The sequence below is a fragment of the Candidatus Methylomirabilota bacterium genome, assembly GCA_036001065.1.
Taxonomy (GTDB): domain Bacteria; phylum Methylomirabilota; class Methylomirabilia; order Rokubacteriales; family CSP1-6; genus MNEF01.
The window spans coordinates 1-47735 of record DASYUQ010000003.1 but is presented as its reverse complement, the minus strand read 5'-3'; the positions used below and the strand labels follow the sequence as shown (position 1 = coordinate 47735).

The following is a 47735-nucleotide window of genomic DNA, read 5'->3' as shown; positions in this document are numbered from 1 at the left end:
CTTCGAAGTATGAAAACGCTGCCGCTGGCCCGACTGCAGGCCCGCGAGGAGCATGTGGAGGCCTTCAAGGCCCTGGCCCACCTCACGCGCCTGCAGATCTTCTTCTTCCTGGTCCGGGCGGGGCGGGAGGTACCGGCCGGTGAGATCCAGGCCGAGCTGGAGATCCCCGGGCCCACGCTCTCCCATCACCTCGACCTCCTGCGCCGGGCCGGCCTGCTCCACAGCCGCAAGGAGGAGCGCTTCATCTACTACTCGGTGCGGCCGGAGACGGTGTCGGACCTGGTCCGGCTGCTCACCGCGTGCTGCTGACGGGGAGGAAAGAACCGTGCGCGACGAGATCAAGGCGGTCGTGAAGGAGAAGTACCGTCAGGCCGCGCTGCGGGTGACCGGCGGCGCCGTGTCGTGCGGCGGCGGCGACGGGGGCTGCGATCCCGTCACCCGGGACCTCTACGCGGCCGGCGAAACGGCGGGCCTGCCGGCCGAGGCGGTGGCCGCCTCGCTGGGCTGCGGCAACCCCACCGCGCTGGCCGCGCTCCACCCGGGCGAGGTGGTGCTCGACCTCGGTTCCGGCGGCGGCATCGACGTCCTGCTCTCGGCCCGCCGGGTGGGCCCGGCCGGCCAGGCCTACGGGCTCGACATGACGGACGAGATGCTGGCGCTGGCCTGGGCCAACGCCGCCCGCGCCGGCGTGACCAACGCGGCGTTCCTCAAGGGCGAGATGGAGCAGATCCCGCTGCCCGACGCCAGCGTCGACGTCGTGATCTCCAACTGTGTGATCAACCTCTCACCCGACAAGGATCGCGTGCTGGCCGAAGCCTTCCGCGTGCTCCGGCGGGGCGGGCGCTTCGCCGTGTCCGACATCGTGGTGCGGGGGCCGGTGGCGCCCGAGATCCGTCGCAGCGTGGAGCTCTGGATCGGGTGCGTGGCCGGTGCCCTCGACGAGGCGGCGTACCGGGCCAAGCTGGCGAAGGCTGGATTCGTGGAGATCGAGGTCGAGCCCACCCGCGTCTACCGCGTGGAGGACGCCCGGGAGATTCTGGCCGGCGCCGGCTTCGATGTGGACGCGCTGGCGCCCGCCCTGGATGGTACATTCATGAGCGCGTTCGTCCGAGCGCGCAAGCCGAAGGAGAGGGGACAGCCATGACCACCGTGCCGCGCGTGCACATCCACATGACGGTGTCCGATCTCGAGAAGAGCCGGCGGTTCTACGAGCGGTTCCTGGGCGTGACCCCGGTGAAGGTGAAGCCCGGCTACGTGAAGTTCCTGCCCGAGTTCGGCCCGCTCAACCTCGTCCTCGCCGACGGTCAGCCCGGCCCCGGGCGGGGCTCGGTGGACCACATCGGCCTCCAGGTCGACACGCGCGAGGAGGTCGTCCGCCAGCTCCAGCGGGTGCAGGCGGCGGGGCTGCCCGTGCGCGAGGAGTTCGGCGTCGACTGCTGCCACGCCAACCAGGACAAGTTCTGGGTGCAGGACCCCGACGGCGTGGACTGGGAGGTTTACGTGCTCAATCACGATCTGGAGGACGAGTCGCCCGCCGTCACCCCGTCGGGGTGCGGCCTCGACCTCCTGAAGCCGAGCGCCTGCTGCGCGCCGTCGACGACGTGAGCCGCGTCGACACGGCCACGGCGACCATTCCCGTCGAGGTCGTCAGCTGGGTGACCAAGTTCACCGGGGGCGAGGGGACGGGCCGGCAGATCTTCGAGGAGCCCCTCACCGGCGGCGCCACCGTGCGCTCGGTGCTGGCCGGCCTCTCGGGGCGCTTCCCCGAGCTGCAGGCGGCGCTCTGGCACGGCAACGAGATCGGCGAGCACATCGAGGTGCTGGTGAACGACGCCGTGCTGGGGGTCAGCCACGGGCTCGACTCGCGCGTGGGGCGGGGCGACCGCATCACGCTCCTCGGGCAGTACATGGGCGGCTGAGCACCCGCCGCGCCCATGGCCACGTACCAGATCATCGCCTGGCGGGGGATTCCCGCGAGCGTCGAGGTCCGCGACGAGAGGGAGACCGTCACCCGCGAGCTCTCCGAGCGCTTCCAGATGCTGATCGACTCGGCGGCGATGCAGCTCGGGCTGCACGAGGCCGATGCCTACATCGAGCAATGGAGCCGCAGCGAGGCGCAGCAGCGGCCGGGACCGGCGCCGCAGGTCGCCGACGCGGTCGTGGCCGAGCTGGAGGATCGCTTCCCGGAGTTCATCGGGCTGGCCTTCCGGCATTCGTGAGCCGCCTGGACGCGTGGCTCCTCACGCTGTGCGCGTCGCGCACCTTCAACATGCTGGTGTTCCAGACGTACGCGGCGACGCTGCCGGTGCTCCGGGGCGCGTGGGGGATGTCGGCGACCGAGGCCGGCTCCATCTCCACCGGGTTCCAGCTCGGCTATGCCGTCTCGCTCATGTGCTTCTCCTCGCTGGCCGACCGGGTGGGGGCCCGGCGCGTCTTCCTCTGGTCGGGCTGGCTCTCCGCCGGCGCGGCGCTGGCCTTCGCGCTCCTCGCCCGCTCGTACCTGACGGGCCTCGCGCTCTACACACTGGTCGCGATCTCCCAGGGCGGCACCTACACCACCGCGATCATGCTCTTCGCCGATCGCTATCCGCCGAACCGGCGGGGGGCGGCCGTCGGCTGGCTGCTGGCCAGCTCCTCGCTCGGCTACGCGCTGTCGCTGCTGGTGTCGGGGGCGGCGTTGCGGACGGGGGGCTACCCGCTGGCCTTCCTGCTCACCGCGTGCGGTCCGCTGGTGGCCGTGCTGCTGGCCTGGCTGGCGCTCCGCACGACGTCGAACGTCGTGCACGAGCGCGCCCGGGGCGTCCGCTTCGGGACGGAAGTGCTCGGCAACGGACCGGCCATGCGACTGATGCTCGGCTATACCTTCCACTCCTGGGAGCTGCTGGGGATGTGGGCGTGGACGCCGGCCTTCGTCGCCGCCGCCCTGGCCGTGGCCGGGGTGGCCGGCGTCCAGGCGGTCGCCCTCGGCGCCTACGTCTCGGCGAGCTTCCACGTGATGGGGCTCATCGCGTCGTCGTCGATGGGCCGCCTGTCCGATCGCCTGGGCCGCCGCATCGTGCTGCTCGTAGTCGCGGCGACCAGCGCCGCGTGCTCGTTCGTCTTCGGCTGGCTGATCGGCTGGCCGGCCGGGCTCATCATCGCCGTCGGGGCGCTCTACGGCTTCACGGCCCTGGGCGACTCCCCGGTGCTCTCGACGGCGTTGACGGAGGCGGTGCGCGCGCCGTACCTTGGCTCGGCCCTGGCCCTTCGGTCGCTGCTGGGGTTCGGGGCGGGAGCGATCGCGCCGCTGGCGTTCGGCGCCGTCCTCGACGCCACGAACCCGCCGGGCCTGACGCCGACCGCATGGGGCTGGGGGTTCGTCACGCTGGGCCTCGGCGGCCTCGGCGCCACGATCTGCGCGTACGGACTGCCACGGGTGCCGACGGGAGGCGCCCAAGGGGAGATGAGGCGATGGCGATGCTGGACGAGCTGACATTCCTCGACGCGACGGCGCTGGCGGAGTCGGTGCGGGCCGGGCAGGTGAAGCCGATCGAGCTGGTGGACGCGGCGATCGAGCGGATCGAGCGCCTCAATCCGACGCTCAACGCGGTCGTGACGCCCATGTACGACGCCGCCCGCCGGGCGGCGCAGGGGGAAGCGAGCGGGCCGTTCGCCGGCGTGCCCTTCCTGCTCAAGGATCTGGTGGCGGCCTGCGCCGGCGCGCGGATGACGTGGGGCTCGCGGTTGCTGCGCGACTTCGTGCCGCCCTACGACAGCGAGCTGGTCCTCCGGTTCAAGCGGGCCGGGCTGATCATCGTCGGCAAGACCAACACGCCGGAGCTCGGTCTGCTGCCGACGACCGAGCCGCAGCTCTTCGGCCCCTGCCGCAATCCCTGGGATCTCGGTCGCACGCCGGGCGGCTCCAGCGGTGGCGCGGCGGCGGCGGTGGCTGCCGGCCTGGTCCCCTTCGCCCATGGCAACGATGGCGGCGGCTCCATCAGGATCCCCGCCTCCTGCTGCGGGCTCTTCGGGCTCAAGCCCACGCGGGGCCGCAATCCCCTGGGGCCGAGCATCGGCGACGTCATGAGCGGGCTGGTCGTGGAGCACGCGCTGACGCGCTCGGTGCGCGACAGCGCCGCGCTGCTCGATGCCACCGCCGGCCCCGATGTCGGCGATCCCTACTGGGCACCGCCGCCGGCGCGCCCCTTCGCCCGGGAGGTGGGTGCCGATCCCGGCCGGCTCCGCATCGCGTTCACGACGACGGCGGCGACCAGGGCGCCGGTGCACCCGGACTGCGCCGCCGCCGTCCACGACGCCGCCCGGCTGGCCGCCTCGCTCGGCCACGAGGTGATGGAAGCGGCGCCGTCCGTGGACGGCGATCTCTTGACCCAGTCGTTCATCACCCTCTGGTCGGCCGGTTGCGCGTGGATGGTCGATTCGCTAGCCGGGGCGGTGGGCCGTGCGCCCAGCGCCGACGATGTCGAGCCGTTCACGTGGGCGCTCTACGGGCTGGGACGTGTCCAGACCGCGGCGACGTACCTGGGCGCCATCGCCACGCTCCAGCGCGTCGCCCGCGACGTGGCCCGCTTCTTCGCGGCGCACGACGTGTGGCTCACGCCGACCGTGGCCGAGCCGCCGCCGGCGCTGGGCAGCTTCGACGCCGAGCCCGACAACCCGATCTCCGCGCTCGCGCGAGCCGGGATGTTCGTGCCCTTCACGCCCATCTGCAACGCGACGGGACAGCCGGCGATGTCCGTCCCGCTCTTCTGGAATGCGGACGGCCTGCCGATCGGCACGCACTGGGTGGGACGCTTCGGCGATGAAGCCACGCTCTTCCGGCTGGCCGCCCAGCTGGAAGCGGCGCGCCCCTGGGCCTCCCGCCGCCCACCGCTCGCTGCGTGAGGTGGGGGCGGGGTAGGGTTCCGAGCGAGTTGCTTTTCGAAGCGAGGAGCCCTACCCCGCCCCCACCTCACACCGGGTGGGTGGGTTGACGGCGAGATGTCCGGGGGGCTAGGGTGGCATCCATGGCGCGACCCATCCCGGTCAAGCTGATCGAGGACACTGCCCGCGAGCTCACGGCCCGGGCGGCCATCGACATCCCGCCGGACTACCGCGAGGGCGTCCGCCGGGCGCGCGACGCCGAGCAGAACAAGCTCGCGCGCTTCGTGCTCACCGAGATGCTGGCGAACTGGGAGCTGGCCACCGCCGAGCGGCGGCCGATGTGCGCCGACACGGGCCTGCCGCGCTACTACGTCCGCGTCGGTAACGAGGCGGCGATCGAGGGTGGGTTCGTGGCCCTCGAGCGCGCGCTCCGCAAAGCGACGGCCGAGGCCACCGCCACCATCCCGCTCCGCCCGAACCGCGTGCATCCGCTGACCCGGGTGGATCACAACAACAACGTGGGGATGCACGCGCCCGAGGTCACGTACGCGTTCGAGCCCGGCGGGGAGTTCATCGACCTCACCACCGTCCACAAGGGCGGCCTCTTCGGCTCCGACTACCGCATGCTCTTCCCCAGCGACGGGATCGGCGGCATCAAGCGCTTCTTCATCGACACGCTGGTGGAGTTCGGTCGCCGGGGGCTCGCCTGCCAGCCGGCGATCGTCGGCGTCGGCATCGGCGGCTCCAAGGACACCTGCGTCCGGCTCGGCAAGGAGGCGGCCTGCCTGCGGGTGGTCGGCAGCCGCAACCCCGATCCCGCGATCGCCAAGCTCGAGGAGGAGCTGACGCGGCTGGGCAACTACATCGGCATCGGGGCCATGGGCTTCGCCGGCAGCTCGCTGGTCGTGGCCACCCACATCGAGGTGGCGTACTCGCACACCGGCGGGATGCCGATCGCCATGCACAGCTTCTGTCTGTCGTCGCGGCGTGCCACCGCGCGCATTCGTCCCGACGGTCTGGTCGAGTTCCGCACCGACCCTCAGTGGTTCACCGACTACTACCGTCGCCAGGGCATCGAGTGACGGCCCCGGCGATCGAGCGGCTGGACGACGTGGCGATGGACCAGGTGCGTCTGACCACGCCGGTGGGCGACGCCGACCTCGCCCGGCTCAAGCTCGGCGACGTGGTTTACCTCGACGGCTTCGTCTACACCGCACGCGAGGGCGTCTATCGGAAGGTCGTGGAGCAGGGGCAGGGGCTGCCGGCGAGCGTCACGCGCCTGACCAACGTCAACTTCCACTGCTCGCCGGCGGCGACGGTGCGCCCCGACGGTGCCTACGTCGTGGAGGCGGTCACGGCGACGGCCTCCTTCCGCTTCGGCCGGTCGATGGCGCGCTGGTTCGAATGCTCCGGGGCCAAGGTCATCGTGGGCAAGGCGGGGCTCACGGAGCTGGCCTACCGCGAGTGGTTCGTTCCCCATGGCGCGGTCTATCTCACCACCGTCGGCTACGGGTTGGGGGCCGCCTACGGCAAGTGCATCACGGGGGTCAGGGAAGTCCACTGGCTCGAGGAGCTGGGGATCGCCCAGGCGCTGTGGGTGCTGGAGGTCGAGCGACTCGGCCCGTTCCTCGTCGAGGGCGACCGCGAAGGCCGGAGCCTCTTCGCGCTGGCCAACCGCGAGATCAACCGGCGCCTCGACGACGTCTACCGCGGGCTTCCGAAGTACGCCATGAGCCGTTTCGGCGAGAGCACGCCTCAGGACGAGATCGTCTAGTGTTCCGTCTGGGAAGTCATGTAAAGAGGCCGCCAGCACGCGGTGCCGAGGCCGACGGGCACGTGCGGCAGGGGTCCGCGGGACCCGTCCCCGCCCGCTGGCCACGGACCCCGCGTGCCCAGGTGGAGCCCAGCCGCAATGGGGCAGCGGTCGCGTGCCGCGTGGTCCCGCGATCCCTGCCGCACGTGCCCGTCGGCCCCGCTGGCAGCGGCGTGAGCGCGGTGATCGTTAACATGACTTCCCAGACGGAGCACTAGCCCGTCGGCGCCCCGCCCGGGCCGGCACGCTTCGCCAGAAACCCGGCGGTGTGCGCGGGCGTCGCTTCGCGGAGCTCGGCCAGCGATGCCCGGAGACGCTTGAGATCGTCGGGCGTGTCTACGTCGAACCAGGCCGGCAAGCACGCCGTCGTGAGCCCGGCCGCTGCTGCGCGGTGCAGGGTCTCCGCCAGCACGCTCGGCGTGCTCCACGGGATACCGTCGAAGAGCTCCCGACGGACGGCGCGCACCCCGATCAAGTAGTAGCCGCCGTCATCGCTCGGCCCCAGCACCACGTCGGGGCCTGGCCGCATGATCAGGTCGACCGCCTGCTGCAGGAACGCGCTCGGGAGCGTCGGCGTGTCGCTGTCGACCGCGACGGCGGCTGGGTGGCCGTTGTCGAGGAGCTGCGCCAGCGTGTTGGCCAGCCGCGTGCCCAGGTCGGCGCCGCGCTGGAGCACGAGCGTGAAGCCCGGGGCCAGCTCCTCGAAGATGGCCCGGCCCTCGGGCGGCGTGTACGCCACGGCGGGATGCGCCTCCTTGAGGGCCCGCACCTGCTCGATCTTGTCGAGGAGGAAGCAGCGGTAGAGCGCGGCGGCCTCGGCGGGGCTCAACGGCGGGCAGAGCCGCGTCTTCACCTCGCCCAGGCGGGGCGCCTTGGCCATGATGGCGACGGCGACCGGCATCACTGGTGGATCACCCGCGGCGGTTTCGGCTCGTGCGGGTAACTGAGGATGTCCGTCGTGTTGCACTGGTGATCGGCGACGACGAAGTGCCAGTCGCGGGGATCGGTGGGTGCCTTCGACGTGTCGACTTCGAGCTGGTACACGCCGTCCGGGTAGTTCGACTTGAGGCTCCACACCCAGCGGGGAGGGGCCATGGCGAACGTGCGTCCCGTCGCCGCGTTGAACGCCAGCACCTGGGGACCGAGGTCGCCGTTCGGGTCGGCGACCTCCATCTTGATGATCGTGGCCTTGCCCTTCCGCGTCTCGCTCGGGACGAACTCGACCCTCTTGATGACGGGGTCGTTGGCCCGTGTGGGCTCGGGCACGAGCACGACCTCGACCTCCAACGTCTTGCCGGTCTCGACCTTCACCGCATTCGGCTTGTAGATGTACCCGCTCGAGTAGACGTGCAGCCCGTACTGGCCGCCTTCGGCAAGCTCGATCCGGAAGCGGCCGCTGGCATCGACCGGCGCCCCGCGGTCCCAGCGGTTATTGTGGATCTCCCCTTTCTCGAGCAGCGCGAGGCCGGGGAGCGGCTGACCGTTCTGGGCCCGCACAACGCCCGTAATCGCTGTCACCGCGTCCGCGCCAGGCGGGAGCGCGAGCGCCATGAGCCAGAGTGCGAGAGAGACGGTGAGGAGAGCGTGGACCATGCTGCCTCCTTCGCTACGGTGAGCCGCCCGGCCGGCCGGCGAGCTTCGACATCAAAAAGGCGATGACGTCGGCGGTGGGCTGGCCGTCCTGCCCGAGAGGCGGGAGGTCCGGCCGGTGCCGTCCGAGGAAGCGCTCGAGCGACTCGACCCGGCCGTTCACCGCGCGCGGGAACAGGAGCGTGGCGGGAGCGACGGTGCCGGGGTCGTGGCAGCTGCGGCACCGGCGCCCGTAGAGCCGCTCGCCACGCCCGACGCTCTCGGCGAGCGCGCGAAGCCGGCCCTCGAAGACCGGCTGGCCGGCGACGATCCCCGGTGAGACCGGCACACCGGTGCCGCGCGACGTCAGATACGCGGTGATCGCGAGGGCCGCCCGCTCCGGGTCGGGGAGCCCATAATGACGCTGCACCGCCTCGGTGTTCGCCTGAAGCAGCGTCATCACGCGGCCCTCGGGAGGCGGCAGCGGCCTGTACTTGGGAAAGCTCGCGGCCCACCCACGCGTCTCGTCGGGATCGTGGTGACACGTGGCGCACGCGACGGGAGCCCCAGGATCGGGCGAGTTCTTCCACCATTGCTCGCCCTCCGCGACGAGCGCCCCGAAGCTGCCCGCGGGCGCCCCCGCCGGGGCCTGCCCGGCCGAGACCACCGCGATCAGCACCAGCGCGATAGAGCGGATCATCACGCTCGAGCGCTCACACCCTCTCGCGTTGGTTACCGCCGCGAGGCGCGGCGTGGATGAGGGTCAACGTGCCCACGGTGAGGAAGCCCGTCGTGTAGAGAGCGAGGAAAGGGACGGCGGCATAGCTCTGGTAGGCGCAGAAGAGCCAGGTGCTCCAGGCACAGTAGAGCCCGAGCGCGACCTCGATGAAGCCCCCCGAGAGGCGCCGGTCCGCGTAGGCCTTGCCGCGCCAGTGCCCTCCGGCTGGACCGATGCCGAACTTCGGAGTGCGCACGAACTCGAGATCCCTCCTCCACAGTGCGTCGAGCACGGCCAGGCTCGTGCTCCACGACACCCCGACGCCCATGATCATGATGGCGGGCAGCCGCCACAGGCGGCGCAGCCAGCCTGGATCGAGGACCTGCTGGGCGTAGACGAGCAGGAATCCGGGCCCGAGGACGCCCAGCGTGAAAATCAGGCTCACGCCGAGCAGGATGCTTCCCTCCGGTGCGACCTCCTTCGCGCCGAGCAGGGGGACCGATAGGAGGACCACGGTCAGCATGGCGGGGTGGATCATGTAATAGGTCAGGTGGATGAAGGCCTGGTACTTGGTCCAGGGCGAAAGTGGCGCGCGGGCGACCGCCGGCAGGAGCTTGAGGGCGGTCTGGATTGACCCTTTGGCCCAGCGGCACTGCTGCGACTTGAACCCTGTGATCAGGACCGGCAGCTCCGCCGGGCAGACGAGGTCGGGGCGGTAGACGATGCGCCACCCGCGAAGCTGCGCGCGATAGCTCAGGTCGAGGTCCTCGGTCAGCGTATCGTGCGTCCAGCCCCCGGCGTCCTCGATGGCGGCCTTGCGCCAAACGCCGGCCGTCCCGTTGAAGTTCAGGAGCAGGTTGCCCCAGAAGCGGGCTGACTGCTCGACCGCGAAGTGGCCATCGATGCCAAGGGCCTGGGCCACCGTCAACACGGAGAACTCGCGGTTCAGGTGACCCCAGCGCGTCTGAACCACCGCCACCCGCGCGTCGGTGAAGTGCGGGATGGTTTTTCGGAGAAAGTCGGGCTCCGGTACCGAGTCGGCGTCGAAGATCGCCACGAACTCTCCGCGCGCCTCCTGGAGCCCAGCCGCGAGGGCACCGGCCTTGAACCCGGTGCGCTCGCGACGGTGGAGGTGGACGAGCGTCAGCCCGCGCGCGCGGAGCTGGCTCGCGGTCTTTGCCATGATCGCGCCGGTGTCGTCGGTGGAGTCGTCAAGCACCTGGATCTCGAGGCGGTCGCTCGGGTAGTCGAGCGCGCCGACAGCCTCGAGCAGGCGGCTCGCGACGTAGCGCTCGTTGTAGAGGGGAAGCTGCACGGTTACGGACGGCCACTCGGCCGGCGGCTCAGGAGTGACCGCCTCCCTGATGTGCCGGCGGTTCCACCAGTGGATCGCGAGCAGGGGATAGGCGTTCAGGCCGTAGAGAAAGAGCGCGACGACCGAGACGAAGTAGAGGACTCCGACGACGACGCTCACGTCGTCCTCGGCGCGAGCGCTGCCGGGACCCGGTGCGCGAGCGCACGCCAGCCGGCGTAGAGGAGGAGCGCGTAGAGTGGGCCGTACTCGGCGAGCCACGCCCACCAGGGGATTGGCGCCGGCTCTACGACGTAGCTCATGTACGAGAGCGTCACGGCGCCGCTGAAGTAGAGCCACGCCGGCCAGGGCCGGAAGCAGAGGAACGGCACGATCCAGAGCGCGTACCAAGGATGCATGCTGGTCGGCACCAGGAGGAGGTAGGTGGCGACAGCGAGGGCGCCCGCGCGCGTCATCCCCGCGGCGTCGCCGCCGTGGGCCCGGCCGATCCAGGCGACGACCCCCGCCATCAGCGCGAAGAGGAGGGCCATCGCGGCGGCCCGCGCCAGCTCGCCGGTGAGGCCGAGCGGGTAGGTCAGGAGTGCGCGGAGGCCAATGTTGTGGTCCTCGGCGCTGCCCAGGTACTCGGGGAGGAATCCGAAGGCGCCGAGCCCCGCGGTGGCAGCGTGGGGGAGGTACCCGAGCGCGACCGTGGCGGCGACAGCCGCGGGAAATCGCCTGTCGCGCGGCCGCCACCAGGCGGGAAGAAGGACGAGGGGATAGAGCTTCATCAGCACGGCGGCCCCGAGGGCGACGCCCGCACGCACGGAGGCCCCGCTCTGGCGCCAGGCGAGCGCCGCCAGCACCAGCGGGATCACGGCGAGGTCGACATGGCCCGCCTGAACGCCTTCGAAGACCACGAGCGGCGACCAGGCGTAGACGATCGCCGCCGCCCGGGTCACCCCCGCCCGGCGAAGCAGCGCGAGCAAGAGCCCCACCGTCACGGCCTCACTCGCAAGCAGGAACGCTCGCCATGCCAGGAGGCTGTCGGGTGCGACGAGCGCCACCAGCGCAAAGGCGACCTGGGCGCCCGGCGGGTAGACGGTCGGCTTCGCCGGCCGGTTGATGTTGGGATAGATCGTCTCGTCACGGAGCGGCGCGAGCTCGGCGGCAGTTGGCGGGTAGCGGTATGGGCTGATCCCCGCCCACTGCACCCGGCCGTCCCAGAGATAGCGATAGAGATCGGAGGAGAGCACCACCGGGCTCGCGAGGAGGCTCACGCGGAAGAGGAGAGCGAAAACTAGCACCAGGCCGAGGAGGAGGTGATCGTCCGGGCGCCGGCGCAGGACCACTAAGATGACGAGCACGTAGAGGAGGAACAGGCCACCGAAGAGGCCCATGTAGGCGACGTGAGTGCGCGGGCTGCCCGAGACGAGCAGCGGCAGGCCTAGCCCGTAGCCGAGCAGGCTCGCGGCTCCGAGGCCGCCGACGAGGATGCGCGCTTCCGTTTGCCTGCTCACGTCGCGGCTACTCCGAGCGTCACACGGCGTACTGCATCACCCGCGCCCACGTGCGCCCGGCCGCCGCTCGGCGGCGCAGCGCCGGCTCGAGGACGCGGTCGACGCCGAGGATGCGCCCGGCGCCGGTGAAGGCGAAGCAGAACAGGGGCAGCGTCAGGAGCGGCCAGATCCAGTACCACTCGCCGGGGACGTTGAAGGCGCCGAGCGCGATGTTCACCTGCCAGAGGAAACCGGCGATGCCCGCCAGGCGCGTCAGAATCCCGAAGAGCAGCGCCAGGCCGAGCGTCAGCTCGACGACGAACGTCTGCAGGCCGAAGAGAGGGAAGTTCGGCACCACGACGTTCTTGAGAAACGCCGCGTACCAGCCGAAGGCGGGATGGGCGATCTCCTGCTCGATGAAGCCCTTGAGCCAGCCGTAGTCGATCCAGGGGGCCTTCTGGAGGGCCATGTCGAGATAGAGCAGGCCGTAGGCGATCCGGAAAAGCGCGAGCGGCCAGCCGGGCACGAGCGTCGCGACACCGAAAGCGTTGGGCGCCATGGCGTCAGAGGCTCCAGCGCAGCCCGCAACCACGGCACGGGTCGGGAGGCGCGGCGCTTTCGAAGTCCATTCGGAACTGCCGATAGCGCTCGCCGTTCCAGATCTCCGCGAAGGGCTGGCGGAAGGCGTTGCCGAGGATGAGGCCGCCGTAGTCGCGGGCGACCCACGGGGAGATGCAGCAGGGCAGCACGTTGCCGTTGGCCGTGACGTAACTGAGGGTCCACGGCCGCTGGCAGCCGGCCCAGTATCGCGCGCCCGTGGCGTCGCCCTTCAGGCTTTCCAGTGGCGTCGTCAGCCCCGAGGCGCGGAGCGCGACGCCCAAGCTCTGGGCGAGCCTCGCCGCCTCGTCGAGCACGTGTTTCTCTCGCTCGCGCAGCCTCCCGTGGAGAGCGTTCTCTTCAGTGGCGAGCCCGAGACCGTTGAAGACGAGCCGCTGCACGTAGACCTCGCCGACGCCGAGGTCGCCGGCCAGCCCCACGAACGCAGGGAGCTCGTCCAGGTTGACGCGCGAGGCGGTGAGCCAGAGGGAGACGCGCGGTGTTGGGCGCTCCATCTCGCGCTGAAGTGCGATCAGCCAGCGCACATTGGCCACCACGCGAGCGAACTGGTCAACGCCGCGGAGCTTCATGTAAGTCTCTCGCGTCGCCGCATCCATTGACACCCGGTACTCGTCGAGACCGCTCTCGATCAGCCGGCGGGCCCGTTTCAGCGTGAGGCTCACGGCGTCCGAGTTGAAGAGCACCATCGGCACGCGGGTCTTCAGGTACGCGACGATGTCGAAGATCTCCCGGTTGAGCAGCGGCTCGCCGATCCCGTGGAGCACGACGCGGTCGAGGGCGGGGAACTGCTCGACGATGGCCTTGACCTTCTCCAGCGTCAGGTCAGCGGGTGGCTCGAGTGTCAAGAAGGTGCGGATGCAGGTCTGGCATTCCGAATCGCACCGGTTGGTCGTCTCGAGATAGAGCGAGCGTGGCAGCGTGGCGACGACGGCGGGGCGGGTGGCAGTGCTCATGCCGATTCGGGTCAGCGCGCCGAGACGACCGTGGTGCAGGCACTGGCCATCTTGGGGAGATCCTGGCTCTTGGCCTGCTCCCAGTCCAGCGTGATCCGCTCGCCCCGCGCGAACGGGCAGTAGGGGTCGGGCCCGTCGAGGCGCCCGACCAGGGCGCGCCGTCCTGCGCAGCCGCCGCGGCACGCGCAGCCCTCGCAGGCCGCCGGCCGCCGGCGGGCGTCGACGAACTCCGGTGCGTCGATGATCGCCTCACCGAGGCGCCCGAGGTCGGCGAGGGTGAGGCGACTGGTCGGCCAGTAAGTGCAGGGTAGCACCCGACCGTCGGGCGCGACTCGTACCGTCGAGCGGCCGCAGCCCGGTCCGGCGAACTCCGGCAGCTCCAGCACGGCGGCGAGGACCGGCTCGGTGGTGGCGACGAGGCGCGTGGTATTGGCGAGCACCCTCAGGCCCGTCCAGAACTGCTCGTACGTCAGCGTGAAGCGGTCGGTCTTGGACGGCTGATAGACGTTCACGCGCAGGTTCGCGCCAAACGTCGCGGCGAGCCTCGCCAGGTCGGCCAACCGGTCGTAGTTGATGCTCATCATCACCGAGGTAACCGTGACCGGCACCCCGAGGCCCACGCACCGGTCGAGCGCGCCCGTGACCGTCCGCCAGTTGCCGCTTCCCCGGAAGCTGTCGTGTTCGGGCTCGGTGGGAAAGTCGAGCGAGAACTCCACGCTGTGGAAGCGCTTCACCGCGTCGTCGCCGAGCGCCTGGATGCTGAGGCCGTTGGAGGTGATGCTGGTCTTGATGGCCCGGTCCCAAAGGTAGTCGAGGATGGCCTCGTACTCGGAGTGCAGGCCGTTCTCGCCCACGCCCAGATTCATCGAGCGCGTCGGAATACTCTCGCAGACCCGCTGCACGTCCCGCAGCGTGAGCCGCCCCACGACCATGTCCGGACGGTAGCAGTGCGGGCACTTGAGATTGCACTCGTTGGTGAGCCCGATGCCGACCGAGAACGCCATAGCTGTCAGCGCCTCCAGGCGTATCGCACGGTGGTGAAGAGCAGATGATAGCCGGCCAGCAGGCTGCCCCTGAGCGTTCCCGCGACCTTCGAGCGCCCCAGACGCGCGCGGCAGGTCACGGGGACTTCGGCGATCCGGTAGCCGCGCCGCGCCGCTTTCACCACCATCTCCACCGGCCAGCCGTAGGTCTTGTGCTCCATCCGGAGATCGCGGAGCACGCGCGCGGGGATGGCGCGGAAGGGGCCGATGTCGGTGAGCCTCAGGCCATAGAGCAGCCGCAGCAGCGCGGTGACCAGGCGGTTGCCGAAGCGTTGCTGGGGCGTGAGCGCGCCCGGCCCGGCACCGCCCCGGACGCGCGAGCCCATCACCAGGTCGGCCTCGCCGGCGAGCAGGGGGCCGAGCACCCGCGACAGTTCCTTCGGGTCCTCGTTCCGGTCGCCGTCGAGGAAAACGAGGATGTCGGCGTCCCGGGCGGCCAGCGCGCCGGCCAGGCACGCGGCGCCGTATCCTCTCGTCACCTCGCGGATAACGCGCGCTCCTGCCGCCGCCGCGAGCTCCGCGGTGCGGTCGGTGCTACCGTTGTCCACCACGATGACCTCGTGCACGAGGTCGCGGGGCACCTCGCGGACGACGCCGCCGATGGCCGCCTCCTCGTTCAAGGCGGGAATGACCACGCTGATTCGCGGGTCGTCTGGTCGTCGCGCTGTCATGGCCGCCGTTCCCCTCGCGGGTGCCGGTGAGTGTGCGTCGAGGGCCGGGACGCAGTTGTCACAGACCTGTCAAATCAGCGCAGCCGGATGGCTGGCGCTGGGGTTTCAGCCATACGCCAGGAGGCTGGAGCAAGTCAACGGCATCGCCCCAACCACCTCGACTATTTGACACGCCCGTGACAAACTCCGGTGCGCGGGAAGGCACGTTGAGGGCCATGAGGAGCTCCACGATCCGGCGGATCGCGGCCGTCGCCGCGGTGGTGATCGGCCTCGTGGGGTGCGGTGCGCCAGGCGCGGACGCGCAAGCCCTCAAACTGGGCGCGCCGGCGCCGGAGATCGCGGGTAGCCCCTGGATCAACAGCGCGCCGCTCACGACCGCCACCCTCCGGGGGCGCGTCGTGCTCGTCGAGTTCTGGACCTACGGCTGAATCAACTGCCAGAACGTGATCCCGCAGTTGCGGGCCTGGCACGACACGTACGGCAAGGCGGGGCTGACCATCGTCGGCGTCCACTCGCCCGAGTTCTTCTGGGAGCGAGCGCATGACCGCGTCGCCGCCGCGACGAAGAAGCTCGCGATCCTCTATCCCGTCGTGCAGGACAACGATCTCGCGATCTGGAAGCGCTTCGGTGTGTGGGCCTGGCCGACCACGCTCCTCGTCGATCGCCAGGGCATCGTGCGGTACCGGCACATCGGGGAAGGCGCCTACGACGAGACGGAGGCGATGATCCGCCGCCTCCTCGCCGAGCGCGGCTGACGCGCGCGTGGGCGCGCCGCCGCGCCTGGCCGCCTTCGCGCTGGCCGCGATCATCGTGCCGGCGGTGACCGTCGCCGTGCTCGGGTACGTCTCGCTCCGCCAGTGGCAGACCTCCGCCGAGCTGCTCTTCCGGGAACAGGCGCGGGACATGGCGGTCATGACGGTGGACAAGATTCAGATGGTGATCCGCCAGCTGGAGGACGAGATCCTGGCCGGGCTGCGGGAGGCGCTGAGGGAGGCGGGCGACAGCGCCGCCGCGCTCGACCGGTTCCGCGCCCGGACGCCGCTGGTCGAGGGCGTGTACCTGTTCGATCGCGGCGGTCGCCTGGTCTATCCCCGCGCCCGCACCGCCGAGGCCCGCGCCGTCGCCTCGGGGCTCGTGGAGATCTCCCCGAGCCTCTGGGACCGCGGCGGCCGTCGCGAGCTCGTGGTCGGTGAGCGCCCGGTGCTCGCCGCCATCGTCACGCCCCGCGGTGGCGCCCCGCGGCTGGCCGCCCTCACGCCGCGCCTGCAGAACCTCCAGCGCCACGTGTTCGAGACCACTATCAAGCCGCTGGAGACGTCGATCATCTGCGCGGTGCTCGACGTGGAAGGCCGGCCTGTCTTCAGCCAGGGGCCCGTCGAGCAGGCCGACCTGCTCGTCACGGTGCCGTTCCGGGAGGGGTTTCCCAACTGGAGCCTGGCCCTCTACCAGCCGCGCGGCGCGTCGCCCCGCCAATCGGTCCGCCGCCAGGTCATGATCTTCACGGCCGCCTTCGGCGTGCTGCTCCTGGTCATCGTCGCCGGCATCGGGGCCACGTACCGGCTCGTCCGGCGGGAGACGGAGATGGCACGGCTCAAGTCCGACTTCGTCGCCAACGTCTCCCACGACCTCAAGACGCCACTGTCGGTGATCCGCATGTTCGGCGAGACCCTGGAGATGGGGCGCCTGCCGGACGAAGCCGCCCGGCACGAGTACTACCGGGTGATCACGCGGGAGAGCGAGCGCCTGTCGCGCCTGATCGACAACGTGCTCGACTTCTCGCGCATCGAGGGCGGCCGGCGCACCTACGACCGGGTGCCCACCGCGGTGGAGCCGCTCGTCCGGGACACGCTGGAGGCGTTCAGCTATCCGCTGGCCCAGCAGGGTTTCAAGGTCGACGTCCGGGTCGCGCCCGATCTACCCGAGATCGCCCTCGATGCCGACGCCGTCGGGCAGGCGCTGGCCAACCTGATCGACAACGCGATCAAGTACTCGGCCGAGCGGAAGTCGCTGGCCATCGACGCCCGCCTGGTGGACGGCCAGCTGGCCATCATCGTCGCCGACGCGGGCGTGGGCATCCCGCGCGAGGAGCACGCGCGGATCTTCGACAAGTTCTATCGCGTCGGCCGGAGCGAGACCCAGGGCCGGCGCGGCAGCGGCGTGGGCCTGGCCCTCGTCCGCCACGTCGCCGAGGCCCACGGCGGCCGCGTTACCGTGGAGAGCCGTCCGGGCCAGGGCAGTCGATTCACCGTGTGGTTGCCGGCGTGACCGCCCCGCCTCGAGGGCTCGCCGCGCGCCCCGCCGCGGGCGTCCCGGTCTCCGCATGCGAGATGGTGGGCGCGCGCAGCGTTTTGACGCCATTGTGACATTCGAGGGGACCAGAGCGTTACGCTACACCATATGGCAGGGCTCCCTCGCGTCGTGCCGCAGATGAGCCCGTGCGTCTCGATCGAGCGCTTCTGGCTCGATCTGCTGGACGGGCGCATCAACGGCTGGCGGCACCAAGGCCGGATGCCTCCGGCCGTGTGCTTCCGCCGCCCGGAAGAGTGGCAGACGCTCTTCGAGCAGCGCGGGTTGAGAATCGCGCACCGCCGGTGGCTGGGGTCCCGCTGGGAACGCCTGGTCCATCACCCGCTGGCGTTCGTACTGGACAGGCCCCAGGTGCAGGGGAGGGCCGCCCCTGGCGAGACCCGTGTCTCAGTCCCCCGCCGGCCCCAGCTCGACGCGAAGAGGAGCGCGTGATGCCGCGGATTCTCATCGTGGACGACGAGCCGGAGATGGTGCGGGGCCTCGAAGACAACCTCGGGTTCGAGGGGTATCAGACGTTCACCGCCACCAACGGCGAGGACGCGCTGGCGGTGGCGGCGCGGGAGGCGCCGGACCTGGTCATCCTCGATCTTATGATGCCGAAGATGAGCGGCTGGGAGGTGTGCCGGGCGCTGCGCGCGAAGGGCATCGACGTGCCGGTCATCATGCTGACCGCCCGCGGCGAGGAAGCCGACCGCGTGCGGGGCCTCGAGCTGGGCGCCGACGACTACATCGCCAAGCCGTTCTCGCTGCGGGAGCTCCTGGCCCGGGTGCGCGCGGTGCTGCGCCGGCCCGGACCCCGTCACAAAGCGGACGAGTACGCCTTCGGCGACGTGCGCGTGCGCCTCCGGGGCCGTCAGGTCTTCAGGGCCGGCCGGGAGGTCGCGCTGACGCGCAAGGAGTTCGATCTGCTCGCGTACCTGCTCGCCCACCGGGGCGAGGTAGTGACGCGCGAGCGGTTGCTCGACGACGTGTGGGGGTACGAGCGCTTTCCCACCACGCGCACCGTCGATACCCACGTCCTGCGTCTCCGACGGAAGTTCGAGGCCGATCCCGATCGGCCCCAGTGGATCCTGACCGTCCACGGCCAGGGTTACAAGTTCGTGGCCTCGTGAGATAGTGGACGCGGTGGAGGAGGTGCCATGCTGATCCGACGCCCGGAGCGCTTCAAAGCCTCCGAGATCACCGACGCGAAGCTCTACCTCGGTCGGCGCGCCTTCATCGCCGGCTGCGCCGCCGTCGCGCTCACCCCCGGTGGCGAGGCCGAGGCCGTCCAGCCGCCCCCGCCCGGCCCCGCCCTGGCAGCGACGCGGAACGACGCGCTCAGCCTCAAGGAGGCGCCGACCAAGTGGGAGGCGGCGACCACCTACAACAACTTCTACGAGTTCGGGGTGAACAAAGACGATCCCGCGCGCGAGGCCCACCGCCTCCGGACGCGACCCTGGACGGTGCGGGTGGACGGCCTGGTGCGCCAGCCCAAGACCTTCGACATCGACGAGCTGCTTCGGCTCTTCCCCCTCGAGGAGCGCGTGTACGCGCTCCGCTGCGTGGAGGCGTGGTCGATGGTCATCCCCTGGATCGGCTTCCCGCTGGCCTCGCTGCTCAAGCGAGTGGAGCCCACCGGCCAGGCCAAGTACGTCGAGTTCACGACGCTCCACGATCCCGAGCAGTTTCCGGCTCAGCGGAAGGGTCTCTTCAACTTCTCCGGGCTCGACTGGCCGTACGTGGAGGGGCTCCGGCTCGACGAGGCCCTCCATCCGCTGACGCTGGTGACCGTGGGCATGTACGGCCGCGTGCTGCCGAACCCCAACGGCGCGCCGATCCGCGTGGTGGTGCCGTGGAAGTACGGGTTCAAGAGTGCCAAGTCGATCGTGCGCATCCGCCTGGTGAGCGACCAGCCTCCGACGGCGTGGAACAAGGCGGCATCCCAGGAGTACGGCTTCTACTCGAACGTCAACCCCGACGTCAGTCACCCCCGCTGGAGCCAGGCGACCGAGCGGCGCATCGGCGAGTTCCGCCGGCGGGCGACGCTGATGTTCAACGGCTACGCCGACCAGGTCGCCCACCTCTACGCGGGGATGGATCTGAAGAAGTCCTACTAGTGCCGGTCCAATTAACTTCGCCATACTTCGTTCTCGGACTCACGCAGGCTCGCCTCGCGTGCCGAGCACGCTGCGGCTTCGCACGACTGGTCGCAGGCTCGCCTCGGACGGGCGGGATTCTCCGGGTTCGCTCGCCTCGGGCGCAGGGGCCCCAGCCCCTGGCCGCCCGGCGGCTCGCCCAGCGGCCCGCCGCCGTCCTGCGGCTCGCACTCCCCCGCCGGTCCTCGACGTACAACCGCGTACGCCTCCGGCCGGCGCCTCCCTCCGAGCCACTGAAGCGTCGCTTCGCAGCGGCGACCGCTGCTCAGCTCCTCCTGCGGGGCCTCGTCTGGCTCGTTACTGGGACCGGCACCTGCGGGCACCCGTTGGGACATGGCCGGACCTGGTTGGAGGCGCACTAGGACGAGTGAGCAGCCGCGGGCGCGTCGTCTTGAAGGCGGCCGTCTGGGCGGCCTGCCTGGCGCCCCTGGCGGCGCTCATCTTCTGGGTCGTCACCGACGACCTGACCGCCAACCCCATCAGCTTCATCACCAACCACCTCGGCGACTGGACGTTCCGGATCCTCCTGGCCTCGCTGGCGATGACGCCGCTCCGCCTCGTCGCCGGCTGGGGCTGGCCCGCGCTCCTGCGTCGCCTGCTGGGGCTCTTCGCGTTCTTCTATGCCGCGCTGCACTTCAGCGTCTGGATCCTGGTCGACCACTTCTTCAACTGGGGGCAGATGGCCGCCGACATCGTCAAGCGCCCGTACGTCACCATGGGCATGCTGGCGCTGACGCTGCTGGTGCCGCTGGCGGCGACGTCGACCGCGGGGATGGTGCGACGCCTGGGGGCCGCCAACTGGAAGCGCTTGCACCGGCTCGTGTACGTGACCGGCATCTGCGCCGCGCTGCACTTTCTCTGGCTGGCCAAGGTCGGGCGCACCGATCAGTACGTCTACGTCGCGGTGCTGGCGCTGCTGCTGGGCGTGCGGGCGGTGGACGCGCTTCGGCGGCTGGCGCGCCGGCGGCGGCAGCGCCGGCAGGCGCTGGGGGCGACCTCCTCGGCGGGGTCGCGCCCCTAGCGAAAAATCCCCACCCTCGCCGGTCAGGGGCCGTAATATCCCTGGGAGCATGAGCCCCGCTCCGTCCCTCGAGCTCAACGGCCGCACCTATCGCTGGCCCGCGCGGCCGGTGGTGGTCGTCTGCATCGACGGCGGCGAGCCGGAGTACCTGGACCGCGCCATCGCGGCCGGGGTCGCGCCGGCCCTGGAGCGGTTCCGCCGGCACGGCGTCTACCGGCCGGCGCGGAGCGTGATGCCGAGCTTCACCAACCCCAACAACCTCTCCATCGTCACCGGCGCGCCGCCCGCCCTGCACGGCATCTCGGGCAACTACTTCTACGACGCGGCGGCCGGCCGGGAAGTGATGATGAACGACCCCCGGTTCCTGCGCTGCGACACGCTCCTGGCCGCGCTCACGCGCGCGGGAGCCCGCGCCGTCGTCATCACCGCCAAGGACAAGCTGCGGAAGCTGCTCGGGCACGGGATGGCCGGCATCTGCTTCTCGTCCGAGAAAGCGGAGGAGGTCACGAAGGACGAGCACGGCATCGAGCGCGTGACCGATCTCGTCCCCCTGCCCGTTCCCGACGTCTACAGCGCCGAGCTCTCCGAGTATGTGCTGGCGGCGGGACTGGCGCTGCTCCAGCGCGAGCGGCCGGACGTCATGTACCTCTCGCTCACCGATTACATCCAGCACAAACACCCGCCCGGCGATGCGGTGGCCACGCGCTTCTACGCGATGCTCGACCGGTACTTCGACGCCTTCGACCGCGCGGGCGCGGTGCTCGGCATCACGGCGGACCACGGCATGAACGCCAAGACGCGCGCCGACGGCACGCCGAACGTCGTCTACCTGGGCCCGCTGCTGGAGGCGCTGGTCGGGCCGGGGCGCGCCCGCGTGATCCTGCCCATCACCGATCCGTACGTGGTGCACCACGGCGCGCTGGGCTCCTTCGCCACGATCTACCTCCAGGACCCGCCCGGCCTCCCCGCGGTGATGGAGCGCCTCCGGGCCACCGCGGGCATCGCGGAGGTCCATGACAACGCCGCCGCGTGCGCACGCTTCGAGCTGCCGCCCGATCGCGTGGGCGACATCGTCGTCATCGCCGATCGCCACGTGGTGCTGGGCAAGTCCCCCCGGGAGCACGACCTCTCGCTGCTCACCGAGCCGCTCCGCTCTCACGGCGGCGTCAGCGAGCAGACGGTGCCGTTCGTCATCAGCCGCCCGTTGTCGCGCGAGTACGCGCGCGGCACGGGCGATCTCAGGAACTTCGACATCTTCGAGTACGTCCTGAACGGGGTCGACTGAGCGTGCGGCGCAGCCTGCTGGTCGCGGCGGCGGTCGTCGGCCTGGGCGGCTGCGCGCTGAGTGCCGGCGCGCCGTCGGCGGGCGCCCCCGGCCCGAGCCGGGAGGTGCTGCCGAACGGGGTGGTGCTCATCACGCAGGAGCATCGGGCCAGCGACGTGGTGGCGCTCCAGCTCTGGGTGCGGGTGGGCGGGCGCGACGAGTCGGGCGACGAGCTGGGCCTCTCGCATTACCTGGAGCACATGCTCTTCAAGGGCACGCCCACGCGCCCGCCGGGGTCGATCGACGCCTTCATCGAGGGGCTGGGCGGCCAGAGCAACGCGTTCACCACCTACGACTACACGCATTACGACGTCGTGCTGCCGGCCCAGCACTTGGCCGAGGGCGTCGAACTGCTCGTGGACATCGCCGTGAACGCGAGCTTCGAGCAGGAGGAGCTCGACGCCGAGCGCAAGGTGGTGTTCGAGGAGATGCGGCTCACCGAGGACAATCCCGACCGCTACATGCTTCGACGTCTCTACGAGCTGGCCTACACGCCGCACCCCTACGGCCGCCCGATCCTGGGCACCCCGGAGCTGATCGGCGGACTCACGCGCGCGCGCCTCCGCGCCTACTACAAGAAGTACTACGCGCCCGCCAACATGACGCTCGTCGTCGTGGGCGCCGTCCGGCCCGACGAGATGCGCGGGGTCGCCCAGGCCACCTTCGGCCGCTTGACCGCCGGCGGTTCGCCCCGGCCCGCCAGCCCCCCCCCGCCCGTGCTCGAGACCCGCCGCCGGCTCGACGTGCCGCGGGCCGAGCAGCAGGCGTATCTCGGGCTCGCCTGGCGCGTGGCGCCGACCAACGAGCCCGACGTCTACGCGGTGGATCTCCTCACCTACATCCTGGGCGAGGGGCCCAGCTCGCGGCTCAGCCAGGCGCTGCGCGAGCGGGAGCGGCTCGTCTTCGCCATCGAGGCGGGGTACGGCGCCTGGGAGAAGGCGGGTCTGGTCACGGTCATCGCGCGCCTCGACCCGGCCAACCTGGACCGGGCCGAGGCGTCCGTTCTCGAGACGCTGCGGAGAGTCCGCGCCGAAGGCGTCACCGAGGCGGAGCGCCAGCGCGCGATCGTCACCGCCGAGTCCATTTACGCCTTCGACATCGAGACCGCCGAGGGCGTGGCCAAGACGTACGGCCAGGCCGAGACGACGTGGACGCTGGACAACGAGCTGGCGTATCTCTCGCGGCTCCGGCAGGTGACGGCCGCCGAGATCCAGGCGGTGGCCCGCAAGTACTTCGGCGCCGACAACTATGCGCGGGTCCGGTTCGTGCCGAGGGCAGGCGCGCGGTGAGCGCGCGTGGCGGCGGCGCCGTCCTGGCCCTGGTCCTCTGCGCGCTGGCCTGGCCCGGCGCGGCCCCGGCGGCCGAGGCGCCGCTGCGCGAGCGGCTCGACAACGGGTTGACGGTGCTCGTCCGCGAGAACCCGCTGGCCCCCGTGGTGGCCGTGTCTCTCCTCGTGAGGATGGGCGTCCGTTGGGAGTCCGCCGACACCGCCGGGATCTCGAACTTCGTCCACGCCGTCATGGTCAAGGGCACGGCCAAGCGGAGCGGCGCCGAGCTGGCGGAGGCGATCGCCGCGCTGGGGGGCAAGATCAGCGCAGCGGGCGACGTCGACTACTCGGGGATCAGCGCCACCGGGCTGGCGCGCTTCTGGCGGGAGCTGCTGATGCTGGTAGCGGAGCTGGCGCTGGAGCCGAAGCTCGCGTCCGACGAGGTGCGGATCGAGCGCGACTGGCTCCTGTCGCGCATCCAGCGCCAGCGCGACAGCCCCTCGGCGCACGCGTTCAACGTCTTCTACTCCACCCTGTACGGCGCCCACCCCTACGGCCTGCCCGCGCTGGGCACGCCGGCGTCGCTGGCGCGCATCGACCACGCCGCCCTCGTCGCCTTCTACCGGGCCTTCTATCGCCCGGAGCGGATGGTCCTCGCGGTCAGCGGCCAGGTGGGGGCGGACGAGGTGCTGGCCGAGGCGCGGCGGCTCTTCGGCGGGCGGCCGCGCGGCGGCGCCGTCGACGAGCCGTCCCATCCTTCGCCGGTGGCCGCCGCCCGCCGGGTCGTCGTTGAGCAGGCGGCGCAGCAGGCCCAGATCCTCGCCGGCAGTCTGGCGCCCTCGCTGGGGCATCGCGATCACGCGGCGGTGAAGGTGCTGGCTACCGTGCTGGGCGGCGGGATGGCCGGACGGCTCTTCACCGAGCTGCGCGACAAGCAGGCGCTCGCCTACACCGCCAGCGCCTTCTACGATCCCGTCCGCGAGCCTGGCGCGCTGGTCCTTTACCTGGGCACGGCCCCCCAGAACGCGGACCGCGCCGAGGCGGCGCTGCGGGCCGAGATCGAGCGCGTCCGCGCGCAGCCGGTGAGCGCCGGCGAGCTGCGCCGCGCCAAGGGCTATCTGCTCGGCAACTATGGGATGGACCGCCGCACCAGCGCACGACTGGCGTGGTACATGGCGTTCTACGAGGTGGAGGGGGTCGGCCAGGATTTCCCCGAGCGCTACCGCCGCGTCGTCCAGGCCGTGACCGCCGAGGATCTCCTGCGGGTCGCTCGGACCTACCTCGGCGCGCTCACCATCGTCGTCCTTCGCCCGCCCCCGGGCCGCTGAGCCCTAGACGCCGTCCTCGCGGCGGGCGGCGCGCTCGCGCTCGGCCTCGCGGATCTCGTCGGCGAACATGCCGATGTGGAGCGGGCAGGGCGGCTTGTTCTCGTCGACGTACTGGCAGTCGGTCTGGTTGCACTGCACGAAGTACCCGGGGGCTCGCCCGAAGCCTCCCCACCGGCGGAGGCGGATGAGGACCTTCTCCGAGACGACCTCGCAATGGAACTCTCGCGCCTTGCCTCGAGCCATACGGTTGCCACCACCATACGTCATTCGCGGCGCGCGCACAACGTCGCTCGTGGGCCGCGCTCGATCGCGCGGCGGGATTTCGGTCGACACGCCTCCGGCTCCGCTATATCCTGTCGCCACGCCGGAGTCGATGCGGTGGTCATCGGGAGGGCCCGTTGTGCGTCCTCTGTTGAGCGGCATCGGTCGCGGATGCGGGGCCGTGGCTCTCCTCGCCGCCGTCGGCCTCCTGCTGGGCGGTTGCGGCAGTCTCTCGAAGGCGCTCCGGGTCGAGGCGCGCGCCGCCACCACGCCGGCGCCTTCCGAGTCCTTGCCGGCGGCCGCCGCCGACGAGCCCTCGAACTTCGCGGGGAAGAGCGGGGAGGAGCCCGCGCCCTCGACGGTCGCCCAGGCCACCACGCCCGCGAAGCCCGACACCCAGGAGGACGCTGAAACCGAAGCCTACGATCCCTGGGAGCCGTTCAACGACAAGATGTTCGAGTTCAATCTCCGGGTGGATCGCTACGTCCTCAAGCCGGCCGCGAACGTGTACCGGAAGATCATGCCCGAGCCGTTCCAGATCATCATCGCCAACGGGTTCGACAACATCCGCTGGGTGCCCCGCTTCGTCAACAGCCTGCTCCAGGGCAAGTTCGGCGGCGCCGGCCGCGAGGTCGCGCGTTTCCTCATCAACAGCACGGCCGGTATCGGCGGTCTCTTCGACCCCGCCAAGGACTACTGGGGCATCCGGCCCAGCAAGGAGGACTTCGGGCAGACGTTGGGCCTGTGGGGCGCCGGGGCCGGCCCCTTCCTCGTGCTGCCGTTTCTGCCGCCGATGACCGTGCGCGACGGGGTCGGCCGGGGCGTGGATACCTTCCTCGATCCCCTCTCGTACTTCGTACCGTTCTTCTGGGAGGGACTGGGAATGAAGGCGGGGGACATCCTCAACGAGCGCGCGCTCAACTACGAGCTCTTCCAGGGCGTCGAAGAGACGACGGTCGATCTGTACAGCTCCGTGCGGCACTTCTACCTCAGGCGCCGGGAACTGATGATCAACGAGTAGCCGCAGTCCGGAGGGTGCCGTCGTGGTTCGCTGGTGCGCGAGTGCGCTCGCTCTTGTCCCGCTCGTCCTTTCCTGGGTCGTCCTGTCCCGCGTGTCCGCGGCGCCGCCCGCCGAGCGTGACGTCAAGGCGGGGCAGGCGCTCTACGTTCAGTACTGTGCCGTGTGCCACGGCCAGAGCGGGCGCGGCGACGGCGTCTCGGCGGCGGGGTTCGCCACCAAGCCCGCTGATCTCACCGACGGCCGCCTGATGAATACGCTGCCGGACGAGTTCCACCTGAACGTCATCCTCGACGGCGGACCGGCCGAGGGACTGTCGCCGGGCATGCCGCCGTTTCGAGGCCATCTGAGCGAGGCCCAAGCGCGCCAGGTCATCGCCTACCTCCGCGGGCTCGCTCGGCCGCCGTTTCGGCCGGAGATGGCCCGGCCGCCGGTCAGCGCGCCCAACGCGCCGGCGCAGCCCATCTTCTTCAGCCACCTCATCCACGCCGGCTCGTTCCAGATCGCCTGCCAGTACTGCCACGCCGACGCGCGGCGCTCGGATTACGCGGGACTGCCCTCCGTCGAGCGCTGCATGGGCTGCCACAAGATCATCGGCGCGCAGGACAACCCCGAGATCGCCAAGATCCACGATTACTGGCGTCGCGGGGAGCCGATCCCCTGGGTGCGCGTCTTCAAGGTCCCCGAGTTCACGTATTTCCCGCACAAGGCGCACGTGCGCGCCGGGCTCGCCTGCCAGACATGTCACGGCCCGATCGAGCGGATGCGCGTGGTCGGCGCCGAGACCGGTCGCACGCTCGCCAACGACCTGATGAATCTCGTCGGTCTCAAGCCCGCGCCCCCGCCGCTGACGATGGGCTGGTGCGTGCAATGCCACCGCGAGCAGAACGCCGCCCGGGGCACGCAGGCCCCGCTCGACTGCATCACCTGCCACCACTAGATCCTCGGAGGGGGGCTTCGCCCCCCTTCCGATGCCTCCCCCCAGGAACGGCTGCGCGGGCAAAGCCCGCGCTCGAGCGGTGGCGGCTCCGACGCGCCACGAGGGACCGGGCCGGCTCTCCCAGACCTACGCGCCTGGCTGACACAATTTGTCAAAGGCGACCAGCCTGCGGGGCGCCAAGTGGCTGGAACTTCAGCACATCGCCGCTGGACCTCTTCTTGCTACTTCAGGGAGCGGAGGGTGTCATGATGAACTGCACCACGAGCGAGCGCGCGAAGCGTCACGCCCGGCGTCGAGGGATGAACGGGAACAACGTGGACCGGGAACCCGCGCCGAGGATTGTCTCCGTCTTCCGCCGACCGGACGACACCGTCTGCCACGCCCGCTGTGGGCGCCCGCTCTCGTTGCAGGGCGTGCGCGCCCTCCTCGAGGCCGACTTCTACTGTTACGTCTGTCTGACCCACGTCACCATCCCGCTATCGGTGCTCGACACGATGCCGGTGGTCGCCCAGGCCTCGTTCTAGCGTCATCGTCCCGCGCGTATAATCGTCCGCGAGGGACGATGTTCGCGCCGAACCAGCGGGTCAAGGTCAACCTCGCCAACCTGAAAATTCAGGGCGTCCTCTTCAGCCAAAACGTGCAGGAGGCGCTGGGGACGATCCTCGAGCACGTCTCCACCGATCCCTCCATCTACCGCGTCGAGCTGCTCTTTAGCTTCAAGGGCGTCAAGCGCGTCGAGGTGCCGGAGGACCGCATCCGCCCGGCGTGAGGCCGACGCCCGTGCCTCGTGACGCGCCTCGTCAGTCGGCCTTGAAGTACTTCGCCGCGGGGTGGTGGATGACCAGCGCGGAGACGGAGGCCTCGGGATCCATCATGAAGCCGTCCGTCAGCATGACGCCGATCTGCTCGGGTCGGAGGAGGCGCCAGAGGGTCGCCTGATCGGCGAGGTTGGGGCAGGCTGGATAACCGAACGACACCCGGATGCCGCGGTAGCGCGCTTTGAGCTTCTCGCTGATCGGCAGATCGGGCGGATCGGGGAAGCCCCACAGCGTGCGCAGCCGCGAATGCAGCATCTCGGCGAAGGCCTCGGCGCACTCGATGGCCAGCGCCTGCAGCGCGTGGGACTGCAGATATTCTCCGCGTTCCTTGAGCGCCTGCGCCCGCTCCCGGACGCCGGCCCCGCAGGTGACGGCGAAGAGCGCCACGCAGTCGTCGGTGTCGTCGCGGACGTAGTCGGCCAGGCACAGCCGCTCGCCAGCCGGTTGCCGGGGGAAGGTGAAGCGCGCCAGCTCGGCGCCGGCGGCATCGAAGAGCACGACGGTCTCGCCGGTGGCCCGGGCCCGGAACCATCGATAGATCCCCTGGGCCCCCAGCAGCCCGTTGCTCACGGCCTCGCCCTTGAGCTGCTCGACGACCTCGTGCAGCTCGCGGGCCTTGGCGTCGCCCTCGGCGAGCAGGCGCGTCACCAGCCCGCGCAGGCCCAGGTGCTTGCCGTAGAGCATCTGGAGGTTCAGATAGGGATAGATGTGGGTGAGCGGCACGTCGCGCAGGACGTGCGGCTCCAGATCCGGCGGCGGGGGAACCGGAACGCGCGCGAGGCCCGAGCGCGCCGGCCCCGGCGCCGGGGCCGGCGTGGCGCGCGTCTGGCCGCCATCGCCGGCCGCCAGCGCCGCCTGCTCGGCGCGCACACGCTCGAGGAGGGCGTCGCGCGTCGTCGCGGTGAACAGGCGATTGGCGAGCTCCAGCCCCTCCATCGCGTCCTTGGCGTAGATCGTCACGCCGGCGTGCTCGGGGGCGATCCGCGTCGCCGTGAACTTCTTGGTGAGCGCGGCGCCGCCGACGAATAATGGGATGTCGATGCCGGCCGCTCGAAAATCCTGGGCCGTAACGACCATCTGTTGGGCCGATTTGACCAGGAGTCCACTGAGGCCGATGGCGTCGGGCTTGTGCTCGTGGCAGGCGGCGATGAGCACCTCGGGCGGCACCTTGATGCCCAGGTTGATCACGCGGTAGCCGTTGTTCCCGAGGATGATCTCCACCAGGTTCTTGCCGATGTCGTGCACGTCGCCCTTGACGGTGGCGAGGATGAACGTTCCCCGCGTGGCCGACTCGGTCTTCTCCATGAAGGGCTCGAGGTGGGCGACCGCCACCTTCATCGCCTCCGCCGACTGGAGCACCTCGGCCACGATGAGCTGGTTGTCGTTGAAGAGGCGACCGACCTCGTCCATGCCGCGCATCAGCGGCCCGTTGATGATCTCGAGCGGCGAGGCCGCCGTGAGCTTCTCGTCGAGGTCCTCGATGAGCCCGTCGCGACTGCCCTCCACGATGTAGCGCGCCAGCCTCTCGTCGAGAGACAGCGAGCTCTTGACGGGCGCGACCTTCGTCTTGCCCCGGAAGTGCGCGGCGAACGCAGCCACCGGGTCCTGGCCCCGCCCGAAGATGAGGTCCTCGGCCAGCCGGCGCTCCTCCTCGGGGATCGACGGGTAGCGCTCGAGCCGCTCGGTGTTGACAATGGCGTAGTCGAGGCCCGCCTTCGTACAGTGGTAGAGGAACACCGCGTTGAGCACCTCGCGGCCCGCCGGGGGCAGCCCGAACGAGACGTTGGAGATGCCCAGGATCGTCTTGCCCTCCGGGAAGCGCTGCTTGATCAGGCGGACGCCTTCGATCGTCTCGACGGCCGACCCGACGTAGTTCTGATCGCCGGTGCCCACCGGGAAGACCAGGGGATCGAAGATCAGGTCGCCGGCTGGGATCCCGTGCCTCCCGGTGAGCAGGGCGCGGGAGCGCTCGGCGATGGCGAGCTTGCGGGCCCGCGTCACCGCCATGCCCTGCTGCTTGTCCTCGTCGATGCAGCCCACGATCGCCGCGGCGCCGTACGTCTTGAGCAGGGGGCAGACCTTCTCGAACCGCTCCTCGCCGTCCTCCAGGTTGATCGAGTTGACGATGGCCTTGCCCTGGCAGTAGCGGAGGGCCAGCTCGATCACCGCCGGATCGGTGGAGTCGATCATCAGCGGCACCTTCACCTTGCGGGCGATGTGGGCCATGAAGCGGTCGATGTCGGCGGCCTCGTCGCGGTCGGGATTGGCCAGACAGATGTCGAGCACCTGGGCTCCGCCCCGCACCTGGGCGCGGCCGATCTCGGCCGCCTCCTCGAACTGCTCGGCCACCACCAGCTCCTTGAAGCGCCGGGAGCCGATGACGTTCGTCCGCTCGCCGACGAAGATGGGGCGGTTGTCGTCCGTGGGATAGAGCACTTCGATGCCGCTCACCGCCAGCGGCTCGGCGGCGGCGGGGACGCGCGGCGGGCGGCCGCGTACCAGGGCGGCCAGGACCCGGATGTGGTCGGGCCTGGTGCCGCAGCAGCCCCCGACGATGTTCACCCAGCCCTCGTCGACGAAGCGTCGCATCTTGAAGGCCAGGCTCTCGGGCGTCTCGCCGTACTGCCCGCGCTCGTCGGGCAGCCCGGCGTTCGGGTAGACCGAGACGAAGCAGGTGGCGATCTGGGCGAGGGTGCGCAGATGATCGGTCATGAACTCCGGACCCGTCGCACAGTTCAAGCCGATCGAGACCAGGCCCAGGTGCTGGAGGGCGATGTAGAGAGCCTCCACACCCTGGCCGGCCAGCATCGTGCCCATGGGCTCGATGGTGGCGCTGACCATCAGGGGCAGCTCCGCACCCGTCTCCCGCAGGGCCCGGCGGATACCGACCGCCGCCGCCTTGACGTTGAGCGTGTCCTGCTGGGTCTCGAGCAGCAGCGCGTCCACGCCGCCGTCGATCAGGGCCCGGGCCTGCAGGGCGTAGGCCTGGTACACCTCGTCGAAGGTGACGTTGCGCGTGACCGAGATGGAGCGCGTGGACGGCCCCAGGGCGCCCACCACGAAGCGGTCGCCGGCCGCCTCCCGCGCCAGCCGGGCGCCGGCGCGCGCGATCTCCCCGGCGCGCTCGGCCAGGCCGTACTCGCCCAGCACGTAGGGCGCGCAGCCGAAGGTGTTCGTGGAGACGATCTCGGCGCCGGCGTCCAGATAGGCGGCGTGAATCGCCCGGATGACGTCGGGGCGGGTGAGGTTCAGGTGCTCGTTGCAGCCCTCGTACTGCGCGCCCCCGAAGTCCGCCGCGGTCAGGCTCCGGGCCTGGAGCATGGTGCCCATCGCCCCATCCAGGACCAGAATGCGCCGGGTCAGCGCCTCGCGGAGGCGGTTCATGGAGGTTATAGTAACGCACATGACACGCCCGGCCCTCGCGCTCGACGGCGTTCGCGTGCTCGATCTCTCCCGCGTCCTGGCCGGCCCCTTCTGCGCCATGCTGCTGGCCGACCTGGGCGCCGACGTCATCAAGATCGAGGACACCGGCGCCGGCGACGAGTCGCGCACCTGGCCACCGCACAAGGACGGCGAGTCGGCGGCCTACCTCGTCATCAACCGCAACAAGCGCGACATCGCGCTCGATCTCAAGGCTCGGGAGGGCGTGGACGTCTTCGGGCGGCTCGTCGCGCGGGCGGACGTCCTCATCGAGAACTTCCGTACGGGCACCATGGAGTCGTTCGGCCTGGGCTACGACACGCTGGCCGCGGCCAACCCCCGGCTGATCTACTGCTCCATCTCGGCCTTCGGGCGCACCGGCCCCCGCGCCGACGGCGCCGGCTACGAGGCGCTGATGCAGGCGTTCAGCGGCATCATGTCGATCACCGGCGAGCCCGACGGGCCGCCCGTGCGCTGCGGTGTGTCCTTCCTCGACCTCACCACCGGCATCCTGTGCGCTTTCGGCATCGTGAACGCCCTGCTGGCCCGGGCCAAGAGCGGGCTCGGCCAGCGCGTGGACGGCTCGCTGCTGGAGACGGCGGTGAGCCTGCTCAACTACCACGCGGAGGGCTATCTCCTCACCGGGGCCATTCCCCAGGCGCTCGGCTCCTCGCACCCGTCGCTCTCCCCCTACCGCAACTTCCGTTGCCAGGACGGGCAGTGGATCTTCATCGCCGGCGCCAACGACCGGTTCTGGCAACGGTTGGCGCCCGCGCTCGGGCGGCCCGATCTGGCGGCGGACGCGCGCTTCGCCACGAACATCGAGCGCGTCAGGCACCGCCAGGAGCTGGAGGCGGCGCTGGAGGAGGCCATCGCCGGTCACGAGCGGGAGCCGCTGCTGAAGATCCTCGAGGAGGCCGGCGTGCCCGCCACTCCCGTCAATACGGTGGACCAGGTGATGACCGACCCCCAGACGGCCGCCCGGGGGATCATCGAACGGATCGTGCATCCGAAGCTCGGCGAGATCCCGGTCGTGGGCACGCCCGTCAAGTTCTCGCGGATGCAGCCGGGGGTTCGCGCGCCGGCCCCGCTGCGCGGCGAGCATACCGACGCCGTGCTCGCCGAGTACGGCTACTCGGCGGCCGAGATCGCCGCCCTGCGCGCCAAGAAGGTCATCCTGTAGGAGGGACTCATGGCACGGCTCGAGATCCTCAATCCCGTGGCCAAGACAGTCGAATTCTCGGTCAAGCCGGCGCCGCGCCTGCGGGACTGGAGCGGCGTGACGCTCGGCCTCTACTGGAACATCAAGGCGGGCGGCGACTTCGCCCTCGACCGGACCGAGCAGCTCCTCCGCGAGAAGTTCCCCGGCGTCAAGTTCAAGCGCTACACCGGCTCCGTCGGCTGGCTCATGCGCCACTGCACGGCCGAGGACGCCGACCGCATCGCCTCGGAGGTGCACGCCGTCGTCGGCACCACCAACGACTGAGGGTCCTGCACGTCGTGGGGGGCCCACGACATGGTCGAGCTGGAGCGGCGGGGCATTCCCACCGTCATCTTCACCGCGCAGACATTCGTGCACGACGCCGAGCGCACCGCTGCCAGCCTCGGCCTGCCCGGTCTGCCGCTGGCCGTGGTGCCGCGGCCGTTCACCAACCAGAAGCCCGAGGCCGTGCACCAGATGGTGGAGGCGGCCTTCGAGCAGGTGATCGCGGGGCTCACCCGGCCGGTGCCCGAGTCCGGGGCCGTCGATCGCCCGGCGCTCGACGAGCGCCTCGCGTACGACGGCGAGGACGCCCTGGCCGCGTGGGAGGCGATGAACCGCGACTTCCGCACGCGCGGGTGGTCGGATGGCTTTCCGCTGGTGGCGCCGACCGAGCGCGCTGTCGCCGCGATGCTGAAGGGGACAAAGCGCGCCCCCGGTGAGCAGATCGCCACGCTCGAGCCCGGCTTCGGCATCGCCACCGTCGAGAAGCTCGCCATCAACGCCGTGATGGCCGGCGCCGGCCCCGAGCACCTGCCGCTCCTCATCGCCGCCGTGCGGTGTCTGGCCGAGCCCAAGATGTACATCCGCAACAAGGCGATGTCGACGGGGCCTCACGCCCCGCTCGTCCTCGTCAACGGTCCCCAGGGGCGTTACGCCGGGCTCAACTCGGGGATGTGCGCACTGGGACCGGGGGCGCCCTCGGCCAGCAACACGGTACTCGGCCGCGCCGTGCGGCTCACGATGATGAACGTCGGCCACACGTACGTCGGCGTCAGCGACATGGACACCATCGGCTCCCCGCTCAAGTACAGTCTCTGCTGCGCCGAGAACGAGAAGGAGAGCCCCTGGGAGCCCTACCACGTCACCCGGGGCTTCGCCAAGGAGGCCAGCGCGGTCACGGTGCACTTCGTCTACGGCATGTGCGAGCTGCACGACTTCCAGTCGACGACCCCCGAGCGGCTCGTCCAGGTCTTCGCCACCGCCGCCACCAACGTGGCCCAGGTGGGGACGGGCCTCTGGCTCATCGGCCGCCGCGCCGACCCCCGCTACAAGACGGAGGAGAAGGAGCACAACACGCTGTTCATCTGTCCCGAGCACGCCCAGATCTTCGCCAAGGCCGGCTGGGGGCGGGGCCAGATCCAGGAGGCGCTGCACCGCGCGGCGCGCCTGCCATTCGCGACGCTCATGCTCAACAAGGAGCCCAAGGCGATGGCGGTGGCGCATCCGGAGCTCGGGTGGCTGCACGATCATCCGGACTTGCCGCTGCCGGTCGTCGAGGACCCCGCCTGCTACGACATCGCGGTGGTCGGCGCCGCCGCCGGGCGGGGAGCCTACTTCTACGGCGCCGGCGAGCCGGTCACGATGCCGGTGGACGAGTGACGAAGCGCCCGACAAGGAGGGTCATATGGCCGTGGTGAATCCCGTTCCGAAAGACAAGGCCAGTGGAGACGTCAAGCCGATCTACGAGGACTTGACCAAGCGCTTCGGCCGCGTGCCGAACATCTTCGGCGTGATGGCCCACCGGCCGGACGTGCTGAAGAACTTCCTGCCCTTCTACGGGGCCGTCGTCACCCAGGGGACGGTCGAGCCCAAGCTGAAGGAGTTCGCCTACCTGAAGGTCTCGATGGTCAACGGCTGCGAGTACTGAACCCGGGCGCACACCGCTTCGTCGAAGCGGGTGGGCGTGACGGAGGAGCAGATCCGGGCGTTGACGTTCTACGAGCGCAGCCCGTTGTTCGACGACCGGGAGAAGGCGGTCATCCTCTACGCCGACCGGCTGACTCGTGGGGCGGCCGCCGTCCGGGACGGCACGCTGCAGGAGCTGCGCCAGCACTTCAGCGAGGACCAGATCGTCGAGCTGACGCTGGTGATCTGCGCCGCCAATTTCACCAACCGGTTCAACGACGGCCTCCGGGTCGAGCCCGATCTCGGATGAAGGTCGAAGGACGTTACGGCCAAGCTGCCGCTCGCACCACGGCCATACTGGTGCTCGTGGTGGCGGCGCTGGCGGCGCCGGGCGGCGCGGGGGCGCAGCTCTATCGGTGGACGGACGGCGAGGGGATCACGCGCTACACGAACGATCCCGCGACCATCCCGCCCGACCATCGCGCCACCGCGCGTGACATCGGCAGCCCCCAGTCGCGTCCGGAGGCGCCGCGTCCGGCCGTGGGGTCCACGGTGCTTTCGTTCATGCCGGGCGGCGCGATCACGGCGGCCGTCCATCTCAACGGCACGCCGCTGACGCTCGTGCTCGACACGGGCGCCGACCGCACGGTGCTGTCGCCCGCCGCCGTCGCGCGCGCCGGCGTCGACGCCGAGAGCGGCCGCGTCGTGGAGATCGTCGGCGCCACGGGGCGCGCGGCGGCGCGCGAGGTGACGATCCCGCGGCTCGACGTGGTCGGCGCCCGCGTAGGGCCGCTGGCGATCATCGTCCACAACGTCGGGGTCGCCGGGGTGGACGGCCTGCTCGGCCGCGACGTGCTCGACTACTTCACGCTGACGGTGGACACGGCCGCCGGCCGGGCCATCCTCACGCCGCGGTAACAGGCTGTCGGCGAATGGCGCGAGCTCACTGCGACCACTGCTCGCCGTTTCGAGCGCCGGCTTCGCCGGCGCAACATGGTTCGGAGGGGGCCGTGAGGCCTCCTCTGACTATGAATCTCGGAGGGGGCCGTCGAGGCCCCCTCCCACTGAGCTGACACAACACGGGGAAACCGGGGAGAGCGACGATGGCGCGGATGACCGGGGGAGAGGCGCTCGCCAAGCAGCTCTATCGGGAAGGGGTGCGCGTCGTGTTCGGCGTTCCCGGTGTCCAGCTCTACGGCGCCCTTGCCGCGCTTCGGGACGAGCCGGGGATCCGGCTCATCACCACCCGCCACGAGCAGGCCACCAGCTACATGGCCGACGGCTACGCGCGCGCGAGCGGCTCCCTCGGCGTGGGGCTGGTGGTTCCCGGGCCCGGCCTCCTCAACGCCAGCGCCGGCCTCAGCACCGCCTATGCCGCGTCGTCACCGGTGCTGATGATCGCCGGGCAGATCCCGAAGGCGTCCCTGGGCCGGAACGTCGGCGTGCTGCACGAGGTCCAGGACCAGCTCGACTGTATCGCGCCTGTCACCAAGTGGCGCCGCCGCGTGCTGGAGGTCGCCCACGTTCCAGCTTCCGTCCACGAAGCGATCGAGCAGCTCCGGACCGGACGCCCGCGGCCGGTGGAGATCGAGATGTCCCCGGAGACGCTGGAGACCGAGGACGAGGTCGAGCTCGTGGCCCCGAGCATCGCCGCCAGGCCCGCCGCCGCCCGCGCCGATGTGGAGCGGGCGGCCACGAGGCTGCTGGAGGCGGCCCGTCCCGTGATCTACGCGGGCGGGGGCGTGCACGCCGCGGGCGCGCACGAGGTCCTGGCGGCGGTGGCGGAGTACCTCCAGGCCGGCGTCCTCCAGACGCCGGAGGGCAAGGGGGCGGTGAGCGACGACAGCGATCTGTCCCTCGGCGCCGGCCTGTGGCCGCAGAATCCCCTCCGGCAGCACTTCGAGTCGGCCGACGTGATCCTGGCCGTCGGCACCCGCCTGGCGTTGGCCGCGCCCCGTCCCGAGCAGCCGGTGATCCAGATCGACATCGACCCCGAGGAGATCGGGCGCAACCACTCCAAGACCTTCGGCTTGGTCGGCGACGCGCGCGCGACGCTCGAGGTGCTGCTCGAGCGTCTACGGGCCTCGGGGCCCCCGCGCCCGTCGCGCAAGGCGGAGCGCGAGGCTCTGCGGGTGAAGGTAGCGGCGCTGGCGACCCAGGAGCCGCAGGCCTCGATTCTCAGATCGCTCCGGGCGGGGACGCCCCAGGACGCGATCGTCGTCGCCGACATGACGCAGATCGGTTACTACTCGCGCCCCTTCTGGCCCGTCTACCGGCCGCGGACCTACCTGACGTCATCGTACTCGGGCAACCTCGGCTTCGCGTTCCCGACGGCCCTGGGCGCCAAGGTGGCCTGCCCCGCCCGGCCCCTGATCGCGATCTGCGGCGACGGAGGGTTCCTCTACAACGCCCAGGAGCTGGCCACCGCCGTGCATTACCGCATCGCCATCGTGGTCGTGGTGTTCAACGACAGCGCCTACGGCAACGTCGCCCGGGATCTCGACGAGGCGTGGGGCGGCAGCTATGCCTCCGATCTCACGAATCCCGACTTCATGAAGTTCGCCGAGGCCTTCGGCGCGGTGGGCATGCGCACGAACACGCCCGCGGAAGTCGGCGATCTCGTCCGGCAGGCGGTCGCCCTCGACCGGCCGGTCCTCGTCGAGGTCCCGGTGGGGCGGATGTCGCGGCCGGTGATCTTCCCGCCGCGCCGGGCGCCGGCGAAGTACCAGCGCTAGGGTTCGGGTGATCCGCTCTCAGCGCCCCAGCGTTCTGAGGGCGCGTTGATCGTACGAGAGATCGACGTACTTCTCGGGAGCCGGCGGCTGGCCGCCCCACTGCCCCTCGGTTTCCGCGCGGATCGCCAGGACGTGCTTGAAGCCCTCCACGTCGAAGGCTGCGTCGGCCCGCAGCCCGCCCACGGGGTCGGCGGCGCGCGCCCAGGTGGCGGCGCCGGTGCCCTCATGGTCGGCCTCCTTACCGCGAGAATGCAGCCGGCTTACCGATTCGGCTTCCGGCTCGGGCTGGCACCGCTGAGACTGGCCAGTACGTCGAAGACGATCGCGAAATCATAGCCGCCCAGGCCGAGCCCTCGGGCCATCGTCAGCCACTCCTGCGTCAGCGCGGTCGTCGGCAGCGGCACGCCCACCGCCCGGCCCTGGTCGAGCGCCAGCTGCAGATCCTTCTGGATCATGGCGACGTTGAACCAGGCGTCGGTCGGCATCTGGCCCAGCACGAACGGCCCGCGGTACTTGACCATCGGCGAGGCGACCACCGATTTCATCAGCGCCTCCACCGCCGTCTCGCGGGCGATGCCGGACTTCTCAGCGAGCAGAACCGCTTCGCTGAAGGCCAGCATCTGCACGGCCAGGCCCAGGTTGGTCGCGATCTTCATGGTCTTGGCGAGGCCGAGGGGCCCGACCAGGGTGATCCCGCCCGGGCCCATGGCGGCGAGGTACGGGCGCACCCGCTCGAGGGCGCGGGCGTCGCCGCCGACCTGGATCGAGGCCTGCCCCTGCTCGACGGTGATGGTGCTGCCGGACACCGGCGCGTCGAGCATCGCCGCCCCGCGGGCGGCCACCGCCTCGCCGATCTCGCGCACGACGGCCGGGCTCACGGTGCTCATCTCGACGAAGACACCGCCGGGCTTGAGCCCGGCCACGATGCCCTCGCTGCCGAGGGCGACCGCGCGCAGCGCGGCGTTGTCGGTCACCATGCTGAAGACGGCCTCCGATGCCTCGGTGACGGCGCGTGGCGACTTCTCCAGGCGCAGGCCGGCCGCCACCAGATCACGCGCCTTCTCGGGCGTGCGGTTGTAGCCGACCACCTGGTGGCCGGCGGCCATCAGGCGCCGGGCCAGTCGGCTGCCCATGGCGCCCAGCCCCACGAATCCCAGCGTCGCCATCAGCGTCGGGGCCCTCGACGCGGCGGCCGGGCCGCCTCGGCCCGCGCCGCCGCGCGCGTCCCTCGACGGGCCCGGCCGGGCCCGCCGGTGACGGCGATGGCGCTGATCTCGAGCTTGCAGCGCGCGTGCGTCGCCAGGCGCGAAACTTCCACGGTCGTCGTGGTCGGCAGGTGGCCGCGCAGGTACTGCGCCCACACGCGGTTGAGATCGTCCTGCTCGGCGACGTCGGTGAGGTAACGCGTGGCGGCGACGAGGTCGGCCAGCGTGCACCCCGCCGCCTCCAGGGTTTTCTTGAGATTTTCCATCGTCAGGCTCGCCTGCTCCTTCATGGTGGACGGCAGATCGAACTCCTCGTCGCGGTGCGGATGGCTGTGATAGACGGGCGCGGCGGTGACGCCGGAGAGGAAGACGAGATGGCCGCGGCGGACGATGATTCCCGGCGCGTAGGGCATCACCACGTCGGTTCGCCGGTCGGCGTGGTGGACGACCGCGAGCTCTTTCGACATGACCTCCCTCGGACTGGCGGGCGCATCCTACCATGCCGCCCTCGGCACGCGGCCCCCGTCGCTGACGCAGCGCATCAGCGGGCTGGCGTGGCGGAGTACACTCAGAGGTGATGCGCTCGATCCTCATCGTCGAGGATGACGCCGATACCCGCCACGCCCTCGGCGAGTACCTCACCACGCTCTTTCCCGAGGCGCGCGTAGTGATGACGGAATCGGGCGAGACCGGGCTCGAGCTGGCCCGGCGGACCCGGCCCAGCGTGGTGCTGCTCGACCTGCGTCTGCGGGGCATGGGAGGGTTCGATTTCGCCGAGCGACTGCGCGAGCTGCCGTCCGGCGCCGCCGTGCCCATCGTCGCGTTGACCGGCGACATGAGCCCGGATACCTTACTCAGGGCCGAGGCGGCGGGCTTCATCGCCTTTCTGCGCAAGCCGGCGGACATGGATCGCCTGGAGACGGTGCTCCGACCCCTGCTGGAGGGCACGTCCCGCCGCGCGAACTGAGCCGCGCTCGGACGACGGGACGAGCGAGGAGGGATCCTGGTCGAACCGCTCAGGGGCAAGGTCGGCGTCGTCACCGGCGGCGCCAGCGGCATCGGCCGCGCGCTCGCTGCGGGCCTCGCGGGGGAGGGCGTCAGGGTCGTCGTCGCGGATCTCGACGAGCGTGGGATGGCCGCCACCGTGGAGGCGATCCGCTCGCGCGGCGGCCAAGCACTCGCCGTTCGCGCCGACGTCAGCGATCGCGCGCAGGTGCAGGCGCTCGCCGACCGTGCCGTGGGCGCCTTCGGGCGCGTTCACATCCTCTGCAACAATGCGGGCGTGGCCGTCTGGGGCGGTCTCGAGGCCGCGACCCACCGTGACTGGCAGTGGGTCCTCGCCGTCAACCTCTGGGGCGTCATCCACGGCCTCGAGGCGTTCCTGCCTCGTATGATCGCCCAGGGCGAGGGAGGCCACATCCTCAACACCGCGTCGATGGCGGGGCTGGTCGCCAGCCAGGGCCTCGGCGTCTACAACGCCTCCAAGTATGCCGTCGTGGGTCTCTCCGAGACGCTGGCCAAGGACCTCCGGTCCTACGGCATCGGCGTCTCCGTCCTCTGCCCCATGGGCGTGGCGACGCAGATCAGCGCCAGCGAGCGGAACCGGCCGCCGGCCCTCCGCAACGAGGCGCCGGGCGCCGCCGAGCCGGTCGACCTGATGGGGCGCACGCTGGCGCCCGAGACCGTGGCCGCGATGGCGATCGCCGCCGTCCGCGAGAACCGGCTCTACGTCATCACCCACGAGGAAGGCCTGGAGCCGCTCCGGCGCCGCTTCCAGCGGCTCGAGCAGGCCGTCCTTTCCCAAGAGACCTGACCGCCGCGCCACTCTGGATCCGGACGGGGTCCGACCTCGAGCGCCTCGCGCGACGCCTGCGCGAGTCGTCCGAAATCGCTGTCGACACCGAGGGCGACAGCCTGCACCACTACCCCGAGCGTCTGGCCCTGATCCAGATCGGCGATCGCACGGGGGAGGCCTGGCTGGTCGACCCGCTGGCGATCGCCGATCTGTCCGCGCTGGCGCCGCTCTTCGCGGGGCCGTCGCCCCTGGTCGTCCTGCACGCGGGCGACAACGACCTCGCCCACCTCAAGCGCCGCTTCCGGTTCGTCTTCGGCGCGATCTTCGACACCTCGCTGGCGGCGCGCTTCCTGGGCGGCCGCGCCCTCGGCCTCGACGTGCTTCTGCGCGAGTATCTGGGCGTGGAGCTGCCACCCTCGCGCCAAAAGGACGACTGGTCGCTGCGGCCGCTCACGGAGGCCCAGGAGCGCTACGCGGTCGCCGACGTCCAGCACCTGCTCGCCCTCAAGGATCGCCTGGTGCAGGAGCTGGAGCGACTGGGACGGCGCGCCTGGGTGGAGGAAGAGTGCGCCGCGCTGGCGGCGGAGTCGCCGGCGGAGCGCAGGCCGGACCCCGAGGCTTACGCCTGGCTCAAGGGTGCCCGCGACCTGACGCCGCGCGGTCTCGCCATTTTGAAGAATCTCCACGAGACCCGGGAGCGGCTCGCCCTGGCCGCCGATCGGCCGCCGTTCAAGATTCTTTCCGACGCCACGCTGGTGGCCATCGCCCAGGCCGCCCCCGGCGACGTCGCCGCGCTCGGCGGCCTCCCCGGCTGTACGCCGCGCGTGATCGCCCGCTGGGGCGAGGCGATCCTGGACGCCACCGCGCGCGCCCGGGCCCTGCCCGACGACGCGTTGCCCGTCCTGACACGCCCGCCTCGTCCGCCGTCGGTGCCCGGCGGCGTCCGCCGGCGGATCGAGGCCCTCCGCGGGTGGCGCGCGGAGGCCGCTCCGCGCTTCGGGCTCGACCCCGGCGTGCTGCTGCCCAACCGTCTGATCCGTCCCATCGCCGAGGCGGCGCCGCGCGACCGCGCGGAGCTGGCGCGGGTCGACGGGCTGCGGCGCTGGCGCGTGGAGGTGCTCGGCGATCAGATCCTTGCGGCGGTCGCGAGGGCGTGAGAACGTCCTGTCCATGGGCGGCTGGAGAGAGAAGCTGATCACCGGCGACGACGACCTGCGATCCATCCTGCGCGCGGCCAAGACCATCGCCGTGGTGGGCGCCAACGCGGGCGCCGGCGAGCCCGCCTATTACGTGCCGGCCTATCTCGCGCGGCAGGGGTACCGCATCCGGCCCGTCAATCCGACGATCACCGGTCGGCGCCTCTTCGACGTGCCCGTCGTGGCGACGCTCGGGGATCTGGACGAGCTGGCGGACGTCATCGAGATCTTCCGGCGGCCCCAGTACCTGCCGGGCCACGCCGCGGAGATTCTGGCGCTGCCCTGGCGGCCGGCGGCGGTGTGGTTCCAGCTCGGCCTCCGCAACGACGAGGCCGCCGAGCGGCTGGCCCGCGCCGGGATCCGGGTGGTGCAGGATCGCTGCATGATGCCAGAGCACCGGCGCTTGACGGGAGTGCGAGCCGCAGGACGTCGCGGGGCTGGGGCCCCGCCGTCCGAGGCGAGCCTATGACGGGAGCGGCGTAGATGGCGGGCGAATACGCCTTCGTGATGAAGGACCTGCGCAAGGTCGTTCCCCCCAAGCGGGAGATCCTGCGCGGCATCTGGCTGTCGTTCTTCCACGGCGCCAAGATCGGCGTGATCGGCCCCAACGGCAGCGGCAAGTCCACGCTGCTGCGGATCATGGCCGGTGTGGACGACGACTTCCTGGGCGAAGCCTTCCCCGCCGACGGCCTCCGCATCGGCTACCTGCCCCAGGAGCCGCAGCTCGATCCCACCAAAGACGTGCGGGGCAACGTCGAGGAGGGCGTGGCCGAGACGCGGGCGCTGCTCGCGCGCTTCGAGGCGATCAGCGCCAGGCTCGGCGAGGCGCTTCCGCCCGACGAGATGGAAAAGCTCCTGGCCGAGCAGGCCCGCCTCCAAGACTCGATCGACGCGTCGAACGCCTGGGACCTCGATCGCACCGTCGAGATCGCCATGGACGCCCTGCGGGTGCCGCCGGGCGACATGGAGGTTCCGAAGATCTCGGGCGGCGAGCGGCGCCGCGTCGCCCTCTGCCGGCTGCTGCTCCAGCGTCCCGACATGCTGCTGCTGGACGAGCCGACCAACCACCTCGACGCCGAGTCGGTCGCCTGGCTCGAGCGGTACCTCAAGGAGTACCCGGGCACGGTCGTCGCCATCACCCACGACCGCTATTTCCTCGATAACGTGGCGGGCTGGATCCTCGAGCTCGACCGGGGCCACGGCGTTCCCTGGGAGGGCAATTACTCCTCGTGGCTCGAGCAGAAGGGCCAGCGCCTGGGGCAGGAGGAGAAGGCCGACCTCGCGCGGCAGCGCACGCTCGAGCGCGAGCTGGAGTGGGTGCGGATGGCGCCCCGCGCTCGGCAGGCCAAGAGCAAGGCGCGGCTGCAGGCCTACGAGGCGCTGCTGAGCGAGCCGTTCGAGACGCGGGCGGCCGCGCTCGAGATCGCGATCCCTCCGGGCCCGCGGCTGGGCGACGTCGTGGTCGAGGCCGACCACGTCAGCAAGGGGTACGGCGACCGCGTGCTGATCGACGACCTCTCGTTCAAGCTGCCCCGCGGCGGGATCGTGGGCATCATCGGACCCAACGGGGCCGGCAAGACCACGTTGTTCCGGATGATCACCGGGCAGGAAAAGCCGGAGGCGGGCACGCTCCGGATCGGCGAGACGGTCCGGCTGGCCCACGTCGACCAGACGCGCGACACCCTGGATCCGACCCGGACCGTCTGGGGGGAGATCTCGGGGGGCGAGGAGGCGCTCGTGCTGGGCGGCCGCCGCGTGCCGTCGCGCGCCTATGTCGCCTCCTTCAACTTCCGGGGGCCCGACCAGCAGAAGCGCGTCGGCGACCTCTCCGGCGGCGAGCGCAACCGCCTGCACCTCGCCAAGGTGCTCACGAGCGGCGGCAACGTGCTCCTGCTCGACGAGCCCACCAACGATCTCGACGTGGACACGCTGCGGGCGCTGGAGGACGCGCTGCTCGACTTCGCGGGCTCGGTTCTCGTGATCAGCCACGACCGCTGGTTCCTCGACCGCATCGCCACCCACGTCCTGGCCTTCGAGGACGACGGCCGCGTCGTCTGGTTCGAGGGCAACTACGCCGACTACGACGCCGACCGCCGGAAGCGGCTCGGCGCCGAGGCCGACCGCCCCCACCGGCTGCGCTACAAGCGTCTAGGGGGCCGCTGACCGGCCGGACCGCTCGGGGGGGCCGGACGGGTCGGATCGCCGCGGCCGGGCGCAGCACACCAGCACGTTCTCGGCCTCGCGTCGCACCCGACGCAGCCACACCGCGGCGAAGAGCGCCCGCAGCGTGTCGGCCAGCCGCTGGGCGTCACCCCTGCGATGGCGGTTGATCACCAGGACGCCGCGCGGGGAGACGAGCCGGGCGAGGACGCGCGCCAGCGGCAGGGAGCGCGCGACGTCGTCCGCATAGCCGACATCCTCCATGATGAAGTCGAAGCGGCGCCGGGCCCGGGCGAGCCAGGGGGCGATCACGTCGGCGTCGCCGCAGAGGAACTCAATCCCGCCGCGCGCCTGGAGGCCGAACCATCGCTGCGCGATGCGCAGGATCGTCGGATCGCGCTCGATGATGGTCAGCTGCCGTGGGCGCCTCAGCTGCTCGAGCACGTGGACCTGGGTGCCGCCGCCCAGCCCCACCAGCAGCACCGCGGGTGCGGGCGGCAGGTCGACCGCGGCGACGGCGTGCCACCAGTACTCGCGGCGGACGCGCGACCAGTCGCCGTTCAGCGGGTACACGGACAGGGTTTCCCCGCTGACCATCAGGCGGCGCTCGGCGCCGTGGTCGATGACCCGGATGCGCCCCAACAGAGACGAGCGCGCCTCGAAGACCGTGCGAGATCTTTTCATCCGGCGGCAGGGCAGCAGCGGGTGGCGGGGGAGTGCCTCCGCTCCGCCAGCAGCTCGTGGCGCCTCGCGCCAGACGTGGAGGAATTCACGCCGCGGAGAGCGCGCCGATTCGCTCCGCCCGCCACGCAAGCCGCCGACGGCGATGCCGGAGCGGGGGCGCGACCCCGACAGGACCCGCTCATGCCCTGCCGCCCGATGAGAACATCTCAGCGCGGTTGCATCCGGAGCGCGCCGTCGAGGCGGATCGTCTCGCCGTTCAGCATCACGTTCTCGATGACGTGAAGCGCCAGCGCCGCGTACTCGTCGGGCTGGCCCAGCCGCTGCGGGAACGGCACCTGCCGGGCCAGCGAGGCACGGACCGGCTCCGGCAGCGTTGCCAGCAGGGGCGTGTCGAAGATGCCGGGCGCGATCGTCACCACGCGGATGCCCAGCTCGGCGAGGTCGCGCGCCACCGGCAGGGTCAGGCCCACGATTCCGCCCTTCGAGGCCGAGTAGGCGGCCTGGCCGACCTGGCCGTCGAAGGCGGCCACGGAGGCGGTGTTGATGACGATGCCGCGCTCGCCCTCCGGGGTGGGCGCGTTCTTCGCCATGATCGCCGCCGCCAGGCGGATGCAGTTGAACGTCCCAATCAGATTGACCTGGATCACCCGCGCGAAGTCGTCGAGCCGGGCGGGTCCGGACTTGCCGAGCGTCTTCATGGCCGTGCCGATGCCGGCGCAGTTCACGAGGACGTTGAGGCTGCCGAACCGGTCACGGAGAACGTCGAGCGCGGCGCCGACCTCGACGCCGCTGGTGACGTTCGCCGGCGTGAAGAGGGCGTCCGGGCCCAGCGCTTTCGCCACGTCCGCGCCCGGCGAGGTCGGCAGGTCGAGCAGCGCCACCCGGCCCCCGGCGGCGACGAGTCGAGCGGCGGTGGCGCGGCCGAGCCCGGAGGCGCCTCCGGTCACTACGGCATTGACGGCGCGAAGCTCCATGCGCGGGGTCCTCCTCGGGTATGCGGGGGATTCTAGCCGATGGGAAGGAGTTTGCCCATGCGGCCCCTCAGAGTCAGCGCGCGGCGGCGTCCGAATGCGCTATGCTGTGGCCGGATCGTCATGCGCACCCGCCACGCTCCCGCGACTCGCCGGCGGATTCTCTGCGTGTCCCCGCGGTACGCGCCATCGTTCGGGACCTTCCAGTACTCGTATCCGCTCTTCGGCGCGCGCGTGCGCGCCTTCATGCCGCCCCAGGGGCTCCTAGTGATCGCCAACTACCTGCCCGCGTCCTGGGAGGTGCGCTTCGTCGATGAGAACGCCGCCCCCGCGCGCGAGCGCGACTTCCGCTGGGCCGACGCCGTGTTCGTCTCCGGCATGCACGTCCAGCGCCCCTTCATCGCCGACGTCATCCAGCGGGCGCATGCCGCCGGCAAGCCGGTCGTGCTCGGCGGCCCCTCGGTCTCCGGGTGCCCCGAGTACTACCCGGACGCCGACATCCTCCACATCGGCGAGTTGGGTGACGCCACCGACCGGGTGATCGAATGGGTCGACACCCACCAGGAACGGCCCCGGACCCCGCTCCGTTTCGAGACGTCCCAGCGGCTGCCGCTGGTGGACTTCCCGACGCCGGCGTACCACATGATCCAGCTCCGGCAATACTTCATCGCCAACATCCAGTTCTCGAGCGGCTGTCCGTACACGTGCGAGTTCTGCGACATTCCCGCGCTCTACGGGCGCAACCCCCGGCTCAAGACGCCCGCCCAAGTCCTGGCCGAGCTGGACCAGATCGCGTCCGGCGGCGCCACGTCCGTCTACTTCGTGGACGACAACTTCATCGGCAACCAGAAGGCCGCCCTCGAGCTGCTGCCCCCGCTCGTCGACTGGCAGATGCGCAACCGCTATCCGCTGCGCTTCGCCTGCGAGGCGACGCTGAACATCGCCAAGAACGAGAAGGTGCTGGCGCTGATGCGCGAGGCCGGCTTCGTCACCATCTTCTGCGGCATCGAGACGCCGGAGCCCCAGGCGCTCCGGTTCATGTCCAAGGATCAGAATCTCCGCATGCCCATCCTGGACGCGGTGCGGCGGATCAACGACTACGGCATGGAGGTCGTCTCCGGCATCATCATCGGCCTGGACACCGACACGCCGCAGACGGCCGATCACATCATCGAGTTCGTCCGCGCCTCGCAGATCCCGATGCTGACCATCAACATCCTCTACGCGCTGCCCAAGACGCCGCTGTGGCGCCGGCTGGAGGCCGAGGGTCGGATCTTGCCCGAGAGCGACCGTGAATCGAACATCGTCTTCAGGCTCCACTACGAGGCGGTGCTCGACATGTGGTTGCGCTGCATCACGGCGGCCTACGAGCCGGAGGCCATCTACGGGCGGTTCGCCTACAACGTCGCCCATACGTTCTCTCGGCGCCTGGCCTTTCCCCGGAACCCCCGGCGCGCCAGCTGGGGGAACGTGCTCATGGGTCTGGGGGTGCTGGGGCGGGTGATCTGGCGGATCGGGATTCGCAGCGACTACCGCCGCACCTTCTGGCGCATGGCGTGGCCGGCGCTGCGCGCGGGGAGGATCGAGGAGGTGATCCACACCGCCGTCGTGAGCCATCACCTCATCGAGTTCACCCGGCAGTGTGCGCGGGGCCTGCGGGAGTCCTCCTTCTACGCGCCGGTGGCGCCCACGACGCGCGCGGCGGTGGCGGGGTGAGGGCGGCAGGACTCAGGCGGCTTCGGCGCCGTGCGCCCAGAGGTCGTCGTCGCGCTCGCTCGGCACCAGACGCGGCGGCACCTTTCCCCGGTGGAAGAAATCGCACATGATGCGATTGGCCACCGCCCAGTCGTCGCCGTAGACGCAGTGGTGGTGCGGGCAGAGCGCGGCGTCTCCCGTCAGCTGCAGACCACACGAGGCGCAGAGGCTCATGCCCATGCGCGTAGCGAAGTGCGTGCCAACCGCGGACGCGGCGTTTTTCGGCTTCTCAGCCCCGCGCGAATGGCGTAGGATGCCCCGGCTGCGTGTTGCCATCCTGGTTCCGGAGGTCGGCGACAGATGCGGATCTCGGCGTGGATCGCGTTCTTCGTCGTGTGTAACGTCCTGGGCGTCGCGGCGTTTCGGGCGGCGATGACGCTGCCCTTCGAGGAAGCGCTTCTTCCCGGGGTCCTCACGGTGCCGCTGGTCGGTCTCACCGCCTTCGGGGTCACCCGCGTCGTCACCGCGTGGCAGCGGCGCGACGAGTAAATTTTGCACCCCCTGCCTGGCATTTTCTGTGCAGCGGCGTCCATCGTGTGGGGATGCTTGTGCCCTGAAAGGAGTCCACGATGGACATTCTGCTGTGGATCGTCTTTGGCCTCGTCGTTGGCATCGTGGCGAAGTTGATCATGCCGGGCCGGGACCCGGGAGGGATCATCCTGACCATCGTCCTCGGGGTCGTCGGGGCTCTGCTCGGCGGCTGGCTCGGCCGGGTGATGGGCCTGTATCGTGAGGGCGAAGCCGCCGGCTTCATCATGGCGGTGGTGGGCGCCGTCGTCGTGCTGGCGCTGTACCGCCTGGCCATCCCTTCACGCGACCGCCTCTAATTCAGTCGGAGGGGGCCTCGACGGCCCCTCCGAGGCCCCCCAGGAAGGGGATTGCGCCGGCTCCGCCGGCGCTCGAAACGACGAGTAGTGGCCGCAGCGAGCTCGCGCCATTAGCCGGCAGACCCGGCTCGGCTAGTGCCGTTCCAACTATTCGCGCCTAGGAAGGCACCGTGTACGTCGTTCGTGGACGGATTTAGTATCAACAAGTTGGAACGGCACTAGTGCCGTTCCAACTATTCGCGCCTAGGAAGGCACCGTGTACGTCGTTCGTGGACAGATTTAGTATCAACAAGTTGGAACGGCACTAGAGCTGATCGCGGAGCGGGGCGGTCAGCAGCTCGAGAAAGCGGTCGATGATGCCGCGCCGGCTCCAGCGCCGGTACTCGAGCTTGCGCGAGTGGGCGAGGTCCTCGGCGAAGA

The 47735-nt window shown here is 70.8% G+C and carries 55 protein-coding genes; 38 read left to right on the top strand and 17 right to left on the bottom strand.

Going from position 1 to position 47735, the window contains the following annotated elements; all coding sequences use genetic code 11:
* The 9 genes from VGV13_00590 to VGV13_00550 form a co-directional block, all read left to right on the top strand.
* The coding region (locus VGV13_00590; protein HEV8639579.1) for a metalloregulator ArsR/SmtB family transcription factor at positions 1-309 on the top strand (309 nt) is incomplete at its 5' end.
* A 16-nt stretch (positions 310-325) separates the two neighbouring features.
* Positions 326-1144, top strand: coding sequence for an arsenite methyltransferase (gene arsM, locus VGV13_00585; GenBank protein ID HEV8639578.1), 819 nt, complete (start codon positions 326-328; stop codon positions 1142-1144).
* Complete coding sequence (locus VGV13_00580; GenBank protein ID HEV8639577.1) at positions 1141-1605, top strand: ArsI/CadI family heavy metal resistance metalloenzyme; 465 nt, start codon at positions 1141-1143, stop codon at positions 1603-1605. Before arsM ends, VGV13_00580 begins: the two co-directional genes overlap by 4 nt.
* A complete protein-coding gene (locus tag VGV13_00575) occupies positions 1602-1919 on the top strand; it encodes a MoaD/ThiS family protein (GenBank protein HEV8639576.1) in 318 nt (105 codons plus the stop codon). Before VGV13_00580 ends, VGV13_00575 begins: the two co-directional genes overlap by 4 nt.
* Positions 1920-1934: 15 nt before the next feature.
* Positions 1935-2219 carry a virulence factor gene (locus tag VGV13_00570; GenBank protein HEV8639575.1) on the top strand — a complete coding sequence of 95 codons (285 nt, stop codon included), beginning with the start codon at positions 1935-1937 and terminating at the stop codon, positions 2217-2219.
* On the top strand, positions 2216-3472 hold the full coding sequence (locus VGV13_00565; protein ID HEV8639574.1) for an MFS transporter: 1257 nt from the start codon (positions 2216-2218) through the stop codon (positions 3470-3472). The genes VGV13_00570 and VGV13_00565 overlap by 4 nt, the downstream gene beginning before the upstream one ends.
* The gene (locus tag VGV13_00560) at positions 3451-4881 is read left to right on the top strand and encodes an amidase (protein HEV8639573.1); all 1431 of its coding nucleotides are present in this window, start codon (positions 3451-3453) and stop codon (positions 4879-4881) included. Before VGV13_00565 ends, VGV13_00560 begins: the two co-directional genes overlap by 22 nt.
* Positions 4882-5003: 122 nt before the next feature.
* Positions 5004-5942 (top strand): fumarate hydratase, encoded by a 939-nt coding sequence (locus VGV13_00555; protein HEV8639572.1) that lies wholly within the window; start codon positions 5004-5006, stop codon positions 5940-5942.
* Positions 5939-6634, top strand: coding sequence for a fumarate hydratase C-terminal domain-containing protein (locus tag VGV13_00550; GenBank protein ID HEV8639571.1), 696 nt, complete (start codon positions 5939-5941; stop codon positions 6632-6634). Before VGV13_00555 ends, VGV13_00550 begins: the two co-directional genes overlap by 4 nt.
* Before the next feature lie 253 nt (positions 6635-6887).
* On the opposite strand, the gene VGV13_00545 is transcribed toward VGV13_00550, so the two are convergent.
* The 9 genes from VGV13_00545 to VGV13_00505 are packed head-to-tail and all read right to left on the bottom strand — an operon-like array spanning position 6888 to position 15035.
* Positions 6888-7574 (bottom strand): TIGR04282 family arsenosugar biosynthesis glycosyltransferase, encoded by a 687-nt coding sequence (locus VGV13_00545; protein HEV8639570.1) that lies wholly within the window; start codon positions 7572-7574, stop codon positions 6888-6890.
* Entirely contained in the window at positions 7574-8266 is a 693-nt protein-coding gene (locus VGV13_00540) for a carboxypeptidase-like regulatory domain-containing protein (protein ID HEV8639569.1), read from the bottom strand. The genes VGV13_00545 and VGV13_00540 overlap by 1 nt, the downstream gene beginning before the upstream one ends.
* Positions 8267-8279: 13 nt before the next feature.
* Complete coding sequence (locus tag VGV13_00535) at positions 8280-8942, bottom strand: hypothetical protein (GenBank protein HEV8639568.1); 663 nt, start codon at positions 8940-8942, stop codon at positions 8280-8282.
* 13 nt (positions 8943-8955) lie between these two features.
* On the bottom strand, positions 8956-10434 hold the full coding sequence (locus VGV13_00530; protein ID HEV8639567.1) for a glycosyltransferase: 1479 nt from the start codon (positions 10432-10434) through the stop codon (positions 8956-8958).
* Positions 10431-11771 carry a glycosyltransferase family 87 protein gene (locus tag VGV13_00525; GenBank protein ID HEV8639566.1) on the bottom strand — a complete coding sequence of 447 codons (1341 nt, stop codon included), beginning with the start codon at positions 11769-11771 and terminating at the stop codon, positions 10431-10433. Before VGV13_00525 ends, VGV13_00530 begins: the two co-directional genes overlap by 4 nt.
* 19 nt (positions 11772-11790) lie before the next feature.
* On the bottom strand, positions 11791-12309 hold the full coding sequence (locus VGV13_00520) for a TQO small subunit DoxD (GenBank protein ID HEV8639565.1): 519 nt from the start codon (positions 12307-12309) through the stop codon (positions 11791-11793).
* Between the two features lie 4 nt (positions 12310-12313).
* Positions 12314-13321 (bottom strand): radical SAM protein, encoded by a 1008-nt coding sequence (locus VGV13_00515; GenBank protein HEV8639564.1) that lies wholly within the window; start codon positions 13319-13321, stop codon positions 12314-12316.
* 11 nt (positions 13322-13332) lie between these two features.
* Positions 13333-14325 carry a radical SAM protein gene (locus tag VGV13_00510; GenBank protein HEV8639563.1) on the bottom strand — a complete coding sequence of 331 codons (993 nt, stop codon included), beginning with the start codon at positions 14323-14325 and terminating at the stop codon, positions 13333-13335.
* Positions 14326-14330: 5 nt separating this feature from the next.
* Positions 14331-15035 (bottom strand): glycosyltransferase family 2 protein, encoded by a 705-nt coding sequence (locus VGV13_00505; GenBank protein HEV8639562.1) that lies wholly within the window; start codon positions 15033-15035, stop codon positions 14331-14333.
* Between the two features lie 215 nt (positions 15036-15250).
* Here VGV13_00505 and VGV13_00500 point away from each other — a divergent pair, with 215 nt between their 5' ends.
* The 10 genes from VGV13_00500 to VGV13_00455 all read left to right on the top strand — a co-directional run bounded on the left by VGV13_00500 (position 15251) and on the right by VGV13_00455 (position 24421).
* Complete coding sequence (locus VGV13_00500; protein ID HEV8639561.1) at positions 15251-15463, top strand: hypothetical protein; 213 nt, start codon at positions 15251-15253, stop codon at positions 15461-15463.
* A 15-nt stretch (positions 15464-15478) separates the two neighbouring features.
* A complete protein-coding gene (locus VGV13_00495; protein HEV8639560.1) occupies positions 15479-15790 on the top strand; it encodes a redoxin domain-containing protein in 312 nt (103 codons plus the stop codon).
* A 7-nt stretch (positions 15791-15797) separates the two neighbouring features.
* Entirely contained in the window at positions 15798-17300 is a 1503-nt protein-coding gene (locus VGV13_00490; protein ID HEV8639559.1) for a HAMP domain-containing sensor histidine kinase, read from the top strand.
* A gap of 132 nt (positions 17301-17432) precedes the next feature.
* Entirely contained in the window at positions 17433-17774 is a 342-nt protein-coding gene (locus VGV13_00485; protein HEV8639558.1) for a hypothetical protein, read from the top strand.
* Positions 17774-18454 carry a response regulator transcription factor gene (locus VGV13_00480; GenBank protein ID HEV8639557.1) on the top strand — a complete coding sequence of 227 codons (681 nt, stop codon included), beginning with the start codon at positions 17774-17776 and terminating at the stop codon, positions 18452-18454. Before VGV13_00485 ends, VGV13_00480 begins: the two co-directional genes overlap by 1 nt.
* A 27-nt stretch (positions 18455-18481) precedes the next feature.
* Positions 18482-19441: a protein-methionine-sulfoxide reductase catalytic subunit MsrP gene (gene msrP / locus VGV13_00475; GenBank protein HEV8639556.1), complete on the top strand. Its 960-nt coding sequence runs from the start codon at positions 18482-18484 to the stop codon at positions 19439-19441.
* Between the two features lie 382 nt (positions 19442-19823).
* Positions 19824-20501, top strand: coding sequence for a protein-methionine-sulfoxide reductase heme-binding subunit MsrQ (locus tag VGV13_00470; protein ID HEV8639555.1), 678 nt, complete (start codon positions 19824-19826; stop codon positions 20499-20501).
* A gap of 49 nt (positions 20502-20550) precedes the next feature.
* Positions 20551-21786, top strand: coding sequence for a phosphonoacetate hydrolase (gene phnA, locus VGV13_00465; protein ID HEV8639554.1), 1236 nt, complete (start codon positions 20551-20553; stop codon positions 21784-21786).
* A gap of 2 nt (positions 21787-21788) precedes the next feature.
* Complete coding sequence (locus VGV13_00460) at positions 21789-23114, top strand: pitrilysin family protein (GenBank protein HEV8639553.1); 1326 nt, start codon at positions 21789-21791, stop codon at positions 23112-23114.
* Entirely contained in the window at positions 23111-24421 is a 1311-nt protein-coding gene (locus tag VGV13_00455; GenBank protein HEV8639552.1) for a pitrilysin family protein, read from the top strand. The genes VGV13_00460 and VGV13_00455 overlap by 4 nt, the downstream gene beginning before the upstream one ends.
* 3 nt (positions 24422-24424) lie before the next feature.
* Here VGV13_00455 and VGV13_00450 read toward each other — a convergent pair whose 3' ends face one another.
* A complete protein-coding gene (locus tag VGV13_00450) occupies positions 24425-24664 on the bottom strand; it encodes a hypothetical protein (GenBank protein ID HEV8639551.1) in 240 nt (79 codons plus the stop codon).
* Between the two features lie 199 nt (positions 24665-24863).
* On the opposite strand from VGV13_00450, the gene VGV13_00445 reads away from it, so the two are divergent.
* The 4 genes from VGV13_00445 (at position 24864) to VGV13_00430 (ending at position 27409) form a co-directional block, all read left to right on the top strand.
* Entirely contained in the window at positions 24864-25703 is an 840-nt protein-coding gene (locus tag VGV13_00445; protein HEV8639550.1) for a VacJ family lipoprotein, read from the top strand.
* A 22-nt stretch (positions 25704-25725) separates the two neighbouring features.
* The gene (locus VGV13_00440) at positions 25726-26640 is read left to right on the top strand and encodes a c-type cytochrome (GenBank protein ID HEV8639549.1); all 915 of its coding nucleotides are present in this window, start codon (positions 25726-25728) and stop codon (positions 26638-26640) included.
* A gap of 245 nt (positions 26641-26885) precedes the next feature.
* Complete coding sequence (locus tag VGV13_00435) at positions 26886-27164, top strand: hypothetical protein (protein ID HEV8639548.1); 279 nt, start codon at positions 26886-26888, stop codon at positions 27162-27164.
* Positions 27165-27202: 38 nt separating this feature from the next.
* Positions 27203-27409 carry a hypothetical protein gene (locus VGV13_00430; GenBank protein ID HEV8639547.1) on the top strand — a complete coding sequence of 69 codons (207 nt, stop codon included), beginning with the start codon at positions 27203-27205 and terminating at the stop codon, positions 27407-27409.
* Between the two features lie 31 nt (positions 27410-27440).
* Here the strand turns inward: VGV13_00430 and metH are convergent, their stop codons facing one another.
* Positions 27441-30842 carry a methionine synthase gene (gene metH, locus VGV13_00425; GenBank protein HEV8639546.1) on the bottom strand — a complete coding sequence of 1134 codons (3402 nt, stop codon included), beginning with the start codon at positions 30840-30842 and terminating at the stop codon, positions 27441-27443.
* 19 nt (positions 30843-30861) lie between these two features.
* On the opposite strand from metH, the gene VGV13_00420 reads away from it, so the two are divergent.
* The 7 genes from VGV13_00420 (at position 30862) to VGV13_00390 (ending at position 36722) form a co-directional block, all read left to right on the top strand.
* The gene (locus VGV13_00420; GenBank protein ID HEV8639545.1) at positions 30862-32061 is read left to right on the top strand and encodes a CaiB/BaiF CoA-transferase family protein; all 1200 of its coding nucleotides are present in this window, start codon (positions 30862-30864) and stop codon (positions 32059-32061) included.
* A 9-nt stretch (positions 32062-32070) separates the two neighbouring features.
* The gene (locus tag VGV13_00415) at positions 32071-32364 is read left to right on the top strand and encodes a hypothetical protein (GenBank protein HEV8639544.1); all 294 of its coding nucleotides are present in this window, start codon (positions 32071-32073) and stop codon (positions 32362-32364) included.
* A gap of 30 nt (positions 32365-32394) precedes the next feature.
* A complete protein-coding gene (locus VGV13_00410) occupies positions 32395-33741 on the top strand; it encodes a hypothetical protein (GenBank protein ID HEV8639543.1) in 1347 nt (448 codons plus the stop codon).
* Positions 33742-33766: 25 nt separating this feature from the next.
* Positions 33767-34009 carry a carboxymuconolactone decarboxylase family protein gene (locus VGV13_00405; GenBank protein ID HEV8639542.1) on the top strand — a complete coding sequence of 81 codons (243 nt, stop codon included), beginning with the start codon at positions 33767-33769 and terminating at the stop codon, positions 34007-34009.
* Between the two features lie 36 nt (positions 34010-34045).
* Complete coding sequence (locus VGV13_00400; GenBank protein HEV8639541.1) at positions 34046-34297, top strand: hypothetical protein; 252 nt, start codon at positions 34046-34048, stop codon at positions 34295-34297.
* Complete coding sequence (locus VGV13_00395) at positions 34294-34905, top strand: retropepsin-like aspartic protease (protein ID HEV8639540.1); 612 nt, start codon at positions 34294-34296, stop codon at positions 34903-34905. The genes VGV13_00400 and VGV13_00395 overlap by 4 nt, the downstream gene beginning before the upstream one ends.
* Before the next feature lie 185 nt (positions 34906-35090).
* Positions 35091-36722, top strand: a complete 1632-nt coding sequence (locus VGV13_00390) for a thiamine pyrophosphate-dependent enzyme (protein ID HEV8639539.1) — start codon at positions 35091-35093, stop codon at positions 36720-36722.
* Positions 36723-36740: 18 nt separating this feature from the next.
* Here VGV13_00390 and VGV13_00385 read toward each other — a convergent pair whose 3' ends face one another.
* The 3 genes from VGV13_00385 to VGV13_00375 all read right to left on the bottom strand — a co-directional run bounded on the left by VGV13_00385 (position 36741) and on the right by VGV13_00375 (position 38394).
* Positions 36741-36905 (bottom strand): hypothetical protein, encoded by a 165-nt coding sequence (locus tag VGV13_00385; protein ID HEV8639538.1) that lies wholly within the window; start codon positions 36903-36905, stop codon positions 36741-36743.
* A 77-nt stretch (positions 36906-36982) separates the two neighbouring features.
* Positions 36983-37888, bottom strand: coding sequence for an NAD(P)-dependent oxidoreductase (locus VGV13_00380; protein ID HEV8639537.1), 906 nt, complete (start codon positions 37886-37888; stop codon positions 36983-36985).
* Entirely contained in the window at positions 37888-38394 is a 507-nt protein-coding gene (locus tag VGV13_00375; protein ID HEV8639536.1) for a RidA family protein, read from the bottom strand. Before VGV13_00375 ends, VGV13_00380 begins: the two co-directional genes overlap by 1 nt.
* A gap of 110 nt (positions 38395-38504) precedes the next feature.
* Between VGV13_00375 and VGV13_00370 the strand changes: the two genes are divergently transcribed.
* The 5 genes from VGV13_00370 to ettA are packed head-to-tail and all read left to right on the top strand — an operon-like array spanning position 38505 to position 43081.
* Positions 38505-38894: a response regulator gene (locus VGV13_00370; GenBank protein HEV8639535.1), complete on the top strand. Its 390-nt coding sequence runs from the start codon at positions 38505-38507 to the stop codon at positions 38892-38894.
* A gap of 33 nt (positions 38895-38927) precedes the next feature.
* Entirely contained in the window at positions 38928-39740 is an 813-nt protein-coding gene (locus tag VGV13_00365) for an SDR family NAD(P)-dependent oxidoreductase (protein ID HEV8639534.1), read from the top strand.
* Positions 39737-40879: an HRDC domain-containing protein gene (locus tag VGV13_00360; GenBank protein ID HEV8639533.1), complete on the top strand. Its 1143-nt coding sequence runs from the start codon at positions 39737-39739 to the stop codon at positions 40877-40879. The genes VGV13_00365 and VGV13_00360 overlap by 4 nt, the downstream gene beginning before the upstream one ends.
* A 13-nt stretch (positions 40880-40892) precedes the next feature.
* Complete coding sequence (locus VGV13_00355; protein ID HEV8639532.1) at positions 40893-41387, top strand: CoA-binding protein; 495 nt, start codon at positions 40893-40895, stop codon at positions 41385-41387.
* A 14-nt stretch (positions 41388-41401) separates the two neighbouring features.
* Entirely contained in the window at positions 41402-43081 is a 1680-nt protein-coding gene (gene ettA, locus VGV13_00350) for an energy-dependent translational throttle protein EttA (GenBank protein ID HEV8639531.1), read from the top strand.
* Here the strand turns inward: ettA and VGV13_00345 are convergent.
* Together VGV13_00345 and VGV13_00340 are read right to left on the bottom strand one after the other, a co-directional pair.
* Positions 43067-43762 (bottom strand): class I SAM-dependent methyltransferase, encoded by a 696-nt coding sequence (locus VGV13_00345; GenBank protein ID HEV8639530.1) that lies wholly within the window; start codon positions 43760-43762, stop codon positions 43067-43069. The genes ettA and VGV13_00345 overlap by 15 nt on opposite strands.
* A 206-nt stretch (positions 43763-43968) precedes the next feature.
* Positions 43969-44736 carry a 3-hydroxyacyl-CoA dehydrogenase gene (locus VGV13_00340; protein ID HEV8639529.1) on the bottom strand — a complete coding sequence of 256 codons (768 nt, stop codon included), beginning with the start codon at positions 44734-44736 and terminating at the stop codon, positions 43969-43971.
* Between the two features lie 120 nt (positions 44737-44856).
* On the opposite strand from VGV13_00340, the gene VGV13_00335 reads away from it, so the two are divergent.
* Positions 44857-46449 carry a DUF4070 domain-containing protein gene (locus tag VGV13_00335; protein ID HEV8639528.1) on the top strand — a complete coding sequence of 531 codons (1593 nt, stop codon included), beginning with the start codon at positions 44857-44859 and terminating at the stop codon, positions 46447-46449.
* Positions 46450-46461: 12 nt separating this feature from the next.
* Here VGV13_00335 and VGV13_00330 read toward each other — a convergent pair whose 3' ends face one another.
* Entirely contained in the window at positions 46462-46662 is a 201-nt protein-coding gene (locus VGV13_00330; protein ID HEV8639527.1) for a hypothetical protein, read from the bottom strand.
* 126 nt (positions 46663-46788) lie between these two features.
* On the opposite strand from VGV13_00330, the gene VGV13_00325 reads away from it, so the two are divergent.
* On the top strand, positions 46789-46977 hold the full coding sequence (locus VGV13_00325; GenBank protein ID HEV8639526.1) for a hypothetical protein: 189 nt from the start codon (positions 46789-46791) through the stop codon (positions 46975-46977).
* Between the two features lie 80 nt (positions 46978-47057).
* Positions 47058-47315, top strand: a complete 258-nt coding sequence (locus tag VGV13_00320) for a GlsB/YeaQ/YmgE family stress response membrane protein (protein ID HEV8639525.1) — start codon at positions 47058-47060, stop codon at positions 47313-47315.
* Positions 47316-47735 lie beyond the last annotated feature (420 nt).

Excerpts from the sequence above, each read along its gene's own strand:
- VGV13_00580 (HEV8639577.1), top strand. The coding sequence starts at position 1,141 with ATGACCACCGTGCCGCGCGTGCACATCCACATGACGGTGTCCGATCTC.
- VGV13_00570 (HEV8639575.1), top strand. The coding sequence starts at position 1,935 with ATGGCCACGTACCAGATCATCGCCTGGCGGGGGATTCCCGCGAGCGTC.
- VGV13_00560 (HEV8639573.1), top strand. The coding sequence starts at position 3,451 with ATGGCGATGCTGGACGAGCTGACATTCCTCGACGCGACGGCGCTGGCG.
- VGV13_00555 (HEV8639572.1), top strand. The coding sequence starts at position 5,004 with ATGGCGCGACCCATCCCGGTCAAGCTGATCGAGGACACTGCCCGCGAG.
- VGV13_00545 (HEV8639570.1), bottom strand. The coding sequence starts at position 7,574 with ATGCCGGTCGCCGTCGCCATCATGGCCAAGGCGCCCCGCCTGGGCGAG.
- VGV13_00540 (HEV8639569.1), bottom strand. The coding sequence starts at position 8,266 with ATGGTCCACGCTCTCCTCACCGTCTCTCTCGCACTCTGGCTCATGGCG.
- VGV13_00535 (HEV8639568.1), bottom strand. The coding sequence starts at position 8,942 with ATGATCCGCTCTATCGCGCTGGTGCTGATCGCGGTGGTCTCGGCCGGG.
- VGV13_00520 (HEV8639565.1), bottom strand. The coding sequence starts at position 12,309 with ATGGCGCCCAACGCTTTCGGTGTCGCGACGCTCGTGCCCGGCTGGCCG.
- VGV13_00515 (HEV8639564.1), bottom strand. The coding sequence starts at position 13,321 with ATGAGCACTGCCACCCGCCCCGCCGTCGTCGCCACGCTGCCACGCTCG.
- VGV13_00510 (HEV8639563.1), bottom strand. The coding sequence starts at position 14,325 with ATGGCGTTCTCGGTCGGCATCGGGCTCACCAACGAGTGCAATCTCAAG.
- VGV13_00505 (HEV8639562.1), bottom strand. The coding sequence starts at position 15,035 with ATGACAGCGCGACGACCAGACGACCCGCGAATCAGCGTGGTCATTCCC.
- VGV13_00500 (HEV8639561.1), top strand. The coding sequence starts at position 15,251 with ATGAGGAGCTCCACGATCCGGCGGATCGCGGCCGTCGCCGCGGTGGTG.
- VGV13_00485 (HEV8639558.1), top strand. The coding sequence starts at position 17,433 with ATGGCAGGGCTCCCTCGCGTCGTGCCGCAGATGAGCCCGTGCGTCTCG.
- VGV13_00480 (HEV8639557.1), top strand. The coding sequence starts at position 17,774 with ATGCCGCGGATTCTCATCGTGGACGACGAGCCGGAGATGGTGCGGGGC.
- msrP (HEV8639556.1), top strand. The coding sequence starts at position 18,482 with ATGCTGATCCGACGCCCGGAGCGCTTCAAAGCCTCCGAGATCACCGAC.
- phnA (HEV8639554.1), top strand. The coding sequence starts at position 20,551 with ATGAGCCCCGCTCCGTCCCTCGAGCTCAACGGCCGCACCTATCGCTGG.
- VGV13_00450 (HEV8639551.1), bottom strand. The coding sequence starts at position 24,664 with ATGGCTCGAGGCAAGGCGCGAGAGTTCCATTGCGAGGTCGTCTCGGAG.
- VGV13_00435 (HEV8639548.1), top strand. The coding sequence starts at position 26,886 with ATGATGAACTGCACCACGAGCGAGCGCGCGAAGCGTCACGCCCGGCGT.
- VGV13_00430 (HEV8639547.1), top strand. The coding sequence starts at position 27,203 with ATGTTCGCGCCGAACCAGCGGGTCAAGGTCAACCTCGCCAACCTGAAA.
- metH (HEV8639546.1), bottom strand. The coding sequence starts at position 30,842 with ATGAACCGCCTCCGCGAGGCGCTGACCCGGCGCATTCTGGTCCTGGAT.
- VGV13_00420 (HEV8639545.1), top strand. The coding sequence starts at position 30,862 with ATGACACGCCCGGCCCTCGCGCTCGACGGCGTTCGCGTGCTCGATCTC.
- VGV13_00415 (HEV8639544.1), top strand. The coding sequence starts at position 32,071 with ATGGCACGGCTCGAGATCCTCAATCCCGTGGCCAAGACAGTCGAATTC.
- VGV13_00410 (HEV8639543.1), top strand. The coding sequence starts at position 32,395 with ATGGTCGAGCTGGAGCGGCGGGGCATTCCCACCGTCATCTTCACCGCG.
- VGV13_00405 (HEV8639542.1), top strand. The coding sequence starts at position 33,767 with ATGGCCGTGGTGAATCCCGTTCCGAAAGACAAGGCCAGTGGAGACGTC.
- VGV13_00395 (HEV8639540.1), top strand. The coding sequence starts at position 34,294 with ATGAAGGTCGAAGGACGTTACGGCCAAGCTGCCGCTCGCACCACGGCC.
- VGV13_00390 (HEV8639539.1), top strand. The coding sequence starts at position 35,091 with ATGGCGCGGATGACCGGGGGAGAGGCGCTCGCCAAGCAGCTCTATCGG.
- VGV13_00380 (HEV8639537.1), bottom strand. The coding sequence starts at position 37,888 with ATGGCGACGCTGGGATTCGTGGGGCTGGGCGCCATGGGCAGCCGACTG.
- VGV13_00375 (HEV8639536.1), bottom strand. The coding sequence starts at position 38,394 with ATGTCGAAAGAGCTCGCGGTCGTCCACCACGCCGACCGGCGAACCGAC.
- VGV13_00370 (HEV8639535.1), top strand. The coding sequence starts at position 38,505 with ATGCGCTCGATCCTCATCGTCGAGGATGACGCCGATACCCGCCACGCC.
- VGV13_00355 (HEV8639532.1), top strand. The coding sequence starts at position 40,893 with ATGGGCGGCTGGAGAGAGAAGCTGATCACCGGCGACGACGACCTGCGA.
- ettA (HEV8639531.1), top strand. The coding sequence starts at position 41,402 with ATGGCGGGCGAATACGCCTTCGTGATGAAGGACCTGCGCAAGGTCGTT.
- VGV13_00345 (HEV8639530.1), bottom strand. The coding sequence starts at position 43,762 with ATGAAAAGATCTCGCACGGTCTTCGAGGCGCGCTCGTCTCTGTTGGGG.
- VGV13_00340 (HEV8639529.1), bottom strand. The coding sequence starts at position 44,736 with ATGGAGCTTCGCGCCGTCAATGCCGTAGTGACCGGAGGCGCCTCCGGG.
- VGV13_00335 (HEV8639528.1), top strand. The coding sequence starts at position 44,857 with ATGCGCACCCGCCACGCTCCCGCGACTCGCCGGCGGATTCTCTGCGTG.
- VGV13_00330 (HEV8639527.1), bottom strand. The coding sequence starts at position 46,662 with ATGAGCCTCTGCGCCTCGTGTGGTCTGCAGCTGACGGGAGACGCCGCG.
- VGV13_00325 (HEV8639526.1), top strand. The coding sequence starts at position 46,789 with ATGCGGATCTCGGCGTGGATCGCGTTCTTCGTCGTGTGTAACGTCCTG.
- VGV13_00320 (HEV8639525.1), top strand. The coding sequence starts at position 47,058 with ATGGACATTCTGCTGTGGATCGTCTTTGGCCTCGTCGTTGGCATCGTG.